The organism is Dyadobacter sp. CY327, from assembly GCF_021390415.1.
GTDB classification, from domain to species: Bacteria; Bacteroidota; Bacteroidia; order Cytophagales; family Spirosomataceae; genus Dyadobacter; species Dyadobacter chenhuakuii.
This window is the reverse complement of sequence record NZ_JAJUXJ010000007.1, coordinates 115,344-173,014: the sequence shown is the minus strand read 5'-3', so window position 1 is coordinate 173,014 and position 57,671 is coordinate 115,344. Positions and strand designations below refer to the sequence as shown.

The 57,671-nt window shown below is 44.4% G+C and carries 57 protein-coding genes (2 of these 57 cut by a window edge); 38 read left to right on the top strand and 19 right to left on the bottom strand.

Going from position 1 to position 57,671, the window contains the following annotated elements:
• The 26 genes from LZG74_RS16965 to LZG74_RS16845 form a co-directional block, all read left to right on the top strand.
• Positions 1-166 carry the 3' end of a hypothetical protein gene (locus tag LZG74_RS16965; RefSeq protein WP_233797724.1) on the top strand. 404 nt of this gene lie to the left of the window's left edge, so the window shows 166 of its 570 coding nt (coding positions 405-570); its start codon lies off the left edge, out of view; the stop codon is at positions 164-166.
• A 49-nt stretch (positions 167-215) separates the two neighbouring features.
• Positions 216-713 (top strand): hypothetical protein, encoded by a 498-nt coding sequence (locus LZG74_RS16960; RefSeq protein WP_233797723.1) that lies wholly within the window; start codon positions 216-218, stop codon positions 711-713.
• 28 nt (positions 714-741) lie between these two features.
• Positions 742-1,020: a hypothetical protein gene (locus LZG74_RS16955; protein WP_233797722.1), complete on the top strand. Its 279-nt coding sequence runs from the start codon at positions 742-744 to the stop codon at positions 1,018-1,020.
• A gap of 1 nt (position 1,021) precedes the next feature.
• The gene (locus LZG74_RS16950) at positions 1,022-1,444 is read left to right on the top strand and encodes a hypothetical protein (RefSeq protein ID WP_233797721.1); all 423 of its coding nucleotides are present in this window, start codon (positions 1,022-1,024) and stop codon (positions 1,442-1,444) included.
• An 11-nt stretch (positions 1,445-1,455) separates the two neighbouring features.
• Positions 1,456-1,791: a Lin1244/Lin1753 domain-containing protein gene (locus LZG74_RS16945; RefSeq protein ID WP_233797720.1), complete on the top strand. Its 336-nt coding sequence runs from the start codon at positions 1,456-1,458 to the stop codon at positions 1,789-1,791.
• Positions 1,792-1,812: 21 nt separating this feature from the next.
• A complete protein-coding gene (locus LZG74_RS16940) occupies positions 1,813-3,459 on the top strand; it encodes a DUF4373 domain-containing protein (RefSeq protein ID WP_233797719.1) in 1,647 nt (548 codons plus the stop codon).
• Positions 3,460-3,463: 4 nt separating this feature from the next.
• Positions 3,464-5,137: a hypothetical protein gene (locus LZG74_RS16935; protein ID WP_233797718.1), complete on the top strand. Its 1,674-nt coding sequence runs from the start codon at positions 3,464-3,466 to the stop codon at positions 5,135-5,137.
• Between the two features lie 77 nt (positions 5,138-5,214).
• Entirely contained in the window at positions 5,215-6,513 is a 1,299-nt protein-coding gene (locus LZG74_RS16930; RefSeq protein WP_233797717.1) for a phage integrase SAM-like domain-containing protein, read from the top strand.
• 182 nt (positions 6,514-6,695) lie between these two features.
• Entirely contained in the window at positions 6,696-6,878 is a 183-nt protein-coding gene (locus LZG74_RS16925) for a hypothetical protein (RefSeq protein WP_233797716.1), read from the top strand.
• A 250-nt stretch (positions 6,879-7,128) separates the two neighbouring features.
• The gene (locus LZG74_RS26575) at positions 7,129-7,407 is read left to right on the top strand and encodes an HNH endonuclease (protein WP_409014501.1); all 279 of its coding nucleotides are present in this window, start codon (positions 7,129-7,131) and stop codon (positions 7,405-7,407) included.
• A gap of 604 nt (positions 7,408-8,011) precedes the next feature.
• Positions 8,012-8,326: a hypothetical protein gene (locus LZG74_RS16920; RefSeq protein ID WP_233797715.1), complete on the top strand. Its 315-nt coding sequence runs from the start codon at positions 8,012-8,014 to the stop codon at positions 8,324-8,326.
• A gap of 356 nt (positions 8,327-8,682) precedes the next feature.
• Positions 8,683-9,180, top strand: a complete 498-nt coding sequence (locus LZG74_RS16915; RefSeq protein WP_233797714.1) for a phage terminase small subunit P27 family — start codon at positions 8,683-8,685, stop codon at positions 9,178-9,180.
• On the top strand, positions 9,177-10,901 hold the full coding sequence (locus LZG74_RS16910; RefSeq protein WP_233797713.1) for a terminase large subunit: 1,725 nt from the start codon (positions 9,177-9,179) through the stop codon (positions 10,899-10,901). Before LZG74_RS16915 ends, LZG74_RS16910 begins: the two co-directional genes overlap by 4 nt.
• A 360-nt stretch (positions 10,902-11,261) precedes the next feature.
• Entirely contained in the window at positions 11,262-12,497 is a 1,236-nt protein-coding gene (locus tag LZG74_RS16905; protein WP_233797712.1) for a phage portal protein, read from the top strand.
• Complete coding sequence (locus tag LZG74_RS16900) at positions 12,460-13,071, top strand: HK97 family phage prohead protease (protein ID WP_233797711.1); 612 nt, start codon at positions 12,460-12,462, stop codon at positions 13,069-13,071. Before LZG74_RS16905 ends, LZG74_RS16900 begins: the two co-directional genes overlap by 38 nt.
• A 29-nt stretch (positions 13,072-13,100) precedes the next feature.
• Complete coding sequence (locus LZG74_RS16895; protein WP_233797710.1) at positions 13,101-14,405, top strand: phage major capsid protein; 1,305 nt, start codon at positions 13,101-13,103, stop codon at positions 14,403-14,405.
• Between the two features lie 50 nt (positions 14,406-14,455).
• Positions 14,456-14,620 carry a hypothetical protein gene (locus tag LZG74_RS16890; protein WP_233797709.1) on the top strand — a complete coding sequence of 55 codons (165 nt, stop codon included), beginning with the start codon at positions 14,456-14,458 and terminating at the stop codon, positions 14,618-14,620.
• Positions 14,621-14,704: 84 nt separating this feature from the next.
• The gene (locus LZG74_RS16885; protein ID WP_233797708.1) at positions 14,705-15,175 is read left to right on the top strand and encodes a hypothetical protein; all 471 of its coding nucleotides are present in this window, start codon (positions 14,705-14,707) and stop codon (positions 15,173-15,175) included.
• On the top strand, positions 15,168-15,521 hold the full coding sequence (locus LZG74_RS16880) for a head-tail adaptor protein (protein ID WP_233797707.1): 354 nt from the start codon (positions 15,168-15,170) through the stop codon (positions 15,519-15,521). The genes LZG74_RS16885 and LZG74_RS16880 overlap by 8 nt, the downstream gene beginning before the upstream one ends.
• 44 nt (positions 15,522-15,565) lie before the next feature.
• Entirely contained in the window at positions 15,566-16,039 is a 474-nt protein-coding gene (locus tag LZG74_RS16875) for a hypothetical protein (RefSeq protein WP_233797706.1), read from the top strand.
• Entirely contained in the window at positions 16,040-16,432 is a 393-nt protein-coding gene (locus LZG74_RS16870) for a hypothetical protein (RefSeq protein WP_233797705.1), read from the top strand.
• A gap of 35 nt (positions 16,433-16,467) precedes the next feature.
• Positions 16,468-16,917: a hypothetical protein gene (locus LZG74_RS16865; protein WP_233797704.1), complete on the top strand. Its 450-nt coding sequence runs from the start codon at positions 16,468-16,470 to the stop codon at positions 16,915-16,917.
• Positions 16,918-16,982: 65 nt separating this feature from the next.
• Positions 16,983-17,414 carry a hypothetical protein gene (locus LZG74_RS16860; protein WP_233797703.1) on the top strand — a complete coding sequence of 144 codons (432 nt, stop codon included), beginning with the start codon at positions 16,983-16,985 and terminating at the stop codon, positions 17,412-17,414.
• Between the two features lie 11 nt (positions 17,415-17,425).
• Positions 17,426-17,719, top strand: a complete 294-nt coding sequence (locus LZG74_RS16855) for a hypothetical protein (RefSeq protein ID WP_233797702.1) — start codon at positions 17,426-17,428, stop codon at positions 17,717-17,719.
• Positions 17,716-20,385, top strand: a complete 2,670-nt coding sequence (locus LZG74_RS16850; protein ID WP_233797701.1) for a hypothetical protein — start codon at positions 17,716-17,718, stop codon at positions 20,383-20,385. The genes LZG74_RS16855 and LZG74_RS16850 overlap by 4 nt, the downstream gene beginning before the upstream one ends.
• Positions 20,386-26,427, top strand: coding sequence for a hypothetical protein (locus LZG74_RS16845; protein WP_233797700.1), 6,042 nt, complete (start codon positions 20,386-20,388; stop codon positions 26,425-26,427).
• A gap of 62 nt (positions 26,428-26,489) precedes the next feature.
• Here LZG74_RS16845 and LZG74_RS16840 read toward each other — a convergent pair whose 3' ends face one another.
• The 4 genes from LZG74_RS16840 to LZG74_RS16830 all read right to left on the bottom strand — a co-directional run bounded on the left by LZG74_RS16840 (position 26,490) and on the right by LZG74_RS16830 (position 27,933).
• On the bottom strand, positions 26,490-26,720 hold the full coding sequence (locus LZG74_RS16840) for a hypothetical protein (RefSeq protein WP_233797699.1): 231 nt from the start codon (positions 26,718-26,720) through the stop codon (positions 26,490-26,492).
• A 26-nt stretch (positions 26,721-26,746) separates the two neighbouring features.
• Positions 26,747-26,989: a hypothetical protein gene (locus LZG74_RS16835; RefSeq protein ID WP_233797698.1), complete on the bottom strand. Its 243-nt coding sequence runs from the start codon at positions 26,987-26,989 to the stop codon at positions 26,747-26,749.
• A gap of 28 nt (positions 26,990-27,017) precedes the next feature.
• Positions 27,018-27,227 (bottom strand): DUF6965 family protein, encoded by a 210-nt coding sequence (locus LZG74_RS26570; protein ID WP_409014500.1) that lies wholly within the window; start codon positions 27,225-27,227, stop codon positions 27,018-27,020.
• Positions 27,228-27,447: 220 nt separating this feature from the next.
• Positions 27,448-27,933: a hypothetical protein gene (locus tag LZG74_RS16830; RefSeq protein ID WP_233797697.1), complete on the bottom strand. Its 486-nt coding sequence runs from the start codon at positions 27,931-27,933 to the stop codon at positions 27,448-27,450.
• 43 nt (positions 27,934-27,976) lie between these two features.
• On the opposite strand from LZG74_RS16830, the gene LZG74_RS16825 reads away from it, so the two are divergent.
• The 3 genes from LZG74_RS16825 (at position 27,977) to LZG74_RS16815 (ending at position 30,716) form a co-directional block, all read left to right on the top strand.
• Positions 27,977-28,624: a LexA family transcriptional regulator gene (locus LZG74_RS16825; protein WP_233797696.1), complete on the top strand. Its 648-nt coding sequence runs from the start codon at positions 27,977-27,979 to the stop codon at positions 28,622-28,624.
• 1 nt (position 28,625) lies between these two features.
• Positions 28,626-29,897 carry a Y-family DNA polymerase gene (locus tag LZG74_RS16820; RefSeq protein WP_233797695.1) on the top strand — a complete coding sequence of 424 codons (1,272 nt, stop codon included), beginning with the start codon at positions 28,626-28,628 and terminating at the stop codon, positions 29,895-29,897.
• Positions 29,898-29,975: 78 nt separating this feature from the next.
• Complete coding sequence (locus tag LZG74_RS16815; RefSeq protein WP_233797694.1) at positions 29,976-30,716, top strand: SOS response-associated peptidase; 741 nt, start codon at positions 29,976-29,978, stop codon at positions 30,714-30,716.
• Here LZG74_RS16815 and LZG74_RS16810 read toward each other — a convergent pair.
• Positions 30,713-31,204: a hypothetical protein gene (locus LZG74_RS16810; protein WP_233797693.1), complete on the bottom strand. Its 492-nt coding sequence runs from the start codon at positions 31,202-31,204 to the stop codon at positions 30,713-30,715. The two genes, LZG74_RS16815 and LZG74_RS16810, sit on opposite strands and share 4 nt — an antisense overlap.
• Before the next feature lie 280 nt (positions 31,205-31,484).
• Complete coding sequence (locus tag LZG74_RS16805; RefSeq protein ID WP_233797692.1) at positions 31,485-31,889, bottom strand: hypothetical protein; 405 nt, start codon at positions 31,887-31,889, stop codon at positions 31,485-31,487.
• Positions 31,890-32,012: 123 nt separating this feature from the next.
• On the opposite strand from LZG74_RS16805, the gene LZG74_RS16800 reads away from it, so the two are divergent.
• Entirely contained in the window at positions 32,013-32,795 is a 783-nt protein-coding gene (locus tag LZG74_RS16800) for a DNA-formamidopyrimidine glycosylase family protein (RefSeq protein WP_233797691.1), read from the top strand.
• Between the two features lie 398 nt (positions 32,796-33,193).
• Here LZG74_RS16800 and LZG74_RS16795 read toward each other — a convergent pair whose 3' ends face one another.
• Positions 33,194-34,564: a site-specific integrase gene (locus LZG74_RS16795; RefSeq protein ID WP_233797690.1), complete on the bottom strand. Its 1,371-nt coding sequence runs from the start codon at positions 34,562-34,564 to the stop codon at positions 33,194-33,196.
• 153 nt (positions 34,565-34,717) lie between these two features.
• Between LZG74_RS16795 and LZG74_RS16790 the strand changes: the two genes are divergently transcribed.
• The 3 genes from LZG74_RS16790 (at position 34,718) to LZG74_RS16780 (ending at position 38,995) form a co-directional block, all read left to right on the top strand.
• Positions 34,718-36,955: an FUSC family membrane protein gene (locus LZG74_RS16790; RefSeq protein ID WP_233797689.1), complete on the top strand. Its 2,238-nt coding sequence runs from the start codon at positions 34,718-34,720 to the stop codon at positions 36,953-36,955.
• Positions 36,956-36,965: 10 nt separating this feature from the next.
• Positions 36,966-38,039 carry an NADH:flavin oxidoreductase/NADH oxidase gene (locus tag LZG74_RS16785; protein ID WP_233797688.1) on the top strand — a complete coding sequence of 358 codons (1,074 nt, stop codon included), beginning with the start codon at positions 36,966-36,968 and terminating at the stop codon, positions 38,037-38,039.
• An 80-nt stretch (positions 38,040-38,119) separates the two neighbouring features.
• Positions 38,120-38,995, top strand: a complete 876-nt coding sequence (locus LZG74_RS16780) for a DMT family transporter (RefSeq protein ID WP_233797687.1) — start codon at positions 38,120-38,122, stop codon at positions 38,993-38,995.
• Here the strand turns inward: LZG74_RS16780 and LZG74_RS16775 are convergent, their stop codons facing one another.
• The 3 genes from LZG74_RS16775 to LZG74_RS16765 all read right to left on the bottom strand — a co-directional run bounded on the left by LZG74_RS16775 (position 38,996) and on the right by LZG74_RS16765 (position 44,157).
• Positions 38,996-41,053: a PAS domain-containing protein gene (locus tag LZG74_RS16775; protein WP_233797686.1), complete on the bottom strand. Its 2,058-nt coding sequence runs from the start codon at positions 41,051-41,053 to the stop codon at positions 38,996-38,998.
• A gap of 51 nt (positions 41,054-41,104) precedes the next feature.
• Complete coding sequence (locus LZG74_RS16770; protein WP_026629914.1) at positions 41,105-41,554, bottom strand: response regulator; 450 nt, start codon at positions 41,552-41,554, stop codon at positions 41,105-41,107.
• 131 nt (positions 41,555-41,685) lie between these two features.
• The gene (locus tag LZG74_RS16765) at positions 41,686-44,157 is read right to left on the bottom strand and encodes a TonB-dependent receptor domain-containing protein (RefSeq protein WP_409014499.1); all 2,472 of its coding nucleotides are present in this window, start codon (positions 44,155-44,157) and stop codon (positions 41,686-41,688) included.
• A gap of 224 nt (positions 44,158-44,381) precedes the next feature.
• Here LZG74_RS16765 and LZG74_RS16760 point away from each other — a divergent pair, with 224 nt between their 5' ends.
• The 3 genes from LZG74_RS16760 to LZG74_RS16750 all read left to right on the top strand — a co-directional run bounded on the left by LZG74_RS16760 (position 44,382) and on the right by LZG74_RS16750 (position 50,001).
• Complete coding sequence (locus LZG74_RS16760) at positions 44,382-45,710, top strand: MATE family efflux transporter (RefSeq protein ID WP_233797685.1); 1,329 nt, start codon at positions 44,382-44,384, stop codon at positions 45,708-45,710.
• Positions 45,711-45,859: 149 nt separating this feature from the next.
• On the top strand, positions 45,860-47,485 hold the full coding sequence (locus LZG74_RS16755) for an NADP-dependent glyceraldehyde-3-phosphate dehydrogenase (protein WP_233797684.1): 1,626 nt from the start codon (positions 45,860-45,862) through the stop codon (positions 47,483-47,485).
• 218 nt (positions 47,486-47,703) lie between these two features.
• Positions 47,704-50,001 (top strand): PAS domain-containing protein, encoded by a 2,298-nt coding sequence (locus tag LZG74_RS16750; RefSeq protein WP_233797683.1) that lies wholly within the window; start codon positions 47,704-47,706, stop codon positions 49,999-50,001.
• An 86-nt stretch (positions 50,002-50,087) separates the two neighbouring features.
• On the opposite strand, the gene LZG74_RS16745 is transcribed toward LZG74_RS16750, so the two are convergent.
• The 3 genes from LZG74_RS16745 to LZG74_RS16735 form a co-directional block, all read right to left on the bottom strand.
• Positions 50,088-50,444 (bottom strand): hypothetical protein, encoded by a 357-nt coding sequence (locus LZG74_RS16745; RefSeq protein WP_233797682.1) that lies wholly within the window; start codon positions 50,442-50,444, stop codon positions 50,088-50,090.
• Positions 50,445-50,574: 130 nt separating this feature from the next.
• Positions 50,575-51,069: a response regulator gene (locus LZG74_RS16740; protein WP_233797681.1), complete on the bottom strand. Its 495-nt coding sequence runs from the start codon at positions 51,067-51,069 to the stop codon at positions 50,575-50,577.
• A gap of 296 nt (positions 51,070-51,365) precedes the next feature.
• Positions 51,366-52,328, bottom strand: a complete 963-nt coding sequence (locus tag LZG74_RS16735; protein ID WP_233797680.1) for an MBL fold metallo-hydrolase — start codon at positions 52,326-52,328, stop codon at positions 51,366-51,368.
• Positions 52,329-52,516: 188 nt separating this feature from the next.
• Between LZG74_RS16735 and LZG74_RS16730 the strand changes: the two genes are divergently transcribed.
• Both LZG74_RS16730 and LZG74_RS16725 read left to right on the top strand, forming a co-directional pair.
• Entirely contained in the window at positions 52,517-54,145 is a 1,629-nt protein-coding gene (locus LZG74_RS16730; RefSeq protein WP_233797679.1) for an alpha-amylase family glycosyl hydrolase, read from the top strand.
• 97 nt (positions 54,146-54,242) lie between these two features.
• Positions 54,243-54,524 (top strand): hypothetical protein, encoded by a 282-nt coding sequence (locus LZG74_RS16725; RefSeq protein ID WP_233797678.1) that lies wholly within the window; start codon positions 54,243-54,245, stop codon positions 54,522-54,524.
• A 73-nt stretch (positions 54,525-54,597) separates the two neighbouring features.
• Here LZG74_RS16725 and LZG74_RS16720 read toward each other — a convergent pair whose 3' ends face one another.
• The 6 genes from LZG74_RS16720 to LZG74_RS16695 all read right to left on the bottom strand — a co-directional run.
• On the bottom strand, positions 54,598-55,062 hold the full coding sequence (locus LZG74_RS16720; RefSeq protein ID WP_233797677.1) for a PA2169 family four-helix-bundle protein: 465 nt from the start codon (positions 55,060-55,062) through the stop codon (positions 54,598-54,600).
• A 165-nt stretch (positions 55,063-55,227) separates the two neighbouring features.
• Positions 55,228-55,806, bottom strand: coding sequence for a Crp/Fnr family transcriptional regulator (locus tag LZG74_RS16715; RefSeq protein ID WP_233797676.1), 579 nt, complete (start codon positions 55,804-55,806; stop codon positions 55,228-55,230).
• Positions 55,807-55,822: 16 nt separating this feature from the next.
• Positions 55,823-56,128: a response regulator receiver protein gene (locus LZG74_RS16710; protein WP_233797675.1), complete on the bottom strand. Its 306-nt coding sequence runs from the start codon at positions 56,126-56,128 to the stop codon at positions 55,823-55,825.
• 80 nt (positions 56,129-56,208) lie between these two features.
• The gene (locus tag LZG74_RS16705) at positions 56,209-56,925 is read right to left on the bottom strand and encodes a pirin family protein (RefSeq protein ID WP_233797674.1); all 717 of its coding nucleotides are present in this window, start codon (positions 56,923-56,925) and stop codon (positions 56,209-56,211) included.
• Between the two features lie 22 nt (positions 56,926-56,947).
• Positions 56,948-57,580: an alpha/beta hydrolase gene (locus LZG74_RS16700; RefSeq protein ID WP_233797673.1), complete on the bottom strand. Its 633-nt coding sequence runs from the start codon at positions 57,578-57,580 to the stop codon at positions 56,948-56,950.
• 77 nt (positions 57,581-57,657) lie between these two features.
• Positions 57,658-57,671 carry the 3' portion of a ring-cleaving dioxygenase gene (locus LZG74_RS16695; protein ID WP_233797672.1) on the bottom strand. The gene runs 925 nt beyond the window's last position, so only the last 14 of its 939 coding nucleotides appear in the window; its start codon lies off the right edge, out of view — the gene reads right to left on this strand; its stop codon occupies positions 57,658-57,660.

The following is a 57,671-nucleotide window of genomic DNA, read 5'->3' as shown; positions in this document are numbered from 1 at the left end:
CCTTCAAAATACCATCTTGGAAATTATCACAGACGTTCACGCTCGGAATGCCCGAGAAGTTTGCGCTTACCTGGAACAAATCGAAGCAGAAAAAGAAAAGGAGAAGGATCCGAAAAAACGCGGTAAAGCAGCTGCCACCACAAATGATCCAATAGCCGGATTCTAGTAATCCACATTTGAACACATTGCATTCACATTTTAATTCAATATCGATCATGGAAACCAAGACAATCAATTTCAAGGCATTTCTGGATAATTCAATTGTTCATGAAGTAGACAGCACCGACACTACGCTGAAAATGATTCAGTACATGAATGAAGGATTTGTCAATTATTACAAGTCCGAAAGATTCACGAACGGAGCGCCTGAATTCACGAATTACTTAACAATGCTTCACAACGATGTTAATCACCTTCTCTTAAATACTTTTCGCGGAATTTTGGATGACACTTATGAAGTTGAGTTATACACCAAGATTGCCGATGATTGCGCGACCTGGCCGGGTTATGATCAAGTCTGCAATAATCTTACCATGGTCATAGAAGATTTTATTGCCGCTGAGCAAGAGAATGGATGCATTCCAAATTTGGCGGTCGTATTTGCCGCAAAAAGGCTAATCACTTCCATTCTTCATAAATATCTGCAAGAAATCATCCGTGACGAGTTGGTCAAGCTTCGGGCAAGCTCAGAGGAAGTAATAGGAGTATACTAATTAGTCACTTACACTAATCTCGAATAATATGAATAACGCAAAGGCCTTACAGGCATTTACTTTCTCAGCGTTCAATACGCTATCACTTTCTAAAAATATCCATGATGTATGGGTCGATGAGATGCAACGCACGGAGGATGTATTGATTGAGCATGCCGCGGGCGGCGACGTTCCAAAAGTAAAGGAAGCAGTCCAGTATAGGGATCACCTCTGGAAGGTCAAGGAGCTTATTGAATCAATTTCATCAATTGGCGCGGAAGACATTCTGGATAATTGGGTCGCCGAAATAGCAGACATCCCCGACTGAAATGATCCGGCTAAGAAAAAATAGCAGAAATGAGGTCAGAACGCGGTTAAAGCTATCTGATCTCATTAAAAATCAGGATGATTATAACAAGATCCTTGATGTCTACTTAGATCCGGTCAAACCTAGAAAAATGTCGAAGGCCCGGTGGAAAGGCGAGTTGTTTGAAGCAATCGGAACTGGATACGACGGAGAGGCTCAGCTAATTAGGCTGTTAGTGCAAGGGGACGGACTGCGCATGTACCTTGACAAAAAGGGTCACTTTGACGGTAATCTTCCTTTTCAGAACGGCAAAATACTTAACATGTTAAAGCAGATGGGGTACGAATTAACAGTTGATCGCACCCGCATGGCTTACCGCTACAAAAACTACACAGAAACCGGTATTTCTCATCTTGATTGCCGGGAAGAAGAGCAATCCTTTTAACTAAAAATGACATGAAAAAGAAACAGATTTGGCACAATGCTGTCGCCCGGAAAGATCCTCGCATGATACAGCTAAGAGACAAATATGGATTGGAAGGTATAGGTCTGTATTGGATGATCATTGAAATTATGTACAAGACCGCTGATAAAAAGCTTCTATTATTAAACGATCCAAGGCTAGTAAAAGAAGGCGGAAAATCAGGTTTCCTACATCAACTTGATTTTTTGATGGACTGTGTGAACGAATTTGGATTGTTTGTCCATGATGGAGTTCATTTTTGGAGTGATTTAAAAGACGGTAACATCTTCGTCTATCAAGAGGAATATCCAGGTGATTCAATAAGCTAAACCATTTTTAATTTTTTCCTCATGGCACGACCGATCTTAGAAGGTCTCGATTATTTCCCGTTGGACGTTGATTTCTTCGATGAACCAAAGCTATTACTTGTTGAGGAAGATCTTGGAATGGAAGGCGGATATATCGCAATTAGACTATTCTGCTGGATATACAGAGACAGCTATTACGCGAAATGGAGCAATGACATGTCGGTCGTGTTCGCAAGGCGCATTGGACACCAGATGACCAGTGAAAAAATAAACTCAGTTATCACCTCGATGCTAAAACGTGGCTTATTAAGCAAGCGCCTTTACGATGATTTCAACATACTTACAAGTAAAGGAATTCAGAGCAGATGGCTCAGAATAAGCCAGCAGGCAAAGAGGAAAGCATCTATCCTACCTGAGTATAATCTCCTAGAAATAGACGTTGAAGACAAAAAAAAAGAAGTGACTGAGCTTGAAGAAATCCGAATTACTTCGGAGGAAACAGCGGTTTCTTCGGAAGAAACTAACATATGTCAGGAAGAAACTGCGCCGAAAAAGGAATTAAGTACACAAAGGAAAGTAAAGGAAAGTAAAGTAGAGAAAAGGAAAGAAAAAAAGAGTAAAGAAGTTATAATTAAAACGCCTGTTTTTGATTCTTCTCTTTTTGATCTTCCTCATAAATCAGAGGCGTTCAAAGAATCATTCAAAGACTTCTGCTCCCAACGAGAAGACAGGGCACTAACTAATAAGAAGACTGCCCATCTGACGGACTTAGCAGTTAAAAGAATTCTCAAAAAACTGGCGCAAGAGAAGGAAGAAATCGCAATCATGATGCTTGATCGGGCAATTATCAAGGCTTGGGATGATGTTTATCCCATACCAGATTACGAGATTGAAAAGATTAGTGCAATGCCCCGGGCCATAATTGAGAAAGATGGAGCTGAATTGCCTCCAGAAATCGCGCTCGAACGAGAAGGAAGGAAGTCGAATTATGACACCAGGATTCGCGGAATGATGGGTTACGAAGGTAAGCCAATAGATTTCCCCGCAAACTTATCCGTCTATCACGCAACAACAGGCTATTACGACGAGCTGAAGAAAGATAAGCCAGTGAACCCGCCGCAACGCAGACGGCATTATTTAAACGATAAGCCAGAGTATAACCAGACCGAACTAACCGCTGAAATCGGAGAAAAGGTAGAAGTTAAGCCGCCTTTTGATACCGACACGTTTCAACCAGTATGGGCGCAATGGATCCAACACCTGAACGCGTCTGGGAAAAATATAACGCTGCTCATGCTTAGCAAACAGGTCGAGGAATTATCTACTAAATCAGAGCGCGTAGCAATGAAGATGATTAATAATTCAATAATGGGTGGTTATACTTCAGTTTATGCGCTTAAACCATTTGAAATCAATGAAATAGAAAAAGAATTCGAGCCAGAGGATGAAAGAGAGAAGGCTATGAAGGAGCGCTCTTATTATGAATATGCCGATGAGGTCTGGATAGAATACAAAAAAAGAAAAGCCTATTGGAATAAAAACTCCAACGGGATATCCGTATCGGGATATCCCGCCGACCTTTCAATTTACCACGAGGCCGAAGGAAATAATACCAACGCGATAAGAGATACCACCCGAACGATTCGGCCACCAAGGATACCAAAGAGACTTCAAACAGAGCGGGTTTAAAAATATGGCAAACTTAGCACAACATGTCAACCTGATCCCCAGAGGTCGGGATGGACAAAGAATATTTAATCCGGTCTTCTCTAAATTGAGAAGTCGTAAGGTTGAGAAGCATTCGTCTGAATTCGATGTGTACACAGGAGATATACCCGGTATCGTTGGACTGATCGTCTTGCTTGTCAATTATCGTAAGACCGAAACGTTTGTTTTCGCAAGGAAAGATAATGCGGTCGCAATCAGTGAAAAATATGGCAGGGGATTTAAAAGATTCTTAGGGGAAGTGCGCCATGATCCGCGGCCATTTCAGCGGCCGAAAGTTAGCTACAACTATTGGGATGCTATCTTCGATGAGCAAGAGGATTTTGATGATACGCCAACAGAAGAAGATCAAATTGTGGCGTATGAATTAAGTAAAAATCAAGTAAATGATGCGCCACCTTTAACTGAATGCGATCACGACCCTTACGCTAGTCAACGCGACGAGTCTGCCGAAGAAGATGAATCGGAAAAAATTGCAGACCCCGATAAGCTCACACCAAAAAACTTTAGTACAAAGATTCAGGAAATCATCGATGACAAACTTACTGACATTGAGAAGCGGACATTCGACTTATGGAAACGTGGGTTTACGACAACTGAAATTGCGAAACAACTAAGTTTGACTGACGGAAATGTAACGTACAAGAAAAGGCGATTGCATGTCAAATTAGGTGAATATTACAATGCGAAAAATGCCGGAGATTTCGCCAGCATAATCACCCAGATAGGTAATTCTTACCGCGAATACCAGGCGTTATCCGAAAGGAATAAGCTACGGCGTGGCGGAGTTGTGTCAGAAGACTCATCAATATTCAAGTCATTAACAGTCAAAGAAGGCGAAGTATTAGGGTTGATGCGCCGCGGTATGACTCATACGGCGATCGCTAGCAAATTGGCTGTTAGCACTATGGCAATTTCCGGCTTTAAGAAGAGAATCATTCACAAGATCGGGGATGAAATCTTTTACAAAGTCGTAAACAATCGGCTTCGCTTCGATACCAGCGCTTTTGAAGGAATTTCTAAGAACTCCAATTTAGCGGATACGGACAAGGAAGAATTAACCGATTTCAGATCAGGAATCAATTTCGATATTCTTGTCAATGCTCACGAAGACGAGCTTGATCTTGAAGAAGAAATCGAAGAGATATTCGAGCAAAAAGCAGTTGACAATCTAGACTCAATAACGCCAACTTCCGACAATTTCCACATCCTAAAAATACTACGGGACCTTGGTGAGCCAGTAAAGTCAGTGCAGACAGACAACAGTGGATCTGAATGGCGGCAGAGCAATGACCCTCACCGACTTTTCCCTCAGCAGATCAGGAAGAAAAAAGAGATTGTCCCAGAGCCGAACATTGAAGTACCTCAGTTGTGGGAAACGGAGGAAGACCCGAATTTTGAAGAAAAGTCACAGTATCTAACTGAGCTAATTAACACTCCTCTCCCACCCTCATTTCAGGACTTTATTGCAGTCTATGGAAACGGCCGGGACTCTAACAAAGCAGAAGAGAAGTATAATCATTTAACTGACGAAGAGAAATTAGCACTAATGTCCGATGTTCCTAAGTATTTAAAGTTGGTCTTAAACCCTGCTTACAAGAAAAGTCCATTGGCTTACATTACAGGTAATTCCTGGAAATAGGCGAATAGTTTATTAGCCATAAGTTCTTCTAAATCAGCGCATGGTGCGCGAAGTTAGAACACTTAAAATAAACTGTTATGCTGCTAAACAATCTGATAACTTACTTCTATGTGAGGAAGTCAACCACGCCAGGTAAAAAGGGAATTCTTCATGTTCGTGTTGTGGTCAACAAAAGGGTTCTCTCGGTGAACTCTATTAAAAACGTTCAGATGGATCCGGATGATTTTGACTCCAAAAGGCAAGCCCCGAAGCCAACCTGCCCCAATGGTTTGATTTGCACTATGTTTATGAACGAGGTAAATCAAGTCCTCAATGTGATGCATATCAAGTTAGAAGAGAAAGGACATATTCTGACAAAACAAGCAGTGAAGATGGCACTCATTGGCGTTGAGGCGAAAATCAAAGGCGAGGTTCCAAATCACCCAACATTTATAACCTCGTTCGACGATTACCTTGCAGAAATGAAAGCCCTAATTGGGACTGACATTGCCCGTAATACGTATGAAGTCCGGAAAAGATATAGAAATTTCGCTTCCACGATCCTCAAACAACTGGATTTATACAACACGCCCATTGTTAATTTTTCAAGCGAAGACGTGAGGCGCTATCAAAATCAACTGCTTGTGAATGGATACGCCAAAGCAACGATAGAACGATCCATGGCCGTCTTTAAAAGCATTTTTGAACATGCAATTAATCGAGGATGGCTTACGGCAAACCCGTGCAGAGCCGTAAAGTTTATTCGGGAAGTTGAATCAGAAAAAGAATTACCAATCTATCTTGAACAAGATGAATTGGAGCGCCTAACCAAATTAGAGCTAGAAGGCCTAATTGAGGAATATCGTGACGCCTATCTGTTCTGCGCATGGACTGGTTTAGCCGTTGGTGACTACTCTCTAATTAACCCCAAAACTCGATCGAAGCTATTAAGCGATGCACAATCACCAAAGAAGATTGTCGCTGCGCATATCGAAAAGACCAAAGACGGCACTTTTCTGAAAGGCAGACGACGGAAGACCGCTACTGAGTACCGCGTCCCACTCCATCCAGAAGCACAACGGCTCATTGGAAAGTATGGCGGCTTGGAATACTTGCCAATGCGCACAACAAAGACGACAGTGCCACTAAATGCGCTGATGACATTAATTAACGTTAAGAAAAAAATTAGCTTTCACACAGCCCGCAAGACATTCGCAAATTATGTTTTGAACTACAAAATGATCGATCCTTTCCTGGCAATAGAGATGCTCGGGTGGAAGAACATTGACCAATCTAAGCCATACGTGAAAGTTCAACAGTCAACTTTGCACAGAGCCCTACTAGGCGGTAAGAACGATAATAGCTCCGGCGACACCCCTGAACCAAACGCCTGTTAGCAAACAAAATAAAAACTTAAAAAAAGTTATTAGAAATTACCATAGCTATTTGATTATTAGATAGTTATGGATATATTTGTATCAGTTAACGATGTAACAATCATCCAACTTGATACGGTAATAGTGAGTGGGTTATGCAGATTTCGGAGGTGAGTATCGCCTCCGAACATTTAAAATTCAGAATGACAGATAGAGAAAAAGCATTGAGCGCAATTGGAAATATTCGTAGAGAAGTGCTCATCGATGGCGATACCATTGAGACGGCAACTATAAAAAAGGTCACATCCAAGCATCCCCGCGGCCATACAGCAATCGCAACAAAGCGCCTGATTGAAACGGGCGCTTTTGCTGTATCCAAAGACTAATTTTTAAAATCGACCAAAAGTGGGTTCATCAACAGTAAGCCAAAGTGAAGAATTAAGCGCAATAAATCTCCTATTCGAGATGAAAGAGAGAATGCGCAAGTTCCCAAAGGGAATGAAGATTACGCTAGAACTTGAAGTACTACACGACGGTGAATATTGCGACCAAATCGCAGCAGTCGAGTTTATGAACTTTCAGAAATCACAAAGCCTGGAAGGAGTTTTCAGGGTCACCAAAATGAAAGTTTGCTAGGTGAGAACGAAGGCGGAAATACTGAAAATCCGCAACAGCAGACAATGGAGAGACAGAATAAGACCTCAGCAGCTAGAAGACTTTCCGCTTTGCGCTAAATGCCATGAGAAAGGAATACTCCGAGAAGCAGTTGAAGTTGATCATAAAGAACCACTCGAGACAGCTGGTGACCCTTTTGACCCACTAAACCTTCAAAGTCTTTGCAAACGCTGTCACGTAATAAAGAGCGCGCATGAAGCGCGGGTAAGGCACATAAAAAGATTTGCAGGAAAGATTTGATCATAGACCGTCGATTTTTGTCGCAAATTTCGTCAACATTTGCGACAAAAACATAACACAAGCACCTTACATACAGCAGTTTACAATATTTAAGTACTCCCCCAACTACGGTAGGAAAACCAATCTACTTAGTTAGCAATGATTGGGTTCTAGTTGATGAAAAGACAAACAATTTGACACAACGTATAACAGCTATCGTTTAAACAGTTATGAGATAGATGAACACGGGAAGAATAAATGCAGCCCCAAATGATGGCGTAAGAATTACAATGATCCCATCCAAAACAGAGTGCGTAAGTATTGCGACCAGAGACCCTTTTTTCAGTGAGAATGTAGCGGTCGCCATTGGTAATGGTAAGATCTCTTTTAAACATGTCCCGCTGTCCTATACCGGTAAAACATACAGTCCAAGCAAGATGGGTCATCAATACTATCTCCGCATTATTGGCCTCGAGATGATCAGCGGAACGTACCCTTATGATCATGATGAGAGCACGGAAGACATAAAGGTTATTTACTTAGAGGATGTCGAACAGAATTACGCTCTCGGTCACTGCTCTTCACCAATAAAGGCGTCCACAAGTATTAAACAATAAGAATAGTTATGACAAAAGTTAAACAACAAGCCGAGCAAGAGATTGAGTATAACGGACTACCTACCAAGGTTACAGGCACCATACAGCTTCAATGTTCAAACATCACCTGGATAACCGGCGAGAAGTATGACACTTGCGTCTGCGATCTCAATGGGAATGATAAAAACGAGATCAATGATGCCTTTGAGGTGGTTGTAAAGGCTTATCTCAAAGATCGGGCGTCAATGCACACATTCGAGCTATCAGGCTCAACAGAACAGACGTTCGACGGTTACATCATCAATTTTAGCCCCTATCGTGTGTCATTGATCCGGCATAAGTGATAAGGCTTAGCTCAAAAATATATCAACTGGGGATTTTATGAAAAACGTCGAAAAAGGGCATTTCCAGCGTTCTGAGGGCGTAGTAGTACTACGACACGGGGGTACTCTGAAAGTTTAGGGCAAAGCCAGTGGCAATAGTCCGTGCCCTCAAACGCGTGTCGTGTCAAAATTCAGGGGGTGGGGGTATCAGCAATTACCCTGATATAAATATAGGTTTCGAAGACCTACTGCGGATTTGCGCCATCTTATGTGATAGTCTTAATACAAAGCAACGCATAACAGATATAACTACCTGATTATCAATTAAAATCTTATGTGATGGTTATGTGATAGTAACCGCAATTATATTTCTAAAAATGGGAGCAGGAAGACCACCAAAACCGACAGCGCAAAAGGTTCTGGAAGGAACAGCGAGAGCGGATAGAATGCTTTCCAATGAAATGATGCCAGCCAAAATAGAGCACATTCCTTCACCGCCAAGATATCTAACAGACAACGCCAAAAAAGAATGGAAGCTCGTTTGCGCTGACTTGATAGAGCTAGATATGCTGGCCGGGGTTGATCTTTCCTTGCTGTCTGCCTACTGTCAGGAAATGGCAGATTACGTCATGGCTTGCGAAAAATTGAAGGATCCGGAAATCGGTTATGTAATGACGATTGCAAGAGAGGGCGGATCTTCTTACTCGCAACAAACTCCATGGGTTTCAATTAAAAATACGGCGCTCGGGAACGCTTTAAAATTGGCAAATCAATTTGGCTTTACTCCTGCCGCCAGGTCACGAATTCAGATGAAACCGAAGGAAGAGGATGATGAGCTCACCAAGCTTATGAACAGGAATAAGCAACTTAAATGAATATCAATCCAATACAAAGGGCTTATGATTACGCGAGAGACATTTCAAACGGAACGATCCCCGCATGTAAATACATCAAGCTTGCAGTAGAAAAATACTATGATCAACAAGCTAGATCCGAGGAGTTAGGTATCTTCTTTGATGAGGACGCCGCCCAACTTGTTTTGGATTTCTTTGGACTACTCGCGTTTACAGCCGGATCAGAAGCCGGAAAACCGTTTAAAGTCGAAGGTTGGCAAGCGTTTCTAATTGCCAACCTTTTTGGATGGAAAAAACATTCCGCAGACGGTAAAGCGTACCGACTTTACAGAGAGGCTTATACAGAGGTTCCTAAGAAGTCTGGCAAGACTGAATTAGCGGCTGGGATTGCGATTTATATGCTTGTTGCTGATGATGAGCAAGGGGCGCAGGTTTACACAGCCGCGTACACCCGTGATCAGGCTAAGCTATGTTTTGCGGCGGCGCAACAAATGGTTAAAAAGTCGCGCTCTGTAAGAAAAGCGGTTACCAGTCTAACCAACAATATGAGTGTAAAATCGACATTTTCAACAATGTCGGCGGTATCTCACGACGCCAAAAACAGCGAAGGGAAAAACACCCATTGCGCAATTTACGATGAGTTCCACGTACACCTTACTGATAAATTAAAAATGTCTCTGGAATCCGGTATGGCCTCCAGGATGCAGCCAATTTTATTTACGATCACAACCGCCGGTGATAATACCCAATCACCATGCTACGAGTTTCGCAATACTTGTATCAATATCCTAGAAGGCCGTTCTAAGATCACAGACACTTTCGCTCTGATCTTCACAATTGATGAGGGAGACGATTGGGAGGACGAATCAACATGGTACAAAGCGAATCCTAATCTAGGCGTTTCGAAGCAGTTAGAATACTTACGAAACAAATACAAAAAAGCAAAGGAAAGCGGCCGAGAGGAGGTTGATTTTAAGACGAAGCAGCTTGATGTTTGGTGTAATAGTGCAGAAACCTGGATACCAGAGGAGACTTGGAACGCTTGCGCAGATCCTGGATTTGAAATTCCAGCCGGAGCGGTTTATTACGCAGGTGTGGATTTGGGGCGTACTAACGACTTTTCTGCCTATTCCAGGTACTATCCGGATTACAATTACACAACTACCCGGTATTATGTAGCAGAAGAGGCAGCACAATATGCCAATCGAGCCGGTATAGACTACCTTCAATGGGCTAAGGACGGGCATTTAATTCTTACGCCGGGGAAAACGACAAATCACGAAGTAATTAAAAATGATATTGTTGCTGACGCCGAAAGAGATGACTTGATGTTTCTCGGAGTGGACCCGTATAGTACAGACATTTTCAAGGGGTGGCTAGAAGATGAACTTGGCGAAACTTACGCCGGAACAAGAAGCGAAGACGGAACAATTAAGTACAAATATCATTTGAAATGCCAGAATTTCAGCCAAAAAGCCACTTCTATAAGTCCGCCTACCGTCACTTTCGAAGAAATGGTCTTAGAGCAGAAGCTACGGCATGACGGCAATCCAATTTCTAAATGGATGCTCGCTAACGTCGCAATTAAAACCGATGCCTCTGGAAACATCAAAGTAGCAAAAGATAAAAGTAAAGACAAAGTTGATGGAATAGTTGCCAAAATTATGGCAATCGGAGAATTTCAGACATGGCATGCATTAATTAACCCTTACGGAAATAGCACCACTTATGGCGTCCATTAATATATCGGTGACACAAACCGATTTAAGGCTAACAAAGGAGGCTTACTTTAAGCTTTTTGATACTTTGCAGATATCGGGGCTAGGCATTAAAAAGAGTTTTGAGAGGATTGATGATTATTGCATTGAAAGCGGTTATCACAATTATTACTCTTCCTTCCAGTCCTTCAAAACAGCCTACTACACCAAAGAAAAATAAATTTAAAAGAGGGTTATTCGCAGTTACCTTCTTTGCTTTAGGTAGTTCCTACCTTAGCTTTTCAAAGCGAAATTTTATTGGCGAACTGGTTTAACAGAGTCTTATTTGGGGCGGAATCTCAACCGATTTTACCCGAAGTCATTGCGGATCAACGATCCGTAGGGATGGCCTCTATTGCCGACTCGCAAGTTTTTCTAAAAAAACTCGGTCTTGAAAACCTCAATGTTTATGTAAACGCTGATAATTCGATGGGGATTGCGACTTTTTATAGTTGCGTCAACTTCATAGCAAAGCAATGCGCTAACCTTCCGTATAATGTATACCGTTCAGAGGTTGACAGTATTCCAAGACGGGACAGAAGACATCCGCTAGACTCAGTTTTAGAGACTCGTTTCAATAAAAACATGGGCTCCTTTGTTGCCAGACGCTCATTGTACCTGAATTACCTAGTACATGGGTATTCTGTTGCAGAAATAGAGCGCAATCAGCAAAGACAAACCGTTGCAATCATACCCTACCCTAGCAATCAAGTGCAAATTTTGCACGATGAGGCAACGGATGAATACTTTTTCAAAATACCTCACCTTAGTAAGACATTAAGTCAAGATGATGTCATTTTTCTTAAAGACCTCAATTTTGACGGCGCAATAGGCTATTCTATCACTGATTGGCAGCATAATACGATCAAACTGGATTTACTATCCAAGAAACATGCGACCAAATATTTTGAGAATGGCGCCTACATGGCAGGGATACTTACCCACCCGGCAGCAAATAACGCAAAAGATGAGGAAGCAGGTAAGATAATCAAAAAGAGAGCATTAGACTCATTTAATGGCTCTGACGGAGGTGCTGGAATCGCTGTCATGCCGGACGGAGTGAAATACACTCCTATCGGAATGGATCCGCATCAATCGCAGTTGCTTGAAATATTCTCGATGTCTCGAAAAGACATAGCCCTTCTTTTTGGAGTGCCATTATCAATACTCGGAGATACGGAAGTTCAAAGCTCTTGGGGTTCCGGAGTTGAGCAAATGAACATCAACCTGGTTAACTATGTCTTCTCGCCAATTGCAACGCAGACTGAGCAAGAGTTTGATTATAAATGTTTTAGAGCCGACGAACGCGCGGCAGGTTGGTACACTAGACACAACTTCAAAGGCCTCTTAAAAGGTGATCTAAAAACGCAAACGGAGCACCTCACCAAGATGGTTTCAAACGGTATTTATACACCTGATGAGGCAAGATACTACGACGAAAAAGCCCCGCTCCCTGGCGGTGTTGGCGCAAGGGCTTACATGAACGGGACAATGAATCCACTGGATTTGATCGACGATATAAAAGGCTTAAAAGCCGACAAAAATGGAAAGAGAAAAGCGGGTAATCCCTCAGAGTCTTAGCGAAGTTCGCGCTGTTGAGATTGAAGGAGGGGGATATCAAATCCCCGGAAAAGGAATCGTCTTCAATCAGCGCTCGCAAAAACTTGGCTGGTTCGTAGAAATCATTGATCCGAGGGCGCTTGATGAAGCTGATATGAGCGACATCGTAGCAACCTATAACCACGATATGAACTACGTTTTAGGAAGAAGTACTAACAATACTTTATCCTACACGATAGATTCGGAAGGGCTTAATTATGTCATTACACCGCCTGATAACCAGACGATTCGTGATATAGTCTTAGCCCCGATTATACGACGCGACGTAACCGGAAGCTCTTTCATGTTTTCGGTTGCGAATCGCGGCGACGATTGGGAAGAGCAGCCGGACGGCCTTGTAATTCGCTATGTAAGAAAAATTGATACTGTCTTCGAGTTTGGCCCTGTAACCATGCCCGCGTACAGACAAACAACCACTGACGCCCAGCAGGTTGCAAAGAGATCCTTTGACGAATTCATAGAAGAGACTAAGAAAAAAGAGCTCACCTATCGAAGCGAGTTCACCAGGCTCAAGCTCGAATTAATTGGCAGATAAGAAATACAAATATTCATCAACAAATAAAAATGAAAAGAACACTTAAAGAGTTGCTCGATGAGCGCAGCGTAAAATATTATGAAGCTGAAGCCCTTGCTTTGGAAGCGGACAAGCGGTCGTTGAATGCTGAGGAAAGAACATCATTTACGACGCTCACAAGCGAGGTGGCTGAGTTGGACTCACAAATCGCAACCGCTCGCGCACTAGAGGCTTTTGCGGCCGGTCGTGCTGCATCTGTTGGAAGCGGTGCAGAAGGTAACCGCGATACATCAAAAGGTGATCAACGTGATTTAGCTGGCTTTAACCTTAACAGGGCTTTGCTTGCAAGAATTGAGCAACGTTCGTTGGACGGAGTGGAAGCAGAAATGCAGGTGGAGGCCGAGAAAAGAGCGCTTGCTGATGGTATCGAACTTTCCGGAAACGGTATTGTGGTTTTGGAAAATGTGCCGCAGAAACGTGGACAAACCGTTACTCTTCAAACTAACAATCCAGGCGATCAAGGTGGAGTTTTGGTTGAGAAGAAAGTTCAGGGCGTTTTGGAGGTGTTACAAGCTAATACTTTCCTTGATAAAGTGGGTGCTCGGTTTATGACGGGTCTTACTGGAAACCTGAGCTTCCCAGTGCAAGAAACAATGCCAGTTATCCAGGAGCTGACGGAGATCGAGCAAATGACCGACTCTGAAATTCTTTTCAGTGCTTTTGACATGATACCGGCTCGCAGAGGAACAACTATTCCTGTTTCTAAGCAATTATTAAAACAAACGTCATTCGACATGCAAAATTTTGTAATCACAGCGATTGCAGAAGCCCTTGCACAGAAAATGAACGCAGAGGCTATCTCTAACTTGCTCACGATCATTACTTCTGGAAACGGTAATCTGTTAGCATTAGGCACGAATGGCGCTGTTCCGACATACAACGATATTGTTGCTTTGGAGGGTTTGGTAGATCAATATAATCACAATCGCGGAGAGGCCAAATACCTCACAAACAGTAAGGTAAGAGCTAAGCTTAAAACCACTCAGAAGTTTACAGGAACAAACGGCGAGGCGGTTTATAGTGACGCTGACGTTTTGAACGGCTATAAAGCTATCATCTCAAACGTTGTTCCCTCCAACCTTACAAAAGGCACAGCAACAGGCATTGCTTCAGCGATCATCTTTGGGAACTTCTCTGATTTCTTCGTAGGAACTTGGGGGGGAACAGAGTACATCGTGGATCCTTATAGCGCTAAAAGAAAAGCACAAGTAGAGATTACCGCAAACGCTTTCTGGGCTATGAAAGCCGCTCGCGTGAAGTCCTTCGCAGGTATTAAAGACGCATTGACAGCATAAGCAATCAAATAATCAGGGGGCGGTGATACGCCCCCGCACTTATAGAAAACATGGCAGAAAAAACAACAGAAGTCGTTAAGGAGATTAAAACAAAGCAAGTTGAAATCATCAAGTTTCATCCACTTGTAGCTCATGAGGTTGGCGAGCAGCCAATTCTTGAAGAGTTTAAGGCTGACGAGCTAATTGAAAATAAATACGCAAAAGCTATCAAGTAATAAATGCTGAAAACATATCCATACGTAGTTGAACGGTACCCTACTGAGGTAATTAGCTTAGAAGATGCTCGGGCGTGGCTACGTATGGATATCCCAGAATTTGAGGACGATGATCAAACAATTGAGAACCTCGTTAATGCCGGGATAGATTACGTTGAAACCCAATGCAATTTGCAGCTGGGCATATCGGATTACGAGTGGTACACATCATGTCTTCCATACGAGATTCCGGATACCTTTTACGTGCGAAGCATTACAAGCATTGAATCAGTAGCAAGCGGCGGACCAACTATTATAAACCCGTCAAATTACGAGTTTATCAGAATGAGCAAGCGGCGTTGCTGCATCCAATGGAACAACGATTATTCTAATAACGCCACGAGCTTTCTTGTGAAATTCAAAGCCGGATTCGAAGAAGGCTATGTTCCTGAGGCGCTACTTATGGCAGTGCGTGCATTCATTGGAGATGGTTATGTTAATCGCGAAGATCCCATTAGAGAAAAACGCACACTAGTTGACAAATTGATTTCTCCGTTCGTATTGCCTTATGTCTGATAAAATTACCGGCGCTGGCGCTTATAATCGACGCATTCAGCTATTAATGCCACAATCAACGCCAAACCGGTTTAACGAGAAACAAACAGGTTTTGCAATTGCTTATAACAAGTATCCGGCAAAAAGATTGGATGCAACATCCAAGACTGATGAGGGATTAGAAAAACACCTAGTTTCGAGTGGCTCTGTTGTCGAGTGGCATTTGAGGTTTATTAAGAATCTCCCAATCAAAACCACATGGCGGATTAAAGATATTTTCGACGGTAAAATCTATCAAGTCGTATCACCTGCAACCGAGATCGGAAACAGGCAAGGAATAAGGGTCTTAACTAAGATCATCGAGTGAGAGTCAAGATAAACACTGATAGCATAAAAGGTTTAGAGACTGCAATGAAACGGTACGCTCAGATCATGCCTACACAGAAAGCTAATGGTGTGCTCAAAAGAGCGGTTAAACCAATGCTTCGTAAGGCTCAGGCAGAAGTCCCCGTTTCGCTCAACGATAATGAAAGGATATCATTAAAAAGACGAGGGGCAAGCGCTAATGCATTTAGAAAAGGGGGGTCAACACGGCGGGACCTCCGGATAAAAGCAGTTCCGCCAAAGTACAACGAGGTAGGACGTGTATTGGTAGGCGTTAGCAAAAGAGCGGATAAGGTTGGCTGGCGAACAGTGTTCATTACGGCCGGTACTAAAACTCGTAAAACTAGGGCCGGAGCTAATCGCGGGCGCGTCAAGGCCAATAACTTCTTACAACGTGCCTACAACGGCACTATTGACGGAGTAAGAGCGGATTTCCAGAAAGAATACAGAATTGCTTTCGTCAGGTGGGCACGTTCTACCTGGCCTCAAATAGGCGTATAAATGATTACTGAATCTATCATTCAATTACTGGTCCAAAACCAACAGCTAGCCTTGAGGGTCGGCGACCGGATAGAGCCCAATGTAATCAAGCCAGACAGTTTTTTCCCAGCGGTTTATGTGAGCTCCTATCGCATGCAAAAAATGCCCTGCGATAATGGGAATGGGGTAATGACGGGAACTATTGAGATAGGAGTCTATTCAACCAGTTATGCTGAAGCTGCTGAGATCATGTATCTCATACGCACAACGCTAGACGATTTTTCCGGATTCATCAACGGCGTTGGAATCTCCATTCTCAACGGCGAGCAAACCGCGGACGACTACGACGAAGAAGGAGCCAGGAACATTCAAGTGATTGAATACGAGGCTTTCGCACAGATTTCATCAACATAATTAAATAAGAATAAGAGATGCCAGCAACAGCAAGAGTGCAAGAGGCCGTCTTAGCCAAAGAGGTAAACTTCTTCGTAAATAAAGGCACAGTACAGACCCCTAATTGGGTAATGGTCGGTTGCGGAAATTCGAAGGATTACGGTTTGGCTAACGAGATGATTACACTGAATTGTGATTCAGGTAAGCGTAAGGTACACAGCGGCGAAGAGCCCGAATATGACTTTCAATTAGGCGGTTTTGTTTTTGAATACGCAACAGCCAACAAAGCTACAAACGTATCGTCAACAGAGTTCGAAACGTGGGCGTCTGCCGTGCCGCAGGTTCTAAGACAATACCGGCTAGCAGGGAAGCACGTTGGCGACACAGTAAGGACTTTCAACGCCTACATTTCCAATTTTCGGGAGACAGGCTCAAATGGTGAGGCAAGAACTTATACCATAGGCTTTACCATCGATGAGCCTCCTGTTTTGACAGCACAAGCATAACATTTCATCAACAAGTACAGCTCTGACCAAATCTCAGAGCTGTATCTATTTACTAAATCAATAGAATGGAAAATCAAGCATTTGCAGATACTAAGCTAAAATTGAAGCTTGGAGAAAGTGAAGTTCTGGTGAGTTTCGGGATTTTCGCTCGCAGGAGAATTGAGGAGAAGCGCCCTGGATTCTCGGTTTTTGAGCCAAATATGGCAGAATTTGAAGTTGTTCCATTCTTGATTCAATGCGGCGTAGAGCCCGAAAATCAAATGTGGAGCACGGAAAAGGAATTTATTGAGCTCTATGAAGATTGCACAGATTTTGAAGCGCTTGACAAAATTCTACTAGCCTACTCAAACGCCTTGGGGTTTACCAATCAGAGGTTCGTGCCTCTGATAACCAAACTAAACGAACAGGTAAGCGAGGTAAAAGAAAGCCTGGAAAAGTCGAAGAAAAAACACCCGACTGGCGGGAAGACTGGCGCGACGCCGGTAGACTCGGAATAGCCCCTTCCGAATTGAAACACCTTACCCCTTACGAAATGAATTTAATGCGTTCGGGGTACAACAAACGATTAGAAGATGAGCGGGAGCTCGGCAGATTTCAGGCATGGACAAACTATGTTACCCTTGTCTCGATAAACGGGGGTACCCCTGCCGGTTTCGACGAATGGATGAACCCGAAATCTTCTTCCGATGACGAGACAGGACACGAGTCGGCCAAATCCAAATCCCTCGCAATCAAGAAAGCTCGAAAAATCAGTGCTAAGAAAAAAGCGGCTCTCGAAGCCCAAATGAACGCAATTCCATGAGTGATAAAGTTGGTGGTGCAAACGTAAAGATTGGCGGCGATGCGTCCGGATTAATTTCTGAACTCAACGCAGCCAGACAAAGGTTTGCGCTTTTCACGAGGGAATTAAATACAAACGTTACCCAGGCATACAAAAGGGCCGACGCAGGCAGGAAAGTGTTTGGTGCGGGGCTTACCAGATTGGGCGATGAGGTATCAAGTCTCGGGCAAAAGATGCTCGTTTTTGGTGCGCTCCCAACGCTGTTCGCAGCTGGTAAGGCTTACAAAGACTATACAGAAATTCAGAGAATGGAAAAGGGTCTTTCCTTATATGGAGAGACCCTTGAAGATATTCGCAGGCTCGCAAAAGAACCGAACATTGGCGTCTTCGACGGCGCTAAATCCCTAGTTGGTTTGAGAGCGGTACGGATAGAATCCGAGCTTGCTGAAAGAGCCGTTAAAGCGTTTGCGAATGCCATTGCAGGGGCTGGCGGTAACCAGGCAGACTTAGAACCTGCTTTGTTTAACTTAAAGCAGTTCAAAGGGACACAGAACATAAACACTGTTGACCTTCGTCAGCTGGCTAATCGGATACCTCAGACAATGGAGGTACTCGAAAAAGCTTTTAAAACAACGGATCCTGAAAAGCTTAATAAGCTTGGCATCGATCGGTTTATTGAAGGCTTCGTCACTGAACTTGAAAAGCTCCCAAAGGTTACGGGTCTGGCCGCGGTTGCAACTGAACAACTTGGAGACAGCTTTACTTTTACTTCTGCGACTTTTGGAGAAGGAGCGGAAAAAGCGTTTGATGTATCCTCTCGTCTATTGGCGTTAGGCGCTACGCTTGACGATCTTTCCACAAATTTCAGAACACTTAACCCAGAAGGGCAAAAAACAGTTTTAATGCTTGGCGGGCTTGCTGTTGCAGTTCCCCTTATCACTGTTGCATTAGGAACGCTAATCAAACTCCTACCGATCACGGCAGCGGGTTTTGCGGGCATTTCCTGGCCTGTTGTTGCGATCATAGCCACAGGAGCGGCGCTGACTGCACTCATTGCCCTATGGCCGCTACTGAATAATAAAGCGGCTGAATTCAATTCTCAGCAAGAGTTGATGACAAGCTTTACAACAAAGCTAAACCCTCTTGTTGCTAAATATCAGGAACTTACTTCAAATGCGAAATTAAGCGGCGAACAGCAAAAAGAATTAAAAAAGGTTACCGCCGAGATAGCGAAGATTGTTCCAGACGCCGCGACGGGTTTCGATAAATATGGCAATGCAATAGATATAAACATTGATAAAGTAAGAACCTTTATCGGTGAACAAAAACGGCTTTATGAAGCGCTAGCAAAAACCCGCAAGGAAGCGATCTCCGCTGACATATCGGCGAACACTACAAGGATCAAGGGGCTTTCAAATCAGCTTAAAGAGGGAATAACGTACGAGGCCAATCAGAGCGGCGTTGCTGTTAAGAGATCCTTATCTGCTGAGGAAAAAAAGGCGCTCAGGGATCAAGTAAAGCAAGCTCGGGACGAGATCCAAAAAGCACGATACGACCTACAAGGCGTTGAGGGAATTGACTCAATAGCAGATAGGCGTATAGGGAGATACGGTAGCAAAGAAGAAAAGCCGTTAAAAAAGAAAGAGGATGATGCCAAAGGCGCTAAGGGTGCAATAAAAGACCTCACCGAGGCCGAGTTGCAGCTGTGGAACATAGATATCACTATGCGAGCAGCTGAGCAACAAAAAGCCCTTAAAGATAAGGTTCAAGCCTATAAAGAACTTTTCGGAGTTACTGCTAACCTAAGCACTTCACTCCTTGCTATTTCAAAGGTTACGCTACCCAATAACATTATTGGTAGCACGGCCTATGACACTAAACAACGCGCAAAAACTAAAACTGACGGACTCGCAGAAACGCGAATGCCAGAGACAATACGAGCCATTGTTGAGCCTATCAAAGAAGCAAGAGAGCAATTCGAAGAGTTAAAGAATCTTTTCTCGGCGGGATGGTCAGATAGTGACATCCTTAAATTTATGGACTCCCTGCCAAAAGTTGCCGGGCAAAGTTTCGAGCAATTTAAGGAGCAGGTTGATAAATCTGCGGAAACACTTGAATCACTTAATCAAGCTCTTACAGGTGCTTTACAAGGTGCTATTACTGATTCGGCGGTCGGATTTGGCGAGTTACTTGGTAACCTGGCAAGCGGCGTAGGTGGGATAGATGACTTCGGAAAGAAGCTAATCGGCTCCCTGGCAAATATGCTTAAGGAAATGGGTAAAGCTATGATTGCGGCCGGGGTTTCTGCGATAGCCTTGAAAAAGCTGATGAAGGTCCCGGCCTTAGCAGTGGCGGCAGGTATTGCCCTTGTTGCTGTCGGTCAAACCTTAAATAACAGCGTTACAAAATCTGTCAATAAAACCAGCACAACAAGGTTTGCAAAAGGTGGACTCGCTTACCGGGAAATGCCTGCAATTGTGGGCGATAATCCTAATGCACGGTTTGACCCTGAAATGATCGCCCCCTATTCTAAGATACATAGCTCTATTCAAAAGAGCGTAAAAGAGGCCGGTCAAGGAAATAATAATACAGGTGGATTTATCGCAGAAACCCGCATTGCAGGCGGAGATCTCCTACTCGTAATAGAAAAGGCACAAGCAGTTAGAAAAAACTTGAAAGGATATTAAATGGCGCTAAGCTTAAAGTACTTTGCGCGATATCGCGATATTAATGGTGAGGTAAAGGAGATACGCTTTCTAACAAATGATTGGGAGGGAGCGGCCGAAGAATGGTTCTGTACAGACGGAGCCGTAACTTTTGACTATGGCGGATTTGACGGTATGTTTGATCAGCCTATTGTGGCTTCACAGGCTCAGATAAATCTTCACCTAAGTAAGTATTACGATCTTTCCGAATTTGTCTACAATCGAAAGACTTTCTTTTGCGAGATATGGAACACTGAAACAAACGAGATACAGTGGACGGGATGGGTAGAGCCTTGGAACGCAAGACGCCCTCACAGAAAGCCGCCTTGGAATGTTAGCTTAACGGTTAGCTGCGGCCTTGCTCACTTATCAAAGAAAAAATATCTGAATAAAACCAACGTCTTCAAAAAGACAGGGTTGCAAATTATTCAGGAATGCTTAGAAACAATCGGGGCTACTCAGAAGATCCGGATATCTACTCACATGGTCGAAACAACCTGGGGTGGTGATGATCGGCTCGGGTTGAATAGCTTCGAGATAAACACAGCCAGGTACTACGATCAGAACGGCGAGGCGATGTATTGTGATGTCATTGTAAACGACATCCTGAATCACTTCAATGCCGAGATTTTACAAGACAAAAACCGCTGGGTAATACGGGCAGTCGTTGATAATGCAACCGGGTTTGAAACTGGCTATATTGATATCAACGACCCTAGCGCTCCGGCAGATATGCCGTTTACATACGTTATCAACGATAACGATTTGGTAGCTACTGCTGATGGCGGAGAGGTCAGTATACTTGCCCCAATTAATAAGTACCGTACAGAGATAGACTTTGGAACTCAGATGCCGTTTTTCGAGAACGGTAACATGGTTCTATGGACTGAAAATGGCTTAGTTGCTTGGGACTTTTCGCACATGCCAAAGGGCAATCCAGGATGGGAGCGCTTTGAAAGGGGCGGAGAAATAACCAGGGGCGTTTTACAAATCAACGGCAAGTCTCCGAATCCAATCCGAAAGAAGCGGCCGGTTAAGAAGAAAAACCAATGGTTGAAAAACCTGTTAGTCCTTCCACTGCTTGTTGATGCGATTAAGCTCGTTTCTAAAAAGTCGTGGATGGATATTGAGCCTGCTCAATACATTGAATCCCCAGGCGGAATAATTGAGCGAGGCGACGAAAGCGTCACCATTAGTTTTGACTACGAGACAGAGGCTTTTTCTCCTGATATACTGATTTCTATCCGGATACCATTAACGCAAAAATCAGGGAAGGTTGTTAATTTTTGGGTTGATCCTTCCGAGGGCGTAGCGCTTGCTGGCGCGGACAAGTCTTTGTGGGGCGCGGACGAAGAATTTCATTTGATACGGATACCGGCCGTTGACATGGGATCCCTTACCGATAAGGGTACAATTAATGTTTCCGGAAACCCGAATTACCCCGTAGCTAATTTTACTCCTGGATCCAAACAAGTAGATTGGACATGGACAGTTGAGGGGGTTCCCGCTGGACAGACAAGAAAGATTGGAGGGGTCAATGGGGTTATAGTTGAGAATGGTGACCTAATAGTTGCTAGGATCCCGAATAACGGAGGCACACAGGCAGAAGTTGGAGGGCGTTGGGAGGTTATTAATGTTCGCAACAATATCAAAAAAGGGACATTTACGGCTCCTGTTGCGATCAATCAGTTAATTATCGTCAAGGCCGGGGATCCATGGCCAGCAGATAAAATTTATGTCCGTTTCTACAAGATGGCCGATGACAAAGGCTTTCCTGGGGATTGGTACAGAGTATACAATTTAAATGGTGCCCTCGAAGGTTTTGTTGCAAAAGAAGAGTCAGCGCAATACGCTACGACATTACAACGCGGAGACGTAACCGACGAAGAGGCAAAAACGATTAACCTGATTTCGGGGGATTACAATCCTTGGTATTCCGGGTCCTGGACTAAACCGGGATTAACGGAAAATACAAGGACTTGGAGGCGTCGCCCTAGCTTGGATGAAGGCATAAGTATTTACCGTGCAATGATGCTTGACAGGCTTTGTTTAACAAGCCGTCCATTAAGAGTAGTTGAGGGTAATATAGTAATCGGATCAGGCGAGCCCGCCCTTACATACCTTCATACTTTAATTATGAAGGATATGGATGATATGCGTATGCGTATCACTCGATTCTCCTATAATGACTATACACGCCGAGTAAGATTTACAGCCGTAGAGGTAAAGTATGAAGAGATTCCGGGCAGCGAGTTAAAGCAGGATGCTTATATCCCGGGGTCTCGTCAGTTAAACACTATTCCAGGTCAAGGCGATGGTGTTTATCCAACAAAGCAAGATAGTACAAACGGACGGTTAAGCGCGGAAGACGTGCCGTTATCTGAGGCGGAATTATTAGAAGCAATAGAGAGCGGAAGCAGATTAGCAGCGCTGTTTGAGAACATTCCTCCGTTGATTTTTATTGCAGGTGAGCTTAGCACTGAATCGGTTGATTTAAACAAGTACCTCTCAGAAATTGTTATTTATAATAACGAGAACCAGGAGGAAGAAGATCTTTTTGATTTTAATGCGCTGACATGGGAGACCGTTAGGAAACCTGCATGGGTTACAGATCAAAGGATTGTTTTCCTAAACGCTTCTGTAACTGGCAAGCCACTATATATTGGGCAAGATTCGATAACCTTCAAAGTTGGCGATCCGGAAATTGAAAAGACGGATGAGGAAATTGCAGAAAACGAGGAACTGGCGGCGGAAGCGGAAGAAGAAGGTTTAACAATTCCTCCCGAGGTTCCATTTTACATTGAGGTCACTATCCCAATCCAGATTTTACCAAAGACAAAGGTAACTTATGAGTTGTTTGACGCTACCGGCGAGTATGATTCAATCGGAGCTCTTCCTGGTCAATATCCAGTAGTTGATGCCATTGATATTGCAGCCAAGATAAACGGTCAACACGACGGGTGGCAGATGACACTCGAGGGCGGCGGATCCACTGGAAAAGAAATAAAACAGACTGTATCAAGTGGAGTAAACCCTACGGATTCAGGCAAGTACTTCATGTTTATCGAAGATGGCGGATTTCCTGTTGTTGCGGGTCAATATAAGCTATATGTTACAACATTCTTAGATGAACGGATAGTTAGCCGCCAAAACGTTAACTTCATACTTTATGACGCGGAGTTTCTAAATAAACTAAAGTTCTTTCTCACCTCTGGTGGAGGAGATCTTGGAGAAATATCGGCTGACGGCACAAGTAAGTTTATCAAACCGGCATCGCTCAATATTAAAGCGATTGCCGACGACGTTAACCACGATAAGGCCGTAATCACTCTTTATCAGAATGATGTCGCTTTAAAGAGCAAATCTTACACATTAGGAGCTGATTCGCTTACCGGTACTTATCTGGTTTACGACGCAGATAGTGAGCTTGCAACGGGTTTTTATACTGTTGAGATTATTCTCACCCTTGAAGGAGAAGAAGTACTGGTTAGGTACGCAGATTTCACGATCAATGAAGAAGAGCCAGAGGTAACAAGCGAAGGTCTGCAAATAGGAAGTATCGCGCCAAATACGACAAGCTTTAAATTAATCCAGGATCTTGTATCTACTGGAAACTCCTTGACGCTTCCGACAAACTGGACAGCTCGAAATGTTGCGATTTCCAAACCGTTTAATTCGGAAGAGTGGATATTGCTGGAATACAAAGGCGAGAAGCTTATTGCGGTTGATATTTCTCTTTACACGAAAGAGCCTCAGATCGTAAACTATGCTACCGATACGATAGAATCAACTTCCTTTCTTTTTGGTAAGCTGAATTCTACCAAGATTGGTAAAATCCATAAAACGCCGTCTACGTTTCGATTGATTAACACCCGGCGCATGGATGGCGCTACGATCGCTATTTACCAATCAGATTTTTCCTTTGGCGCGGTTGTTCCAATTGAAGATGTAGAAGTTTCTGAGCCAGGAAATGGCATCGTCAAGTTGTTAGCTGGTAATGCGTTAAATTCGGTTACGGAAGATTCTATTCAAACCATTAACTGGCAACCGGATGAACTTACGCTTACAACTGTTGAGCCGGAATCTCCTAACGATCCAGACGCCGCGCCTAAAAACGTTGCTGCTGTTAAATTAAAGGGTATCACCTACCCTTATATCCAGGATATGCCAGCCAAAACGGTTCTGGGTAATCCTACCACAGCAGATGGGACGCCGAGAGCTATTTCTATTACTAAATTAGGCGTCACTCCAGATCCAAATGATATCCCTAATGTAGATTACATTGACAAGATCATAGATGGTGTTATAGATGGAACGGCTAATTACGTCCCCCGTTTCGGGCCTGACGGGCATTCTCTGATTAACAGCACAATGTTCCAGTATCAGGGTAATATTGGTATTGGCACTACTACCCCTATTGATTCGTTGCATGTGGTCGGAAGTATAATAGCTTCTAAGAGCTTTATTTCCCAAGTACCAACAAACACACCGCCCTTAATTGTTGCGTCTACTACACTGGTGACTAATCTTCACGCTCATTATGTGAGCCGGAATGTTGTTGCGGGGACAGGTCTAACGGGCGGTGGATTGCTTACCGCTGATAGGACACTTGCCTTTGACACGGTATGGGGTGATGATCGGTATGCGTTAAAGACATTTGTGCCGACTCTGCAATCTGTCTTAACGGCAGGCAATACGGCTACAAACCAAACCATGTCTATTCAAGGCCCGGCAGGATCCTTGAATTACATTTCCCGTTTCGGCTATAATAACGGTTGGCTTGAAATTCTTAGCGGTACATCGGTTACAGATAGTTTTTTACCTACAATAAAAGGCACTAGCGCAACTAGTAATGTTTACGGGGTTGGGATTATCGGACAAGGGCAAGACTCTTATTCTCAGGCCGCAATACTTTTGTCAGGTAGAAATACATCTGGGACAGGGACTATCACGGGGAAGGTTCTATCTGTTCGTAACTATACCACAGAAGTATTTTCTATCGATGCAACCGGCAACTCGGTAGCGACAGGGGTCATAACTGCTATCGTTGGCAATTCAACACAATGGAGCGAGGCTTACAGCTGGGGCAATTATGCGCTTAAAAGCGTTGTTGCTGGCAACGGGATAACTGGCGGTGGGGGCTTAGCAACCAATCCTGTTATAACGCTTGGTACGCCTTCGCAGATTACGCAATCATCCACGAATTCGGTTACTTCGACCAGTCACACACACGCAATCGATAAGGCTAATTTAATAGCCGGAACGAACGTTTCATTTACCGGATCAGGAACAGGCGTATTATTAGGAACAAGTAATTTAACAATCAATGTAGGTTCTGTTCCCTGGAGTACAGGAGTAAGTGGTAAACCTACTTCGTTATCCGGTTTCGGTATTCTGGATGGCGTTACAACGGGTACTTATACGGCCGGACTGGCTACCAAAGAAAATACTTTTGCCAAAGGAGATATCATACAGGGTTTTGGATTATCTATAACAGGCGGATCATTACTTAATAAACTAGTAGGTAGTGAAGATGTAACATTTGCATTGTCTTCGTCCGGCGTTGGGGCAGGCACTTATAGATCGGTAACAGTTGATTCCTACGGGCGCGTTACGGGTGGTACAAATCCAACGACAATTGCACAGTATGGTTTGACAGATGTTTACACAAAAAACCAAGTAGACATCTTTATTGCAGGCAGAGCTCAGGAAGATCATACACACACATCCGACGAAATACTGAACTTCCCGGAGCAGGTTAGATTGCAGCTTTCCGCAGGTACAGGGATAACGTTCAATCAGACAACAGGCGTGATTAGCGCAACAGGTAGCGCCGGGCCTGTAGGCGTAGGAACACAAGCTCAAAGAAGAGCTACTAGTGGATTGGGGAAACTATGGGTACAGACAGACGGGGGAACCTACGGAGCAGGCCTTTATTACTTCTATACTGTTGGCGGTGTTAATGCCTGGATCAGGTTAAGTGAAGATTCGGTTGATTACACTTTCACAGGTGGAGGCGCATAATATGTAGCATATGATTTAGTAATAGTGCATAAAAAAGGGGCTTCTGGCCCCTGCTTTATTTATCAATATCCCCATTGCATTTCAGAAACTTCTTTAACGAGATCCAGATAGTTATACTGACCCATGGAGCATATTCCATTAGGCTGGTACCATTCATCGGTGTGTCCCACAAACCCGCCGTTTTTCTCACCAGTAATCTTGATGGTGCGAGCGAATCCCAAATTCTGAGCCTTTTGCGGGTCTCTTACTTCGTAAATTTTTCCTATCCGAAGAGTAGTGTCGTTCAGTGCCATTTTCAGTGTGTACTTTTTCTCTTGAACTATGAACCCATTTTTGTGATAAGTGTTGCATCGCCATGAGCATTTATATTAAACCAATGTACTCTCGTTCCAGCATTTACTCCTGTATAACGGTATACTTTTACCCCTTCCATTTCAAATTCTAGCACAAAGACGCCTTCCTCTGCAAGCCTAAGAAACCTCTCGATGTCTTGTGCATGCGCTTGGGCGTGATAGTCAAACCACCCATGGATATAAATGTGATTTATTGGCTGTTCACTCATATTCGTTAAAGTACAAAATTTCAAGATCTTACTGATTTCTCTCAAGCCATTCCTTGAATTCTATTAGTCGAAGTCGGCAAGAGTCAACCGTCTTATGGCCAGGATTCTGTTGTAAGATGTAAAGCTCGGCCTCCACAAACGCCTTCGGGTCTACGATTGTACTGAACTTGTTTATTTTGATAGGGCCTTCCGGTAACTGCAGTACTTTAAAATATTCTTCCAGCTCTTCAACGGTCATGATGATCTTCTTAACTTTCTAGTGATTTATTCAAATTCCTCCTGTCGCGAAGCTAGCTTTTAAATTTCAATGCATTATTGCGACTAGCGTTATTTCAGAGTAAGCAAGCAATTCAGATAACGACCATTTGCGATGTTCGTTCACCGTAATATATAATAGCCAACCAGTTTCCATCATCAAAGATCTGTCAACTTGCTGGCTTACTGATTCGTGTGAATGTCTATAAATCTCGATCTCGTTTCAATGGAATTTTGAATTTAGAAAATAGCTCTCGCCTCCTTTGATCTGCCCGCCTTATCGCGTCAGACGCATCTTTACCCCAGTAGGTTCCGCCAACACCCCACTCTTTATTCGGGTTTTTAATCTCCTCTTTTCGCATGGCAACAACATGTTCTGCCTGATCGTCGAAGTCTGGCTCATCAAAGCTTTTACCCAACATATCCCAAGGGTCAAACAGATATCCGTCCCTATGCATAGAGATCTTATATGGAGTATTTCCAATTTTTACCTGGTTGGAGTATTTATCCACCTCAATTTCGCACTTATCAGCGTCAATTTCTTTAACGCTAACGCCACCTTCAATGAATTTGCCAAGGCGGCCAGCAAGCGTTTCGGCAACGGACTGGTCGCTAAAAGCCGCTACGGGCGTCTCTTGTTCATCTTCTCCTGAGTAAAGAATGTGGACGGTTTTAATATCGGTTTCCATAAATTACGAAATGGGTAGGGTGACTTACTATAGATAATAAAAGATGTTGACAGGTAAATCCAGGTGCATCACGAGACCATCGTTCAAGATTTCACTAGCTCTGAAAGATTTTAAAAATAAATATGGGAATATAAGAAATGGAGGGGCTTTTACAATCTTTTCCCAGGCAGTCAGCTTGACTTATCGATTATTATTTGATACTATTGATCTCATTTTTATGATCCTTAAAATATCATTTTCACTTATGCGTACTGTATTTAGCTCGCTTTCAGGCAATTTAAGAATTTCTCAAACATTTAGATTTGAGGGAATGGTTTTAAACTTGATTCCGGCTATAAGTGCGGGGTTTCCATCACCGGCAGCTGATTTTATTGACGTTAACATTGACCTCGGAAAGGAGTTAATAAGGAACCCTTCTTGTACCTTCTTAGGTCGGGTACGAGGAAATAGCATGCAAGATGTTGGAATTAACGATGGTGATATTTTAATTATAGACAAGAGCTTACCCCCGTCAAACGGGAGAATAGCTGTTTGCTTTCTTGATGGAGAGTTTACGGTGAAACGAATTCAGTTTGCAGAAGACGGCTGCTGGCTGGTTGCAGAAAATCCTAAGTTCCGCCCTATCAAGGTCACGCAGGAAAATGATTTTTTGATATGGGGTATTGTCATCAACGTAATTAAATACATGTGACATGTTTGCACTGGTGGATTGCAATAATTTTTATGCAAGCTGTGAGCGCCTATTTAGGCCCGATTTAAACGGAAAGCCCGTCGTTGTGCTGAGTAATAATGACGGTTGTGTAATAGCGCGGTCCCAAGAAGCGAAAAAGCTTGGGATAAACATGGGAGCCCCTGCATTTCTGTTTACCAAACAATTCAAAGAACATGACATTCATGTGTTTTCCAGCAACTACGCCCTTTATGGCGATATGAGTAGCCGCGTAATGTCCCTATTATCGCGCTATACACCTGACATGGAAGTATATTCAATTGATGAGGCATTTCTTAAATTTGAAGGATATGAATATTTTGATGTAAAAGAGCTTGCGCGTGAGATTCGCAGCGTGGTTACTAAGGGAACTGGCATTCCAATAAGTATTGGCATAGGCCCTACCAAAGCGCTCGCCAAAATGGCGAATAAGATGGCAAAGAAGTTTCAGAAGGCGACAGGTGGAGTGTATGTAATCGACAACCAGGATACGTTGATTAACGTTTTAGCTTTCTTTAAAATCGGCGATGTCTGGGGCATTGGTCGCGCTCATGAAAAACGGTTAAGGGCGATGGGCATTGAAACCGTGCTGGATTTTACTCTGATACCGGAAGATTGGATTAAGAAAAACATGTCAATCGTTGGCTTACGCTTGCAAAAGGAATTGGCGGGCATGAACACTCTTGACTTGGAAGACACCAAAGCAAAAAAGAACATCGCCGTTACGCGTTCATTCAATGAAAACTATACGGAATATGGTAAGGTAAAGGAGCGGGTAATAACATTTGCCACGATATGCGCAGAACGCCTCCGGAAACAAGATTCATGCTGTAACGTCATTCAAGTTTTTGTACAAACCAACAATTTCCGGCCCGAGCAGCCACAATATAACAAATCCATTACCATTGATCTGCCTTTCCCAACGAACAGTAGTATAGAACTTGCTCACTTTGCTGTTGATGCGCTAGAAAAGATATATAAAGAAGGCTACGCTTATAAGAAAGCGGGCGTAATTGCCATGGAATTCACTCCCGAGGCATTTAAGCAAAAGATGTTATTTGCTAATTCCGACCCGCGGCATGCCCAATTGATGGCCGTTGTAGACAAAATGAATCAGGCTTTGGGCCATCAAAAAATCAAACTTGCCTCTCAGGATATGGACCGCGTTTGGAAAATGAAACGGGAAAAACTCTCGCCCAGGTATACTACAAGGCTCGACGAGATCATTACCATCCATTGCCCGCCTCCAACTTGACTCGAAAGATTCGTAATCATGTAACTTTTTGAATTATGCTTATGTTACAATTACCGCATACCAAAACGAATACTGTCAATGTGTTATCACGTATCCAACGAAAGTGACGCCGAACAATTGAAGATAGATTTTAAGCTTCCAATGGACAAAGTAGAGCAGTTTAAAAAGCGATACGATTTCAATGGATTCGAAAAACCATTTCTTCCAGTAATCTCGAAAGAAAATCCAAGGTTAATTGATATGTACCGCTGGCGCCTGGTCCCACACTGGGTGAAAGATGAAAAGGATTTCAAAGCCAATACGTTAAATGCACGCAACGACGAATTGTTTGACAAGACGTCTTACCGGCAGTATTGGGAGAACAGATGTCTGATCATTTGCACGGGCTTCTTCGAACCGCACTATCCGGACCTAAACGGCAAGGAGCATGAAAGCTGGTATATTAAGCCGAAGAATAGAAAATACTTTGCGCTGGCCGGTATTTACTCAGAATGGAATGGAATGAAGACATGCAGCATTGTAACGACTGACGCCAGCCCGCTATTGGCAGAAGTTCATAACGATGGGAAAAGACAGCCACTTATATTACAGGGTGATGCCGCTATGGCATGGCTTGTGCCCAATCTAACTCAGGATGAAATGAAAAGCCTGATGGCTTACCAATATCCCGATGAACAATTGGAAACATATCGGGTGATCGACGGAATTTACAATGCAAAGCTAAATACCAACTTGCCTTCGGCAATAACGCCCTACGAGCGGCCAGCATTTGATACACTATCTTTGTACGGGCTTGATGATGATAAAGGCAGTGATTAAACCGCGGATTCTTCCTGCTCCGCCGCGGAATTTGCGAGCGCAGCAAAGATAACCTTATGTTGAAGTATTGCACGCTCGATTGCCATCTCTTCATCCGGAGCCCAGAACACACCGCCTATAAGCCACTTTTTATCAGGGTTCTCTGTCTCAGCTTCCTGCATTTCGACAACCCAATCATAAGCCTTTTCAAGTGAATCTTCCTCCCAACTCCGAGCGAAAATATCGGCTGGCCCAAAAGGAGTTCCGTCTGGATTGAGTAAGACGTAGAAAGGAGCCATCCCCATTTCGATTAGTCGGGCGTATTTATCGACTGGCAAAGTGTTCTGATCCGACGGCATCGACTTAACGGTTACGCCTCCTTCTATGAATTTATTGAAGTACTCGGCCAGGCCTTCAGCTAACCCCAAGTCACTAAAAGCTGCAACTGGCTCGGATTCAGAATCGTCATCCGAAAATAGTACATGAATTTTGTCAAATTGATTCTCCATTTTTCAATATTTGAAACGTAACCCACCACCACTATGAACTCTATAATTTCCACCCGAGAAATGAACATACGCAGGCGGACTATTATGTGGTTTTAAAATTATATAATAAATGTTCCCCTGATGCTCAATATCGCCAACTTCAAAAGTAAGATCGGTTCTTCCGAAATGTTGAAGATGTGCATGCATGAACTCGACTACCTCATGCAAAGTCTCGCCTTGCTCAGCTATTATCTCCTGCCGAGACCAGGCCATCCACTCCTTATGACCTTCGTAATTTTCGTCAATCGTGACCATAATACCTACTAGTTTCGTGAGAACTCTTTTTGACTAACGGGAACTCGGTTAATGGGTTGAAAAAAACGTCATCCTTAAGAGAAGCTATCGCCATAACTTTTCCATCCAGTATGATTACTTTTATTAGCTCACCTTCCATTTCCCTTGTGGTAGTTACGCCAACGGTCTGCATACAGCGCATTACAAAATGCCCGAAAAAATCTGTTCCTTGGTTGGGGATGGAAAGAAACGCCTCCGGCCCACCAAATACAAAGTAGCCCTCATCGACTTTAATTTCCATCGAAGCAGAAAGTGCAACGGAACCTATCGCTTCTCCGATCGTCGCATCGTCAATTACATGAATTTCAAAATCTATGATTTCGGCGATAATCGCTTCTGAAATATCAAGCATATAATGTTAGGTTGAATTAATAGTTTGCTATAAAATAACCCTGCCCTATAAATTTACTTCCCATAACCTTATGAAAAGAATGCCGCTGTGCTAATTTTGAAGTTTCATCCAAACATTGAAATCATGCCAGAAGTACCTGAACTTAACATTGTGGGCCTTACCCTCGAAAAGCACTTCAAAGGTCAAAAATTCAAGCGATTAGAGGTGCTTTGGAAGAAGCGTGTGAAAGCTACTGAAGAGGAATTTAACGACGCCTTGAAAGGCGGAACGCTGCATTCAGTGGGGCGTAATGGGAAAGAACTTCATCTAAAATTTGATAACGGTGCAGTCCTCGGGATCCACATGATGTTAACGGGCAAAATGATTTTGCTACCTACTGATCAGAATTTGAAGAATCCAATATTCGAATTGACATTTGAAAATGGTGCTGGTATAATTGTATTAGACGGACTGGGCCAAGCAAAGCCTATTCTAAATCCCGAGATCCCATCAATACCTGACATCATGGGTGACGATTTCACTGAGGAGTACCTAAGGAAAATCCTGGCAAAAACAGGTGGCAAAATTAAAGAGGTTATCCAAAAACAGGAATGGATCCGGGGCATAGGAAGTGCATATGCAGATGAAATTCTTTGGTCAGCAAAGATCTCGCCATATTCGGTTGCTAAAAATATACCATCGGCCAAAGTAAAAGATTTATATGAGGCGATCCGTAACGTGACTGTTGAGGCGACAGCAGAGTTAGAGAAACTGAAGACTTCAAGCGATGTTTTTGAAATGGAAAACAAAGATCACCGTTACGTTCACAATCCAAAGAAAACTCACTCGCCAGATGGGGAAGAGATAATAGTTGGCAAGCTCGGAAGTGGAAAGACGTATTATACGGAAAGCCAAACCCTATACTAACCATTCAAGTGTGAAGAAATTTGATTAATCGCACAGATTGACCTTGAAATAAACCAATCCAACCGGATACTCATTTCTCAGTTCTTTTCCGTCCCCTACCTGTTATAATGCCTAAAAACGCTATGGCAATGGAGGGATACCACTTTATAAGAGAGATTGAGCAATTTGACACTGACTCATATTTGCCTCACCTGGGATGGATTGCTAAGGATATAACCACTCTTAAAATCTATTCGAAATTTGACTCAACTTACTTTTATCTCCATGATGAAGTACAGAATAGATTATTTGAGTTTTCCGCAGAAGAGCCTGCTAAGTTGAAGTCAGCCGAAGCATACAATAAGGTTGTAGAACAATATTTCAAATACAGAGTATAACAAGCATAAAAGGCAACGACGCTAATCAGACTTATGGCTTGGTATCAATCCCGCCATGTATCGATGTGCATCTACGTCCTCAAATGATCCCAAATACCCTTGGGTGGTAGCTAGACTAGAATGTCCAAGAGATTGAGAAATAAAAGACAGGGGTACCTCAGCACGCGCAAGTGTTGTTGCAAACGAATGTCTGGCTGCGTAAGTAGTTAGGTCATCCTTGATGTTCAAGTCTTTCGCAATTGCGGCCATATTTGTATTAACCCTATTTATCGTTTTGATAATAGTGTATAGCTTTTCTCTTTCCGACATTTGATTTGTTAGAAAGCCAAAAACATAATCATTCTTGTCATCGCTCGGAACAGACCACCGCTCTAGTATTGCTTTCGCTTCGGGAAGTACTCGGATCAGTACCTTCGTACCTTTTTCATCCTTTGTGTCTTTGGTTTTGTTTCGGATAAATATAATCCTATCCTTATCTTCATTCACACTCTCCCACTTCATGCGGCAAATGTCAGCAAAATTTACGCCGTTACAGAGATAAGAAAAGAGCCACATATCTCGCCCAAACATTCGATTTGATTTTTTACTTTCATAAGTCATTAGCTTGATAATTACATCAGAGGCCAGCGCCTTTTTAGGCTTTCTTCCTTTGGGGATTTTGTACCCCTTCCCTCCTATTGGAAATTCTTGCTGAGTGATTACGCCCTGGTCCACAGCTCGGCGTAAAACTTCGGAAAAGCAGTTTGTGTAGTATGCAATCGTCGTCATACTGACAGGCTTTGCTGTCTTTCTGTGCCGGTGCGTACCTCCTTTCTCGAGCATGTACTTCTCATAACTTTTGAGGAAGTCAGTCGTCACAATGGAGAATGGCACCATTGGTTTTGATGAGGATGTTAAGCCTGCATGCACGGCAAACCTCGCAAGACTACCATGGGCAGCTATAAAGATCTTCTCACGACTATGCTTCTCAAGGTCTGAAAGCTCCGCAATTCGCTGTTGCAAAGCGGCTAACATGTCTGTATGCACCTGTTTTTTTGAAGGTTCGTTGAAGTCCAACTTTGCCTGAAATGACTCAAATGTGAATTTGTCATCCAGCGTAGCAATGATTCTCTGAACCTTATCAAGCGGAGATTGTTTCAATGATTCAGACAGTGGGTCAAAATACTCATTACCATATATCATATTCCAGAGGTTTCGCTGATCCTCATCCTTTACCCTGCCAGACAGTCCAAATTTGTTTTTCTTTAAAAAATCTACATCTTTCGCTGGAAGCATGAATCCAGTTGGAACAAGTTTTTGTTTCTCATTAAAGTACACCGAGATCTTGACAGAAAATAAACCTTCTTTCATTCGGCGTTTGTCAAAAAAAATTGAAGCGGAAGCTGTTTTCATGGTATTAAAAATTCACAATGAAATTCACAATGATAGATTACGTAATGGACTGTATTGATATCGTAAAAGACTAACAATTTCACACTCGTTAAGACATTAAATGCTTGATAATCAATTTAATATACAAAAAGAATTATCAAGAATCAAGTAAGTATGAATTACCTCGACGAATTCAAAAAGTTTATTTCAAGTCATTACCTTTCCACGGGCGTAAGATTAACCTTGGGTGCGGTTGTCCCGAGCCTTATTTTTCAACATTTCGGCATATTGGGCGAGATGATCGCATTCCCGCTGGGCACATTGCTGATTGGATCAACGGACAATCCCGGCCCTCACACCAGAAGGCGCAACTCACTGCTCATTGCCATTGCGACGTGTTTTTTGGTTGCATGCATTACCGGCTTTCTCCGGCACATTCACTTTATCATATTTCTCGAAATCGTTGTTTTCGGGATGTTCTTTTCGCTGGTCGGTGTTTATGGAAACCGGGTGAATAGTATCGGCCTTATTGCCTTGCTTGTTTTTGTTTTCAACATTGATGATCATTTGAGCGGTGACATGGTGCTGCGCACCGCCGCCATATTTGCGGCTGGCGGGATCTGGTATTTTGTCCTGTTTATGATCTTACAGAAATTGCTTCCCTATAAGCTGATCCAGCAGCTTTTGGGAGAAAATTTCGTGGAATTAGGCAAGCTGCTCTGGATCAAAGCAGGGTATTATTTTGCAAATCCTGACTATGACGACCTCTTTAACCGGATGATCCACCAGCAGGTTACACTCCGTGAAAACCACGAAAACCTGCGAGAGATACTTTTTAAAACACGGGAAATCGTTACAGAATCGACGAACAAAAGCCGGATCCTGATGCTGATGTTCCTGGATAGCATCGACTTATTCGAAAGAATCCTCAACTCGCAGCAAAATTACGCGAACCTCCACCGGGCATTTGATCACACCCAGGTTTTACGGCTGTTCGGCACTTATATTACCTGGTTATCAGCTGAGATCCAACAAATTGGCCTTGCAATCCAGAGTGGATCACCCTCCCACCCCAAGCGCGACCTGGACGAAGCATTTAATAAATGTCAGCGGGCTTTTGAAAATATGCGTGAGCATAAAATGACGCACGATAACATGGAGGATTTCATGATGTTGCGCCAGATTCTCAATAGTTTGCAGGACGTTACAGAACGTGTGAAAAAGCTGCACCGAGCGACCACGTATGATGCAGAGGTGGGTAAAGGTTATAAATTAAATGTTGAAGCCGAGAATTTCATTCCGAAGCAAGAATACCATCCCCGCATCCTGCTGGACAATCTTTCGTTGAAATCCAGCCATTTCAGACATGCATTAAGGATTACGTTAGGGCTTCTGATCGGCTATATTATTTCCCTTTTTCTGACGGTGGGTCATGGTTACTGGATTCTCCTGACGATTGTTGTGATCCTTAAACCAGCTTTCAGCATTACAAAACAGCGGAACGTACACCGGATCGGGGGAACGCTTGTGGGCGTTTTCACAGGTTTCATGCTGTTGTATCTGATCCAGGACGGGACTGCATTGTTCATCATTATGATGCTCGCAATGATCATGGCTTACAGCTTTTTGAAGATCAACTACTTCATTGCTTCCACAACCATTACATTATATGTCATCCTTTCTTTCAATTTCCTGAACCCGCAGCAGATTACGGCGGTTTTACATGACAGGGTCATTGATACGATCATCGGATCCATTATCGCTTATCTGATTTCGTCTTACGTGCTGCCGGTTTGGGAGCATACGCAGATCAACCAGTATATCCGCGATGCACTGGATGCAAACCGTAAGTATTTTGACGTTGTAGCAGCGAAATTCACAGGAAAAGACCTGGATATCAACGAATTAAAGGTGCTCCGGAAGGATGCGATCATTGCGATGGCGAATTTGTCGGATAACTTTCAAAAAATGCTGTCAGAGCCGAAACGGCAGCAGTTGAACATGGAAGAATATCACCAGTTCGTTGCCACAAGCCATATGTTGACGTCCTACATTGCATCGCTCTCGACCTATGCGCAAACGCTGGAATATTCCGAATTTTCGGTTGAATTTGAAGTCATGATCAGGCAGATCGACCGGCAGATTAAAGCTGCTACGGACATTATTGAAGGAAAGCTTGAAAACACTTTTGAAATAGCCCGCGAATCATTGCCCCAAAACCAAAAGCTCGTAGCGCTTCTGGCGAAAAGAAAGAAGGAAATCAAAGAAATGGGAATTGAAAAGGCAGACCAGTCGCCAGCCCGGAAAATGTTGTCGGATTTAAAAACGATCAACGGACTGTTTGAGCTGATCAGTACGATTACCATTGATGAGATTAAAATCCTTCAAAAAATTAAAACATTAAAAACCTAACATTCAACGCATGTCATCCCTATTATTCACTCCGCTTACCATTAAAAGTGTCACATTAAAAAACCGTATCGTTGTTTCTCCCATGTGCCAATATTCGTCTGTGGACGGATTCGCCAATGACTGGCATCTGGTGCATCTGGGAAGCCGCGCCGTGGGCGGAGCATCCTTACTGATTGCCGAGGCCACATCCGTTTCTCCGGAAGGCAGGATTTCACCCGAAGATCTGGGTATCTGGAAAGATGAACACATTGAGAAGCTAAAACAGATCACCACTTTCATCAAAGGGCAGGGAGCAGTTCCGGGCGTGCAGCTTGCCCATGCTGGCCGAAAAGCCAGCACCTATCCGGCTTGGAAAGGTCGTGGCCAGGTGCCCGAAAATGAAGGGGGCTGGCAACCATTGAGCGCGTCGGACATTCCTTTTCATCATTCGGAAAAGGCGCCGCTTGCCTTGGATGCGGATGGCATTCAAAAAGTGATTTCAGATTTTGGTAAAGCAGCCAAACGGGCTTTGGACGCAGGTTTCAAGGTTATAGAGCTTCATGCAGCGCACGGTTACCTGATCCACCAATTTTTCTCACCGCTCAGCAATGTACGTACAGATGCGTATGGCGGCAGTTTTGAAAACCGCGTACGCATTCTGATCGAGATCATTGACGAAGTTCAGAAAGTCTGGCCGGCAGAGCTGCCTTTATTTGTGCGCATTTCGGCCACGGATTGGGCAGAAAATGGTTGGGACGAAGATCAATCGGTTCAATTGGTGAAAATATTGCAAACAAAAGGTGTGGACCTGATCGACGTGTCAAGCGGCGGACTGGCTTCTCACCAGAAAATCACAGTTGGCCCATCTTATCAGGTGCCTTTCTCCGCAAAAATCAAGAAAGAGACCGGTGCCCTGACAGGTGCAGTCGGATTGATTACTGAGGCAAAACAGTCGGAAGAAATTTTACAAAATGGCGAAGCCGACCTGATCATTATGGCAAGGGAGCTGCTGCGTGATCCTTATTTTCCATTGCACGCGGCACACGCACTTGGCGAAGACATTACCTGGCCTATTCAATACGACCGGGCAAAGCCAACTCTTTAATCAGGAAGACTTCGACAATGTCCTTGAAGTGATGCGGGTGAGTTGAATGCTTATCTTTGCAAGAATTTATTTTATTAGTAATGAATCCGCGCGTCAGCCTTCTTATCGGACTTGTAAGCATTAGTATTTTCCCTGTTTTGGTCAAATGGGCACCGGTTTCAGGGATTACTTCTGCTTTTTACAGGATGTTGTTCGGGTGCCTGTTTTTGCTGCCCGGCATGCTGTATACGCAGAAATTCAATTGGCCTGCAAGGAATTTATGGATTCCAATTGTGCTCTGCGGGATCATTTTCGCGACTGATATAGCCGTTTGGAACCTTTCTATTCACTATTCCAATGCGACGCAGGCAACGCTATTGACGAATCTGGCTCCTGCCTGGGTGGGAGTCGGATCGTTCTTTTTCCTTAATAACAAGCCAAAAGCAAGTTTCTGGATCGGGACGCTTATTGCGGTTGCGGGAATGGTGGTGCTTATCGGTCCGGCGGCTTTTTTTGAAATGCGTCTGGACAAAGGTTTTGCGCTGGCCCTGCTCTCCGGCATGCTGTATGCTTCTTACATGCTGATCAGCAAACCGATTCTTAACCGATTGAATATCGGCAGTTTCATGACCATTAGCATGGCGGTTTCTTCTGTCTTCCTGCTAATTGTCTGCTTAATCTTTGGAGAGCCGCTTTGGAATTTCACGCCTGCTATTTGGACCGTTTTTGCTGTTCAGGGTCTGATATGCCAATTGATCGGCTGGCTGGCGATCAGTTATGCAGTTCAGAAAATGGACGCGCAGCGCGTTTCCCTGAGCCTGTTGAGCCAAGCGGTTGTTACCGGATTGCTTGCCTGGGTTTTTATTGATGAAAAAATAACCTGGCAAATGATCCTGGGCGGCGTTATCATTCTCACCGGCATTGCCATTACATTTCAGAAATCCCGCAACCATGCCGACAGCGAATCAAGTTTTTAATCAGAGCGGCAGATAAATAATGAAAGTTGAGCCTATTCCTGGCTTGCCAATGGCATCGATCAGGCCCTGATGATTTTCTATAATTTTTTTACAAATAGCCAATCCGATGCCCGTTCCTTCATAAGCGCTTCGGTTGTGCAGCCGCTGGAATACCTGGAAAATGCGGTCCTTGAACTGGGGATCAAAGCCAATCCCATTGTCAGAAAATGACAGATATTGATAAGTCTGGTTCGCCTCAGCACCATTGACCGGGATAAGCTCGCCCGAAATGCGGCCCGACCGGATGACGATAACAGGACTTGTATCAGTTTTGGTAAACTTAATGGCATTGGCAATCAAATTCGTAAAAAGCTGCTCAAACTGATATTCAATAATGTTCCAAACGGGCAGTGTATCGCTAATGACTTCTGCATTTGCCTGATGGATCAGATCCCCGAGCTGCTCTTTTACGCTCTGCAAGACCAAATTTAAATCGATTTCTTCATAGTGCTTTTCAACCGCATTCGCACGCGAGAATGCCAGCAGATCTACAATCAGCTGCTGCATCCGGGTAGACGAGGCCTGCATCCGCTGAAAATAATCCTTACCCCGCGCAGACAAATTTTCGTTTTCGGTTTCCAGTATCCTCGTCGCGAATGTCTGGATTTTCCGCAATGGCTCCTGCAAATCGTGGCTGGCCACATAGGCAAATTGCGCAAGTTCCATATTGGTCTTCACCAGCTCGCTGTTGGCAATGGTAAGCTCTTTTGTACGGAGCTGAACCTGGGATTCCAGCTCGTCAGCCAATGTTCTGTATTTATCTTCGCTTATTTTAAGTGCTAATTCGTCCTCTTTCCGGTCGGTAATGTCCATCATGGTGCCGAGCATCCGGTGCGGACGGTGATGCTCGTCATACATAATTTTTCCCTGTGTCCGGATCCAATGGATCGATTGGTCCGGGTGGATGATGCGGGCCTCGTAGTAATAGGTGCCGGTCTCCAAAGCAATCTGGAAAGCTTTTTCCACCACAGCTTTCCTGTCATCCGGATGGATCAGCTCACGCATATCCTGATGCGTCAGAAGTTTGGTTTCTTCAAATCCAAAAATAGTAGCAAGGCGGCCGGAATAGATAATGTGCCTGGTTTTCAGATCCAGATCCCACGTAGCAAGCTGCGTTCCGTCAGTGGCGAGGGAAAGCCTTTCCGCAGCATCCGTAATCTGTTTGCGAAATGTTACTTTGTCGGTAACATCATTCAGGGAGATCATTATGCCCGAAACTTCATCATCTGCTTCAACCGTAGGCGCATATTGGAAATCCACATAATGTTCCTTCGGGCCATCGGGGCCGCTAATGATCATGGATGCCTCGCTGTCCCGGTATAATTTGCCTGTCTGGTAAGCATTCCTAAGGATTTTACCCATATTCTGGTGTTCCAGCTCGGGAAAAACGTCAAACAACCTTTGCCCGACCACTTCATGCATTTGCCGCCCCCAGAGGTTGGTAAGCATACTTTCGTTGGCAAGGCTGATCACAAACTCCGGGCCTTTCACAATGGCCTTGGCAAATTGCGACTGAGTAACCAGCGTCCTGAACTGCGTTTCGCTGCGTTCAAGCCGGTGTTTGGCAAGCACTTGCTGGGTAACCTCCGTCGCAACCACAAATATGCCCGAAATCTCACCTGTTTCCTCGGTAATGGGCTGATATACAAAATTGAAATAGCATTGCTCCGGCTTGCCGAAACGCCTCATCGTAATCTCAAACTCATTCCCGTTATAGGCAATGCCTGTTTTGATCACATTATTGAGGATTTCTTCAATGGAGACCCTCACCTCGGGAAGTGTAACAAACAGCGGTTTATTGACAAACTCCTCTTCACTTTTATCAATGATACTGAGATACGTATCATTGGCCATCTCCACAAAAAAATCAGGCCCCCGCAGGATAACTATTCCCACGGGCGCCTGTCTCATTGTATTTCTAAACCTGCTTTCGCTATCGACTACGTTAGTCTGCACATTGTAAGATTCTGTTTTGTTGACACGATCATCTGAATCCGTGTGCTGCTGTAAGTTGTTCACTGCTTTCTATAAAAGATCTTTTTACAAACTTAGGAGGTGAACAATTGAGGATTAGTATTGATAGTAAAAATTTTCTGCAACCGGCTTCCAATTATGCTTAGCCCAGTCGATATCGAGGATCTGCTTAATGGCCTGTTTCAGTTTGGGGAAAGATCCTGGTTTCCTTATAAAGAAATTGGCTCCCTGTTCGTGTACTTTCCGCACCATTTCCTCTTGTCCGGTTGTCGAAAAGATAACAACGGGAATCGACTCCCAAGCTTTTGTACTCCTGATTTGTTCCAGGCACTCAAAACCGTTTTTTCTGGGCATGTTCAGGTCCAGAAAAATCACGTCTGGCGGCGGCGGAACGTTATTTTCCATTAAATGGATCAATTCAACCCCGTCATTTGCCGTAGTAAGTTCCGTCGATGTGCTCACCTCTCTCAATGCATCTTCGAACAGCATGCAGTCATCTGCATCGTCGTCTGCAAGGAAAATAGTTTTATTTGGAATAGCGCTCATAATACGGTATTAAATTTCTCAGTTAACGTTTTCTACTGGCCTTCGACAAACATGGAGAATTCATTCAATGCATTTTCAGCCAAATCATAATAAAGTTAAAAAAGTTTTACCGTTTAATAAAATTTCGGCGCTTAAAATTCGCCTTCAACACCTTCCTTCGGTTTCTTCTTTGCCTGGTGTAATCTGTAATTTAAAGTCAGGTTGATCTGCCTTCTGCGGCCTTGCGAATTGTTCACCGTGTAGAAATTCGCCCCTTCAATGACCGACCTGAATTTACGCGAGTTGAAAACATCTATCACGCTCAGCGTCAACGTCCCATTGTTCTTCAAAATATCCCTGCTGGCAGCCAGATCCAGCGTAGCCAATGCTTTGCGTTTGCCCTGTGGAGTCTGTTGCGGCGCTTCGTAATTACCCCTTAACTGGACGTCCGTATTCTTCCATAATGTGAAGCGCGACATCATCCGCACGAACCAGCTGTAAGTATCGCTCTGGAAGTCTTCGTCCAGGCCCGTCCCGTCCGTAATTGCGCGGAAAAAGTTGACGCTTCCATCGAGCTTCCACCATTGATATGGTGTAAAAGAGCTCGTGAATTCTGCGCCGTAGGCATCTTCGGTGCCCAGGTTTTCGGGACGCGTGTAAGAGCTTCCGTCTTCCTGCACCCTTCTGATACTCGTAATTTTGCCATTCGTATGGCGGTAATATAGTGAAGACGTCAGCGAACCTTTGCCCATATACTTAATGTGCCCAAACTCAAATGCATTGGTAAATTCCGGGTTAAGGTCCGGGTTGCCACTCCAATAATTACGATTGTCACTATAAGTCGCAAAAGGGGTCAGGTCATTATATTGCGGCCTTCGGACGCGACGGCTGAAACTCAGCTGGAATGCGTTCTGCTTGGCAAAATCGTACGTCACATGGACGCTTGGGAATAAGTTCGCATAGTTGCGTTCATTCACTTCGCGGGTTTGCTTTAATTCTGTTGTAACACCTGTCCATTCAGCCCGCAAGCCAGCCTGATAAGAAAATTTGCCCGTTTTATTTCCAACAATCCCGTAGGCTGCATTGATATTTTCTTCATACAAGAAGTCATTAGTCAGATTGGGCAAAGTAATCCAGCCTTCGCTGGTTTCCTGCGTGACCGCATAGTCGTTTGTCATATCGCGTGAACTGCTTCTTGCCCCGGCTTCCAATTTCCCGTCTTTTCCAAAAGGATGCACATAATCCACCTGAAAAAGCAATTGTTTTTCTGTCTCATAGTTCACGGCACGTTGCAGCAGCGGCGGAATATCCGATGGACTGCCGTCGGGCCGGTAAACATTCTCCCGGTAATACTGGTCCGAATCCTCCCAGTTGTCGAGATACCGAACGTCAGCCGTAAGCTCCTGCCCTTTCTTGTTAAATGTCTTCCTGTAAGTCAGCGAATATTCAGAGTTCGGTTCCGTTTCGGTCTCGTCCTGCGTCCGGTTAGTGAAGCTTGTCAGGTTGTTGACGCTCCCCAGATAATCCCTGTATTTTAATGTTGAAAAGCGTTTTCCTTTGCTGGTGCGCCAGGTGTAGGAACCGGTCAGAATATTTTTTGGATTAAAATAATAATCTATTCCGCCGCGTGCGCTGTTGTTCATCCCTTTGAGATTGGATGTCATATCCCGCTCCATAATAAAGGTCGAATCGTTGCGGTAAAGCTCCTGGTAGAGGTAATTTTTCCCGGGCGTATTCCGGTAAGACAAGGTATAATTGATGAAAAAATTCAGGTTTTTGCGACGATAATTTACATTCGCAGCCGCGCCATAATTGGTTGGATAGCCTGTTATGATGTCAAATGAGCCATTAATCCCCTCTTTACGCTCTTTTTTTAACACAATATTAATTACGCCACCCATCCCCTCGGCCTCATATCGGGCAGAAGGATTGGTAATGATCTCGACGCGCTCGATCATGCTTCCCTGCAATTGCTGCAAGCCGCTCGCGCCCTTGATACTCACCAACCCGGAAGGTTTACCGTCAATTAATATACGCACATTTCCGCTCCCCCTGAGACTGACATTGCCTTCCACATCCACAGCAACGGATGGAATGTTAGTCAGGATATCCACGCCTGTTCCACCCGCATTAGCAAGATCTTTTCCCACATTGAAGATCTTTTTATCCAGCGATAATTCCATTGAGCTTTTCTCCGCCTGCACGGTGACTTCATCCAATGTCCTTGCCGATCCCGAAATTTTAATGGTGCCAATATTCAGCGGTGAGTTGGCGCCGGTAAGCTTGATATCCTGGGTGATTTGTGGTTTATAACCAATAAATTCGGATAACGCATAGTAGGAACCCGCAGCGATATCGACAACGAACCCTCCCGTTTCATCCGTAATGGCACCTGCTGTAAAAGTGCTGTCCGCAGTCCGGAAAAGCCTGATGCTCGCATATCCCAGCGGGCTGTTGTTCTGACCATCAACGATCTTCCCGGTAACGGTCAATTTATTCGCAGTTTGCGCAAGCAATGGCTGACAGCCGCAAATAATCATTAATAACACTCCCAATCTGGCAAACGTATACGTTACCGTTGCCCTACCGGCCCCTCTCGCTGCAATGCTGCTTTTAATAGCCATTATAAAATTTTGTAAGCGTTCTATCGATATTCTCTTTTTTGTACAAATATAGAAACCTATTTTCTCATTGTTTTTACTCTACCAACTTACTGGACAGACGAATAATTCCGGGGTTGACCTGGACTGTTCACAGATATTTAAAGAAGTTGACTTTGCATCGAATCAAAGTTTATCCGGATGGGTTATCTAACTTTGCATTCTTTTTTAGTATCTGTTAGCGTGCCATGAAAACCGAAGCATCACAAACATTAAAATTAGCTTTACCCATCATCATCGGAGAACTTGCCCAAATGGCCCTCCACCTTATTGACAGTGCGATGGTCGGCGCGATCAGCTACAAGCAACTCGCCGCCGCCGCCTTGGTCATCAATGCCATGAATATTCCTTTTGTGATCGGCATAGGAATGACTATTTCGGTTTCCCAAATGGTTTCTCTGGCCAACGGGCGCCGCGATTCCCAGCTGGTTTCACATTATTTGTTCAATGGTTTTTGCCTTTGCGCATTAACGGCCGTTGCCATCTCGCTTACGCTGGTTTTTGGAAAAGGCTTGCTGCATAACCTGGGACAGGATCCCGAAGTGGTGGAGCTGGCGATCCCGTTTATGAAATTAATGGGCTTGTCCATCATTCCCATGCTGCTCTTCATGACCTTGAAACAATTTGCGGACGGCCTGGAATATACCAGGACGGCCATGATATTGTCGCTGGCCGGGATGCCGCTGAACATTCTGCTGAACTGGCTGCTTATCTACGGCAACTGGGGTTTTCCACGCCTTGAATTGGAAGGTGCAGGCTGGGCAACATTGATCACGCGGTCCTGCATGTTTCTGGCGCTGGCCGCCGTTGTTTTAAAGCACAAAACCTTTTCGCGATACATTGCTGTAAGCAGCAGTCAATGGAAATTTAAAGCGCAAACCTGGCGGGAGCTGCTGCATATTGGCATTCCCAGCAGTTTGCAGATTGGTATGGAGGCCGGGGCATTCGCTGTTTCGGGTATCATTATAGGAACATTGGGCGCGGTGGCGCAAGCTGCGCATCAAATTGCATTAAGCAGCGCATCGTTGACATTTATGGTTTCTATGGGCCTTGCGCAGGCGGGCTCGATCCGCGTAAGCAACGCGCTGGGCAGGAAAGATTGGCTTAAAATCTTTGTTATCGGAAAAAGCACCATTCTCACCGCATTGATTTACGGAACGCTATGTGCGATCCTGTTCTCGGTTTTCAGATTCCAGATCCCTACCCTGTTCAATAAGAACACAGAAGTTCTGGCGCTGGCTGCACTCCTCTTATTGTTTGCAGCCGTATTCCAGATCTCCGACAGCACCCAGGCGATCGGCGCGGGGCTTTTGCGTGGGATTAAGGATGTAAAAACGCCAACCGTCCTGATTGGCGTGGCCTATTGGGTCATTGGGATTCCGGTTGGCTATCTGCTGGCATTTCACTTCGGTATGGGCGCTGTGGGCATGTGGCTGGGCCTGATCCTCGGGCTGACGATGGCTTCGATCTTTTTGATCACCCGGTTCTTCAAAATGACAAAACATAGTAATATTTGACAATTTTAAGTCATTTTATGTCGAAATCAATCCATTAAAGAATTGTAAAGTCCGCTAAGTTTGTTTCCGTATTAGGGATAAAATGGCTAAACCTCGTCATCATCCCAGTGTGTTAAAAATGTTACGGTTTCACAATAAATAATGACTCAATGGATTTCAATTCCACGTTAAAAAACATCTTTGTTGAAGAACAAGACATTCCCGCAGCGTTTTTGCTGCCTTCATTGATCCACCAGCGCGAGTATCTGAGCAATGGCGAAATGAAGACCTGGGATGGCCCTGTGCATGAGGTTTACTCACCTGTTTGTATCAAAACAGAAAATGGCCTTGAACGCAAACTGATTGGCAGTTATCCGATATGCACAGCCGACGAAGCAGCTGCTTCGCTGGACGCTGCTGTTGCCGCTTACAACAATGGCCGTGGCGAATGGCCTACGATGAGTGTTGCCGAACGAATTCACTGTGTGGAGCAATTTACCGGTAAAATGATCGAGCAAAAGGACATTATTGTAAAGCTCATCATGTGGGAAATCGGAAAGTCGTTTGCCGATTCAACCAAAGAATTTGACCGGACCGTTGAATACATTTACGCAACCATTGATTCTCTGAAAAACCTGGACCGCGACTCTTCCGGGTTTGACATTGTGGACGGCATTGCCGCTCAGGTAAGACGCTCACCCTTAGGAGTTGTGCTTTGTATGGGACCATTTAATTACCCCTTAAACGAAACTTTCACAACCCTGATCCCCGCATTGATCATGGGTAACACGATACTTTTCAAACCTCCGAAGTTTGGTACATTGCTGCATTATCCTTTGCAGGAAGCATTCATGAACAGCTTTCCAAAAGGCGTAGTGAATGTGATTTACGGCCGTGGCAATGCGATTGTTCCGGGGCTTATGCAGTCCGGGAAGATCAATGTGCTCACATTGATCGGTTCGAGTAAAGTGGCCAACGAACTGAAAAAATCCCACCCGAAAGTAAACCGCTTACGTGCAGTGCTGGGTCTGGATGCGAAAAATGCAGCGATCGTTACGCCGCATGCAGACATTAACCTGGCTGTAAAAGAGATCATTACGGGCTCGCTTTCCTTCAATGGCCAGCGTTGCACGGCTTTGAAGATCGTCTGGGTGCACAGGAGCATTGCGGATCAATTCCTGAAAGAGCTTTGTGATGCGGTCGGTGAATTGAAATTCGGGATGCCGTGGGAAAAAGGCGTCGCCCTCACTCCCCTGCCCGAAACCAATAAAATTGAATATCTGAACGGCTGCATTTCTGATGCACTCGAAAATGGCGCGCAGATCATGAATGAAAACGGCGGCGCTTCGGAAGGCTCGTTCTTTTATCCGGCTGTGGTTTATCCGGTCAATGATAAAATGAAGCTTTATTACGAAGAGCAATTCGGTCCTATCGTGCCCGTTGTGCCGTTTGATGACCTGGAAGAAACGATTGAATATTTAATTGAATCTACACACGGACAGCAGGTTAGCATATTCAGTAACAATGCCGATGAAGTTGCTTCGCTGATCGATCCGCTCGTAAATCAGGTGAGCCGTGTGAATGTGAACAGCCAGTGCCAGCGCGGTCCGGACGTGTTCCCATTCACCGGACGCAAGGACAGCGCGGAAGGAACATTGTCTGTTGCCGACGCGATCCGCTCGTTCTCCATCCGCTCATTGGTTGCATTTAAAATGAACGAAGCGAATAAGCAGCTGATCAACGAAATTGTTCACGAGGATACTTCCAACTTCCTGAGCACTAAATTTATTTTTTAAAAATACCCGTGTTTTAAGCTAAGTGATATTCAAAAAACCGCAGCAGATGTCACAACGAGTGTTTGGACATTTGTTGCGGTTTTTGACTTTTATACTGCACATTGCTTAAAAGCAGCAGGCTAAAAATCGCCCAACTAGTTTTACAAATTCACCTTCCAAACAGTAACATTGCAATATAAATTATCTTAATTTAGATGAATATTGGAACAGGTTAGCTAATGAGTTCAGTGTTTACAATCGAGTCTTTGGAAATGGTGATTTCCGGTATAAATGCCGGAATATGGGATTGGGATTTTGAAACAAATAAGCAGACTTGGTCAGATCGGCTTTTCGAACTTCTTGAATATCAGCCAGATGAAATCACGCCGGGTTACGAGAATTTCACAGAAATGCTCGTCCATCCCGACGACCGGGTAATTGTGAGAATGGCAATCAATGCCCAGCTCGAACAAAATATCCCCTACAATGTGCAGGTCAGGCTGCGCACAAAATTTAAAGGTTACCGCTATTTCGAATGTTGCGGAAATGCCAAGTTTATCGATGGAAAACCGGTGCGAATGGTGGGTTCCATCACGGATATTCACGAACGCTATTCGCTGCGGGAAAAGCTGAGCGTAGTTTTTGAACGTTCAACGGATGCTCATTTACTGATTGACAGCCAGGGCGTCATAGACTGCAACAAAGCAGCCGTAACAATGCTGCGATGCAAGGACAAGAGCGAGCTGCTCTCAATTCATCCCGCGAAATTTTCACCTGAATTCCAGCCGGACGGAAGGCGCTCTGACGAAAAATCATTGGAAATGGACCGCATAGCGCACGAAACGGGTTACAACCGCTTCGAATGGATCCATAGGCGCCTGGATGGCGATGAGTTTCCGGTAGAAGTGACGTTGAATCCGGTCCATGTTGATGATAAGATGGTGCTCCTGGTGGTATGGCACGACATCAGTCACAGGAAAAATGCGGAAGAATTAATCAGGCGGAATGAAGCCATGCTTGCTGAATCCCAACAACTTACACACAGCGGAAGTTGGGAAGCGGACCTGGTTACCAACCAGAATTACTGGTCCGATGAAGCATTCCGCATCTTTGGCCTCGAACCCAATTCCACGGGCCCGAATACGGAGCTTTTTTCTAAAATGATCCATCCGGATGATATGCACTTATACATTTCGCATATCAAGGATGCTGTAAATAACCTGAACCCGGCGAGCTTTGACCTGCGGATTGTGCTTCCGGATGGTAAGATCAAGTTTATCCATGCCATAGGAAAGCCGTTTGCCGACCATACCGGGCGTGTCGTGAAGCTTTACGGCGCCATTATGGATATTGATGCGCAAAAGAAAAATGAGCAGGAACTGATCAAAGCGAAGGAACAGGCAGAGATGGCGGCTGTGGCGAAATCCCAGTTTTTGTCCACGATGAGCCATGAGATACGGACACCTATGAACGCAGTGATCGGTTTTACGCATTTGCTGCTTCAACACGATCCGAAGCCGGAGCAGATGGAATATCTGAACATTCTGAAATTTTCGGCTGAAAACCTGCTGGTGCTTATCAATGATATCCTGGATTTCAGCAAGATAGAAGCCGGAAAAATTGAGTTTGAGGAGGTCGATTTTAACATTCTCGTATTACTCGAAAACATCCGTTCCGGCAGTATCCAAAGAGCCGACGAAAAAGGGATCTCACTTGAATTGAATGTGGATGAGGCACTTAACCTCAATGTAATAGGCGACCCAGTTCGCCTGGGCCAGATCCTAACCAATCTGGTAAGCAATGCTGTGAAGTTTACCGAATTTGGCAAAGTCACAATCTCTGCTTCCATAGCAAAGCGTGATCCGGATTCTGTAACCATTGACTTTGAAATAAAAGATACCGGAATCGGAATTCCGCCTGAAAAGCTGGATAACATCTTTGACAGCTTCACGCAGGCAACTTCGGATACGACCAGAAAATACGGAGGCTCGGGCCTTGGCCTTACGATAACAAAAAGACTGCTGGAATTGCAGAAGAGCACCATTAACCTGCGCAGCAAACCAGGAGAAGGTTCGGCCTTTTATTTCAGCCTTACATTTAAACGAAGTAAAAAACAGATTCCGGCCCAAACCAGCCACTCCGTTACGGATATTAAGAGCCTGAAAGGCATGAAAGTGCTGATCGTTGAAGACAATGCGGTGAACATTTTCCTGATGAAAAACTTCATGAAGCAATGGGAAATAGATTACGACGTGGCCGAAAACGGACTTATCGCTTGTGAAATCGTGCAGCAGAATGACTATGATCTCGTTTTGATGGATTTGCAAATGCCCGAAATGGACGGCTACGAAGCCACAGCTAAGATCCGGTATTTGCCCGACCCGAAATATGCGCAGCTTCCTATCATTGCGCTTACAGCCTCGGCTATGCTGGACATTAAGGATATTGCCTTCAAAGTAGGCATGAACGACTACATTAGCAAGCCTTTCACGCCCAACGAATTATACGCAAAAATCGCTGCTTACAGAAAAAAATAAAGGCAACCGCCGATGACCGGAAGTTGCCTTGAAAGAACCGCAATAAATTGCGAATAGGTGTGTGATTGTTAATTTTTGTATAGGTGTCAGGCAGTTTGTAAAAAGATCACCCGTTTGTAATATTCCGGGTCGTATTTTACCAGCACCTGGCTGCCTTGTTTCATCGCATCGTATTTGGAGTAGGACAATGTTTCTGTTACTTCTGCAACGAAGTCCGTGCCTTTCGGATGCTGGATTTTTACTTTCATCTGGTATTCGGGTAAATTGTTCAAATACTCGCCGGTCGGTTTAATGTTGAGGACCGTTGCATTTGCTTCAATGCCTTCACGTAGGATTTTTTGCTTTTGTTTTGCTCTGTGATTTTTCCGGATAGTGGAAAAGATCCAGAAAATTATCATTCCAAATAATATGATCGTCGCGCCGATCTCTCTATTACTTTCCACGGTTCTGATAGTTTTGAGTGACGTTCAAAATAACCGAAATTGAGCCATAAATCCGGTATTTGTGTTATCAAACGGTTTTACACTTATTAAATGGCAGGCCACCAGGTATTATTACGCGGTAACAAATGCGTTATTCATCGTGATCCAGTGTCGTTGGCTTCTGTTCAATCTTTGGCTGGCTGATCTGTGGAAGCTTGTTGTAATCCATCCAATAGTGACAGATCGTTTCCAACATGTAACGCAGTTCTTCGAACTCGAGTGGTTTCAAAAAAAACGAGTTAGCGCCTGCCATGTAACATTTACTGATAATGTCATTTGAATCGTCACTGCTGAGGATAACGATCGGCATGGTTTTCCATTTCGTTTTTGCATTGTCCGGTGTCCGGCGGAGTAGTTTCAGCACTTCGAGCCCACTGATGGCTGGCATTTGCTGGTCAAGTATGATTAGCGCGGGAAGTCTTCCAGCGTAGTCCGGGGAGGATTGCAGGATCAGAAATTGATATAATTCACTACCGCCTTGGAAAAAACGCACATGATAATTGGGAAGAAATTTGTTAAAGATTGTCCGGACAAGATATCTATGATCCGCCGAATCGTCTACTAGGTAAATCTCTCTTTGATCCATTTTTATGATAGTACTTATTTACTTTCACTTTAATCCTTACGAATTAAGAAAATGGACGTAAAAAATCATTCCTGTCAGCAACCCTGGCTGGCATGGAAAAGTTAACAGGTGAACTATGGAATTAAGTATATAAAGTTGTTGACAGAGGGCACACATTTCTACATAACGTCAGGTCAGAAAATGTCGTTTCCATGCTGGCATGGCAGATTCGTTGCTGGCATAGCACATGACGATCGTTTCTGTACCTGACGTTATGAAATAAGTTTTAGACGCTAAGCTATACTCTTTGCTTTTGTTTAATAGCTCTTCCGAACCTTATATTTTGAAAACAAAGCCCAGCCAAGCGCCGCCGCTGCGGCAACTGCCCCAACTGTAAACAGTACTTGATAAGGTTCAGCAGTTTCTTTCGGCACAGACACAATTCCTTCGCTATCCGTAATGGCAGGGCTCATTACATAACGGCCTGTGCTTGGCACCGCTTTCTCTTCGAAGTAATAGGCAAGTTCCAGCAGCTGCTGTTGCATTTCCTTTCCGTACATCGGTTTGCCATGGCCCGTCGCAAGCACATTAGGCAGTAACGAGGCAAGCTGGTCTACCGAATCTTCTGCTTTCAGCCAGTTGCAGGTGAAATATTTTGGAGGACCACTTAAGATTTTCTTTTGTAACAAAACCGCCGTTGCCGACTCCTGTTTGGTTGTTACCACAGCATCGCCCGCTATCAGCACTTTGTCTTTTTCGCGCCAGAAACTTACGTGTCCGGGTGCATGCCCGGGCGTATGAATGTATTTCCATTCGGGCATGAAGGGAATGTCGGCCGTTATGCCCGGGAACTCGCTTACCCGACCCTGCAAGTCAATCGGACTTGACGAATAAAGGTCAGCCATATAAGCCATAAGCCCGCCGCCTACGCTGGAATCCGGTGGTGGATAGCTGGATTTTCCCCTGAGATAAGGCAATTCCAAATAATGTGCATAAACGGGCACGTCCCACTCTTCCGCCAGTTTTTTCAGAGACCCAACATGATCGAAATGACCGTGCGTAAGCACAATTGCCGCCGGCTTCGCTCTTTCCCCAAAAAGCTGGCTTACCATTTTCTTGATTTTTGGATAGGCAGATTTAAGCCCGGCATCTATCAGGACCCAGGACTGATCCTCCTTATTTTGGACAACATATACATTCACCATAATGTCCGTCAACCCCCAAACGCCCTCCGCAACTTTGAAGAAAGCGTCTTTTTCCTGTGTTGTTATTTGCTCCATTTGAATACTCGTTTTGGTTAACAGATCTTAAAAGATACCCCGGCGATCTAAAAACTGTGCCACAACATTCATTAATACATTTCATTGTAGGAATGATGCAACTGACTTGTCGCTACGATCGCTCTTACCATTCTTGTAGGCTCGATTTTTTACGTCTAAAGGCTTTTGAATGATCAAAACCCACAATTATGGAGCAAGGAATAACACAACCATCTGTAAAGTCACAGCATTTCTGGTGGCAAAATGGCGTTATCTACCAGATCTATCCAAGGTCTTTTCAGGATTCAAACGGTGATGGTGTTGGTGATCTGCAAGGCATTATCAGCAGGCTCGACTATTTACAATGGCTGGGTGTTGATTGCGTCTGGCTCTCGCCGATATTTTCTTCGCCAATGGCCGATTTCGGTTACGATATATCAGATTATCAAGGTATACACCCGCTTTTCGGGACAATGGAAGATTTTGATAAACTGCTCGGCGAAGTCCACAACCGGGGCATGAAGCTGCTTCTGGACCTGGTCCCAAACCACACATCGGACCAGCATCCCTGGTTCCTGGAAAGCAGATCTTCCAAGGACAATCCCAAACGCGACTGGTATATCTGGCACGACGGGAAAGCCGATGGCGGGCTGCCTAACAACTGGCTGAGCGTTTTTGGCGGACATGCCTGGGAATGGGACGAAGTTACCCAGCAATATTATTACCACGCTTTTTTGAAAGAACAACCTGACCTAAACTGGCGCAACCCGCAAGTGCAGGAGGCCATGATGAATGTAATGCGCTTTTGGCTGGACAAAGGGATTGACGGTTTCCGGGTGGATGTCATGTGGCATATGATTAAGGACGAGCAGCTGCGCGATAATCCGCCGTTCCCAGGTTCAACATTTGACCCGAACGATCTGATTTACGACCACTACACACCCGTTTATTCCACGGACCAGCCCGAGGTGCACGAAATTGTACGCATGATGCGCGCTGTTACGGACGAATACGACGATCGCGTGCTGATCGGTGAAATTTATCTGCCGATTCACAAGCTGGTTACCTATTATGGGCAGGACAACAAGGGTGCTCACTTGCCATTCAATTTCCAGTTACTCACATTGCCTTGGGATGCGCCTGCAATTGCTATGGCGATTGATCAATATGAAGGCGCATTACCAGCCGAAGGGTGGCCAAACTGGGTGCTGGGAAATCATGACAAACCCAGAATATCCAGCCGCGTTGGCCGTGAGCAGGCAAAAGTCGCCGCGCTCTTGCTGCTGACATTGCGCGGGACGCCTACTATATATTACGGAGATGAAATCGGAATGCGCGATGTGGCGATTCCAATGAACGAAATTGTAGACCCGCAAGGCCTGAATATGCCCGATCTGAATATCAGCCGCGATCCCGCCCGCACACCTATGCAATGGAGCGGCGAGATCAACGCAGGTTTTTCAACTTACAAGCCATGGCTGAGATTGCCATTCAACTCCGGACGGGTCAATGTTGAGAAGCAAAAAGAGGATGCGTATTCCAAACTGTATTTTTATCGGAAACTGATCAGCCTCCGCAAAGAACATGCAGCGCTGAATGTCGGATCTTACAGGCCTGTTTATGCGGACCAGCAACTGATCTCTTATCTGCGCGAATCGGGCAATGAAAGATTTCTGATTGTTTTGAATCTGAGTCACAGGCCTGCCTATTTCAAACCCAGACAAGAACCTTACTCGGGTACGGTTATCCTCGGAACAGAAATTGAACGCATCGGCATGCAGGTTGAAGATATCATTACTTTGGGCGGGGACGAAGGGCTGCTGATCCGGCTTTCCTGATGGCCACCCATCATTATGTTAATCTAAATAAATATTTTAACAGAAGACTAATGTCTTAGCATAAGCTTATAACATCCAACTAAACAAAAGACCAAGTATGAAAGCGTTAAAATCAATCATTACCATGTCCGCCTTTGCCATCTGCATGTCACTTGCTTCTTGCGGAACAGTGAACGACTCCGAAAAAGGAAGCGAAGGTTCAGGAAGCAAGTCAGAAACAACGCCTAACGACAGCAGCGGAGCCGCAAGTCGCGCAGCAACAGGCGTGGGTGAAGATAACCAGGATGACAGCCTCGGCTACCCATCCAACCAATCCAACCTGAATGCTGATTCTACCAGTAGCAAGCATGATGATGAATCTGTGAAGAAACCACAGTAATTCATTTGAAGATTATGCATAAAAAAAGGGCCGATTTGCATCGGTCCTTTTTTAGTTCGTTGATGATGAATGGCTATTGGGACATTCTAGCTGAATCACGAAGACGTTTGATTGTGTCATGCCCGTCTTTCAGGATTGCTTTTTGTCTTGTTATTAATGATCTCAAATCCGGCGTTAACTCATCAGATGCCAGGGCCGTTTCATAGGCCTTTTGCGCAGCATCTTCCCCGAATTCCGAATTTTCGAGTGATGTTTTTCTGCCATCGCTGCTGAATGCTGATTTTACCTCCATCCAGGTTCTGTATAATTTACCCGAAACCATAGTGCCTGTCGCAGGCTCACCGCCTAACGCTGTAACCTCTCTTTTAAGTTCGGAAGCAATTTCACGGCTATGGTCTGCCAGGTTGGAATATAGTGATCTTAGATCTGTGTCCGAGCTGTCTGTCTCGTCAGTTGACTTTTTATATCCTTCAACGCGGTCGTTATTAATCAGGATTAAATCATTAAGTATGTCTACTACTGCTGAATTACTTGCCATGACTTGTTTGTATTTGGTTATGTCAGGCATTCATCAACTATTGTTCCACTGCCGGAATGGGCCGAAAAAACAGCCAAAAGCACTTTTGGATTTGTGCTAACCAATAAATTTGTGGAGCTTTTTGCGCCGTATACATATAAATAAAGAAGTGACTACCAGCTGCACCTATTTTTCGCTTAGCTTTTTACGCACTTTACTTAGAAATTCAGGAGAAAAACCCAGGTAGGACGCGATGTAGTGCTGGGCAACACGTTGTGGAATGGCGGGGTAACGGTTAAGAAAGTCCAGGTATTTTTCAACAGCAGTGGTTGAAATGGTTCTGAAAAGACGCTCCTGCAACTGAGCCAGGTTTCGCTGCACCATCAACCGGAACATCCGTTCAAAGCCGGGCACTTTGGCCAGCAGCTTATCCTTGGTTTCGGGCGTGAGTATAAGCAGTTCGCAATCTTCAAGCGTTTCAATGTAAACCAGTCCGGGTGTCTGGTTCTGGAAGCTGGTAATGTCACTCACCCACCAATCTTCAACCGCAAACTGCAATGTAACTTCTGTACCCGAATTGTCTATGTGATAGGTCCGTATGCAGCCTTTCAGAATGTAGGCTTCGAATTGGCATATTTCCCCTTCCTGTAACAGAAAGCTTTTTTTGGGGTATTTTTTAAAATGAAGCAAAGAATCAAAATATTCGAGATCCTCAGGTGCGAACGTCATGCACCGCAACGCGTAATCATTTATTTTTTCAAACATGCTTCAATTTTTCGATTTAACGCTGTGTCAGCGCGTGCTTGATTTCGGAGTAAAGCAAGCCGCTTCCGCCTCCATAATGCCGCATACATACCGTTTGAGGCGCAACCGTCTCGCATAAGCGCAAAATTTGCGATTCTGCTTCCCCATCCACGCCGACGCCTAAAAGTACTAAATCAAATTTATTTATCTCAAAAGCCATCCTGGCTTCATCCAAACTGTTCACGCCCGTTCCATTCCACTGATCGTTTTTGTTGATCAGGCGGATCATGGTTTCCAGGATCTCCGCATGATCAGCCAGAACGAGAATATTTATATTTGCCATTTTGTTTTGGGTTTAGTCCTGTTGGATCAGTATTAATCAGGCAATTGGTTTAATCAGGCTGCATTGCGCCAGACTTCATTTCACCACTTTTCAGGAATTTCCATTAAAAGCACCTCTGCGTCGCTTGTTGCTGTAATGTCCACATCTGCTTCCGGCCACAAGCCATATCCATCCCGCCGCTCCAACGCCTCGCCGTTGACATGAACATTGCCTTTGATCACAAATACATAGAGTCCGTTTCCCGCTTTTTTCAACGAATATCTGGTTCCGAAACCCTTATCCAGTTCGCCAATGTGGAACCACGACTGCTGCTGGATACATACGCCTGCATCGCCCGGATCTGGTGAAAGGATCTGCAAAAACTTATTGTGCTTATCGCCTTTGCTATAATCCAGCTGATCATACCGCGGGGCAACATTCAATTGATCGGGGTAAAGCCAAATCTGCAAAAATGTCACAGGCTCGTCGGGATGCTTATTGAATTCGGTATGATAGATGCCCGTCCCCGCGCTCATAGCCTGAATCTCACCCGGATTGATCACAGCCATATTGCCCATGCTGTCCTGATGCTCCAATGTGCCTTCCAGCGGAATCGAAATGATTTCCATATTATCATGCGGATGCCTGCCAAAACCCTTTCCACCATTTACAATGTCATCATTAAGGACTCGCAAAGCCCCGAACTGGATGCGCTGCGGATCATAATGATCGTGAAAACTGAATGTCTGGGCACTTTTAAGCCAGCCGTGATCCGCCACAAAACGGGAATCGGCTTTATGCAAAATACTGTTTTTCATGACTTTCTTATTTAGCTTGTGCTCAAATTGATGCATTCAAAACATGCTTATTAGCCAACTGGATTTCTGGTGAAGAAATCGTGTGCTGGCGCCCAGGATAAATGGCAAACGTCACAAATGCATTCATCCGCTCCAAAATCGCAATACTTTCTTTCACTCTCGAAACCGGCACGTGCGGATCCGGATCACCGGTCGCGATAAAAACGGGAGTCCCGGCAAAGTCACCATTATAATTTCCTTCATTGATTTTTTCACCGATCAAACCACCCGTAAAGGCAATAATGCCACCATAACGTTTTGCATTTCTGGTGGTATATTCCAATGTTAGACATGCACCCTGCGAAAAACCTGCAAAGTATATGTTCCCCGGTAAAATACCCGCCGCCTCAATGTCCCTAACCACCTGATCAACAACATCCAGCGCGGAATCCAGCGCTGGCTGATTTTCTGTTTCCGGCGCCATAAAACTATACGGATACCAACTGTTATTGGATGCCTTCGGCGCATAAATGGCCATATCACCTATATTCAAAACGCGTTTCAGGGAAATGATATCCTCCGCAGATCCACCCCTGCCATGAAGCATGACAATCGCTTTTTTTGCATCCTCAATGGCCACGCCGTCCTTTACTATTTGCTTGCTATGCGTATACATATTGTTGTATTTAAATAAATGAAAATCAGCCGGACAAGATTGAATATCACTGCGTCCGGCTAATCAAAACGTATTCCTTAAACTAACTTAG

Bases quoted from the DNA above. Each gene is read 5' to 3' on its own strand.
- LZG74_RS16960 (WP_233797723.1), top strand. From the start codon at position 216: ATGGAAACCAAGACAATCAATTTCAAGGCATTTCTGGATAATTCAATT.
- LZG74_RS16955 (WP_233797722.1), top strand. From the start codon at position 742: ATGAATAACGCAAAGGCCTTACAGGCATTTACTTTCTCAGCGTTCAAT.
- LZG74_RS16950 (WP_233797721.1), top strand. From the start codon at position 1,022: ATGATCCGGCTAAGAAAAAATAGCAGAAATGAGGTCAGAACGCGGTTA.
- LZG74_RS16945 (WP_233797720.1), top strand. From the start codon at position 1,456: ATGAAAAAGAAACAGATTTGGCACAATGCTGTCGCCCGGAAAGATCCT.
- LZG74_RS16940 (WP_233797719.1), top strand. From the start codon at position 1,813: ATGGCACGACCGATCTTAGAAGGTCTCGATTATTTCCCGTTGGACGTT.
- LZG74_RS16935 (WP_233797718.1), top strand. From the start codon at position 3,464: ATGGCAAACTTAGCACAACATGTCAACCTGATCCCCAGAGGTCGGGAT.
- LZG74_RS16930 (WP_233797717.1), top strand. From the start codon at position 5,215: ATGCTGCTAAACAATCTGATAACTTACTTCTATGTGAGGAAGTCAACC.
- LZG74_RS16925 (WP_233797716.1), top strand. From the start codon at position 6,696: ATGACAGATAGAGAAAAAGCATTGAGCGCAATTGGAAATATTCGTAGA.
- LZG74_RS16920 (WP_233797715.1), top strand. From the start codon at position 8,012: ATGACAAAAGTTAAACAACAAGCCGAGCAAGAGATTGAGTATAACGGA.
- LZG74_RS16915 (WP_233797714.1), top strand. From the start codon at position 8,683: ATGGGAGCAGGAAGACCACCAAAACCGACAGCGCAAAAGGTTCTGGAA.
- LZG74_RS16910 (WP_233797713.1), top strand. From the start codon at position 9,177: ATGAATATCAATCCAATACAAAGGGCTTATGATTACGCGAGAGACATT.
- LZG74_RS16905 (WP_233797712.1), top strand. From the start codon at position 11,262: ATGGCCTCTATTGCCGACTCGCAAGTTTTTCTAAAAAAACTCGGTCTT.
- LZG74_RS16900 (WP_233797711.1), top strand. From the start codon at position 12,460: ATGGAAAGAGAAAAGCGGGTAATCCCTCAGAGTCTTAGCGAAGTTCGC.
- LZG74_RS16895 (WP_233797710.1), top strand. From the start codon at position 13,101: ATGAAAAGAACACTTAAAGAGTTGCTCGATGAGCGCAGCGTAAAATAT.
- LZG74_RS16890 (WP_233797709.1), top strand. From the start codon at position 14,456: ATGGCAGAAAAAACAACAGAAGTCGTTAAGGAGATTAAAACAAAGCAA.
- LZG74_RS16885 (WP_233797708.1), top strand. From the start codon at position 14,705: ATGGATATCCCAGAATTTGAGGACGATGATCAAACAATTGAGAACCTC.
- LZG74_RS16880 (WP_233797707.1), top strand. From the start codon at position 15,168: ATGTCTGATAAAATTACCGGCGCTGGCGCTTATAATCGACGCATTCAG.
- LZG74_RS16875 (WP_233797706.1), top strand. From the start codon at position 15,566: ATGAAACGGTACGCTCAGATCATGCCTACACAGAAAGCTAATGGTGTG.
- LZG74_RS16870 (WP_233797705.1), top strand. From the start codon at position 16,040: ATGATTACTGAATCTATCATTCAATTACTGGTCCAAAACCAACAGCTA.
- LZG74_RS16860 (WP_233797703.1), top strand. From the start codon at position 16,983: ATGGAAAATCAAGCATTTGCAGATACTAAGCTAAAATTGAAGCTTGGA.
- LZG74_RS16850 (WP_233797701.1), top strand. From the start codon at position 17,716: ATGAGTGATAAAGTTGGTGGTGCAAACGTAAAGATTGGCGGCGATGCG.
- LZG74_RS16845 (WP_233797700.1), top strand. From the start codon at position 20,386: ATGGCGCTAAGCTTAAAGTACTTTGCGCGATATCGCGATATTAATGGT.
- LZG74_RS16840 (WP_233797699.1), bottom strand. From the start codon at position 26,720: ATGGCACTGAACGACACTACTCTTCGGATAGGAAAAATTTACGAAGTA.
- LZG74_RS16835 (WP_233797698.1), bottom strand. From the start codon at position 26,989: ATGAGTGAACAGCCAATAAATCACATTTATATCCATGGGTGGTTTGAC.
- LZG74_RS26570 (WP_409014500.1), bottom strand. From the start codon at position 27,227: ATGACCGTTGAAGAGCTGGAAGAATATTTTAAAGTACTGCAGTTACCG.
- LZG74_RS16830 (WP_233797697.1), bottom strand. From the start codon at position 27,933: ATGGAAACCGATATTAAAACCGTCCACATTCTTTACTCAGGAGAAGAT.
- LZG74_RS16825 (WP_233797696.1), top strand. From the start codon at position 27,977: ATGTTGACAGGTAAATCCAGGTGCATCACGAGACCATCGTTCAAGATT.
- LZG74_RS16820 (WP_233797695.1), top strand. From the start codon at position 28,626: ATGTTTGCACTGGTGGATTGCAATAATTTTTATGCAAGCTGTGAGCGC.
- LZG74_RS16815 (WP_233797694.1), top strand. From the start codon at position 29,976: ATGTGTTATCACGTATCCAACGAAAGTGACGCCGAACAATTGAAGATA.
- LZG74_RS16810 (WP_233797693.1), bottom strand. From the start codon at position 31,204: ATGGAGAATCAATTTGACAAAATTCATGTACTATTTTCGGATGACGAT.
- LZG74_RS16805 (WP_233797692.1), bottom strand. From the start codon at position 31,889: ATGCTTGATATTTCAGAAGCGATTATCGCCGAAATCATAGATTTTGAA.
- LZG74_RS16800 (WP_233797691.1), top strand. From the start codon at position 32,013: ATGCCAGAAGTACCTGAACTTAACATTGTGGGCCTTACCCTCGAAAAG.
- LZG74_RS16795 (WP_233797690.1), bottom strand. From the start codon at position 34,564: ATGAAAACAGCTTCCGCTTCAATTTTTTTTGACAAACGCCGAATGAAA.
- LZG74_RS16790 (WP_233797689.1), top strand. From the start codon at position 34,718: ATGAATTACCTCGACGAATTCAAAAAGTTTATTTCAAGTCATTACCTT.
- LZG74_RS16785 (WP_233797688.1), top strand. From the start codon at position 36,966: ATGTCATCCCTATTATTCACTCCGCTTACCATTAAAAGTGTCACATTA.
- LZG74_RS16780 (WP_233797687.1), top strand. From the start codon at position 38,120: ATGAATCCGCGCGTCAGCCTTCTTATCGGACTTGTAAGCATTAGTATT.
- LZG74_RS16770 (WP_026629914.1), bottom strand. From the start codon at position 41,554: ATGAGCGCTATTCCAAATAAAACTATTTTCCTTGCAGACGACGATGCA.
- LZG74_RS16765 (WP_409014499.1), bottom strand. From the start codon at position 44,157: ATGGCTATTAAAAGCAGCATTGCAGCGAGAGGGGCCGGTAGGGCAACG.
- LZG74_RS16760 (WP_233797685.1), top strand. From the start codon at position 44,382: ATGAAAACCGAAGCATCACAAACATTAAAATTAGCTTTACCCATCATC.
- LZG74_RS16755 (WP_233797684.1), top strand. From the start codon at position 45,860: ATGGATTTCAATTCCACGTTAAAAAACATCTTTGTTGAAGAACAAGAC.
- LZG74_RS16750 (WP_233797683.1), top strand. From the start codon at position 47,704: ATGAGTTCAGTGTTTACAATCGAGTCTTTGGAAATGGTGATTTCCGGT.
- LZG74_RS16740 (WP_233797681.1), bottom strand. From the start codon at position 51,069: ATGGATCAAAGAGAGATTTACCTAGTAGACGATTCGGCGGATCATAGA.
- LZG74_RS16735 (WP_233797680.1), bottom strand. From the start codon at position 52,328: ATGGAGCAAATAACAACACAGGAAAAAGACGCTTTCTTCAAAGTTGCG.
- LZG74_RS16730 (WP_233797679.1), top strand. From the start codon at position 52,517: ATGGAGCAAGGAATAACACAACCATCTGTAAAGTCACAGCATTTCTGG.
- LZG74_RS16725 (WP_233797678.1), top strand. From the start codon at position 54,243: ATGAAAGCGTTAAAATCAATCATTACCATGTCCGCCTTTGCCATCTGC.
- LZG74_RS16720 (WP_233797677.1), bottom strand. From the start codon at position 55,062: ATGGCAAGTAATTCAGCAGTAGTAGACATACTTAATGATTTAATCCTG.
- LZG74_RS16715 (WP_233797676.1), bottom strand. From the start codon at position 55,806: ATGTTTGAAAAAATAAATGATTACGCGTTGCGGTGCATGACGTTCGCA.
- LZG74_RS16710 (WP_233797675.1), bottom strand. From the start codon at position 56,128: ATGGCAAATATAAATATTCTCGTTCTGGCTGATCATGCGGAGATCCTG.
- LZG74_RS16705 (WP_233797674.1), bottom strand. From the start codon at position 56,925: ATGAAAAACAGTATTTTGCATAAAGCCGATTCCCGTTTTGTGGCGGAT.
- LZG74_RS16700 (WP_233797673.1), bottom strand. From the start codon at position 57,580: ATGTATACGCATAGCAAGCAAATAGTAAAGGACGGCGTGGCCATTGAG.